Raw genomic sequence first — 57,671 nt, forward strand, 5'->3', positions numbered from 1 at the left:
ACAACCAGCATCACCGAGAAGGGCACCGACCAGCTTTCATACAATGCCGCCAGACACAGGAAGACGACTAATAGCGAAATAGCGTACAGCGCGGGCGCCTGCGCGCCGGAGAGCCGTTCCTAGTAAGACATGGCTGTCCATTCCAGGCCAAAACCGCCCGGTAGCTGATGCACCAACGACTCCATGACATCCATTGCAGTCCCGGTACTGACTCCCGGCGCGGCCTCTCCGACAATTTCTACCGCCGAATAGCCGTTATAGCGTTCCAGACGCGGCGAGCCGGTTTCCCAGCGCGAGGTGGCGAAGGCGGAGAAGGGGACCATGCCGCCATCTTTGTTACGGACATACCAAAGATTAATATCATCCGGCAACATACGATATTTCGCTGCGGCCTGAACATAGACCTTCTTCACGCGGCCCCGGTCCATAAAGTCGTTGACGTAGCTCGATCCCCAGGCTGTTTGCAGGGTGTCGTTGATATCGTCAATCGATACGCCCAGCGCCTGCGCTTTTCGTTGGTCAATATCAATTTGCAGTTGCGGGCTGTCGTCCAGGCCGTTGTGGCGCACGCGGGTCAAGGAACTGTTTTTCCCGGCCAGCTCAATGAGTTGATCTCGTGCGACCATCAGCGCGTCATGGCCTGCTCCGGCGTGATCCTGTAATTCCATATCAAAACCGGCGGAGCTGCCCAGACCGCTAATTGCCGGCGGGCTGCTGGCGAAGACGCGAGCTTCTTTAATCTGGTTAAATGCTTTTGTCGCCCGCTCAATAATGGCGAACGAGGAGCCGGTGGTGGGATCGCGCGCGTCCCAGTCTTTCAAGCGAACAAACATGCGCGCGACGTTTTGCCCGTTCCCGCCAGGGCCGGAACCGACCGTCGAGAAGACCGACATAATGTTGTTTTTCTCATGGGTGAAGTAATAGTTTTCAACCTTTTCAACAACTTTCAGGGTCTGCTGTTGCGTAGAGCCGCTCGGTAGCTGGATAGACGTAGTGAACATGCCCCGATCTTCTTGCGGCAGAAAGGAGGTGGGGAGGCGCAAAAACAGGAACACCATTCCGCCAAGCAACAGAACATAAATCAGAATCCAGCGCAGGCTGCGATGCAAAATTTTCGCTACGCCTTTCTCATGACGTTCGGCATTACGATTGAAGGTACGGTTAAACCAGCCGAAAAATCCGCGTTGCCCGTGCTGCTCGCCTTTGTGCAGCGGTTTTAATAACGTTGCGCACAGCGCCGGTGTCAGGATCATGGCGACCAGCACCGACAGCACCATTGCCGAGACAATGGTAATAGAAAACTGACGATAAATTGCCCCGGTGGTACCGCCAAAGAACGCCATCGGCACGAATACCGCAGACAGCACCATCGCGATACCGACCAGCGCCCCCTGGATTTGTCCCATGGATTTGCGCGTCGCTTCACGCGGCGTGAGCCCTTCTTCGCTCATGATACGTTCGACGTTTTCCACCACCACGATGGCATCGTCGACTAGGAGCCCGATTGCCAGCACCATCGCGAACATGGTTAATGTGTTAATACTGTAGCCGAACGCGTAAAGCACGGAGAAGGTGCCCATTAATACTACCGGCACGGCGATCGTCGGAATCAGCGTGGCGCGAAAGTTTTGTAGGAACAGGTACATCACCAGGAAAACCAGCGCGATAGCCTCCAGCAACGTTTTGACCACATCGATAATCGAGGCTTTGACAAAGGAGGTGGTTTCATACGCGATCTTGTATTCCAGGCCGTGAGGGAAGTACTGCGCCAGCTCGTTGAGGCGATCCAGCACCAGCTTCGCGGTCGCCATTTCGTTCGCGCCGGAAGCCAGCTTAACGCCAAGACCGGAAGCCGGATTGCCGTTAAAACGGCTGAGGTAGTCATACTTTTCCGCCCCCAGCTCCACGGTGGCGACATCGCCCAGTTTGACCTCGGAACCGTCCTGATTAACGCGCAGGGTGATATCGCGAAATTGTTGCGGCGTTTGCAGCAGTGACTGCGCATTAATGGTGGCGTTCAGCGCCTGCTTGTCGACCGAAGGCGTACCGCCAAGCTGCCCGACGGCGATTTGCGCATTCTGCGACTCAATCGCATCGGTCACGTCTTTCGTGGTCATCTGAAAACTATTCAATTTGGCCGGATCGAGCCAGATACGCATAGAGTACTGTGAACCATAAGCGTCAATATCGCCGACGCCGTTGACGCGGCTGAGCGGGTCCTGAATATTACTGGCGACGTAGTCGGCGATATCCTGCTTGTCCATAGAACCGTCGGTAGAGACGAAAGCGATGGTCAAAATATTGGTATCGCCCGTTTTGCGTACCGTGACGCCTTGATCCTGTACCGCCTGCGGCAGTTTACGCATCGCGGACTGTAACTGGTTTTGCACCTGCTGAACCGCCTCATCAGGATCGGTTCCCGCAATAAAGCTCAGGGTGATGGTCGCCTGTCCGGTGCCGCTACTTTGTGATGACATGTACATCAGATTATCGAGGCCCGTCATATTCTGCTCAATAACCTGGGTTACGGTATTTTCCAGCGTTTGCGCCGACGCTCCCGGATAATTCGCGGTAATACGTACGTTGGGCGGTGCCAGATCGGGATATTGTTCAACAGGTAAAGAAAAAATGGCTAACGCCCCTGTCAGACACAACAGGATAGCCAGCACCCAGGCAAAAATGGGGCGATCGATAAAAAAATTCGCCATTAAAGGGGAACCTCGTGTTTCTACATATCGTTATAGATTTGAACTGCTTCACTGTAGCGGCAAGCTACGAGCCAAACGTGGAGAAATAAAGGAGATAATGTAAATTATCATGCGCTTTTACAGCATACTTTTTGTGCCAACGCCGGAAAGCCTGACATCTGGCCTTCCGGCGATTTGCCGTTCTTTACGTTAACTGACTCTCTTCCTTGTTGGAGGAGCGAAAACTGATACTGACCAGTGTGCCGCCGCCGGAGGGTTGCGAAAAATTCAGCGTGCCGCCAAGGCGCTCCGCGCGCTCACGCATTATATTCAGACCATAGTGTCCGGCAGGCTCATGCGGTTCGCCGATACCAATGCCATTATCGCGAATATAAACGGTATGATCGCCGTCAGGCGCGGTAACGCAGCTCACGGCGATTTCGCTCGCGTTGGCGTGTTTAATGGCGTTCAGGACCGCTTCACGCACAATTTGCAATAAATGCACCTGCATTTGCGCATCCAGCGCCAGCGTGGGTAAACGGCAATCCAACGTGAGTTTGGCCGGAGTCTGACTCTGTAAATCTTCCAGCATCTCATGCAATGCGGAGGGTAAATCGGCCTGCTGTAACGTCAGACGGAACGTGGTGAGTAGCTCGCGAAGCTGACGGTAGGCGTCGTTCAGCGCTCTGGAAAAATCCGCCATGATGCTTTGCGCGCCGGCGTTATCCTCAGGAATAGCGCGCTTCAAAAGCGTTAACTGAATACGTAAATAAGAAAGTACCTGCGCCAGCGAATCGTGTAGCTCACGGGCAATCGTCGCGCGCTCTTCCATTAACAAAAGTTGCTGGAAGTGTTTTTGCGCCTGATTAAAGTACAAACCACGCCCCAGCATCGTGGAGACGCTGTTCAGCAGCGGCGTAGAGGCATTAACGTTGGGGCTTTGCCAGTGGAGTTCGCCATAGACCGTGTCCTGCATCGTCACTGGCAGCATTTGCATCGGCAGGTCGGGGCTTTGCATGCCTTCGCTAATCCGCCAGTTATCGCCCACGGTTAACTCCAGATACCAGGCGGCGTCATGTTCACGGACAATTTGCAAAATATGGCGAAAACAGTGGACGTCGATTTGGCTGGTATTCAGCGCCTGGGAGCACTGGTATAACACCTCCAGGCGGCGGTGCGCTTCGTGCAGATCGTGCGTTTTTTCTTCCACCGAGGCTTCCAGCGAACGATAAAGTTTATGCAGCTCGCTCGACATCTGACTAAACGTTTTCGCCAACAATCCCAGCTCATTGGGTAAGCTGGTATCCAGCGGCAGCGGGGCGAACTGACCATGTTCAATTCGCTGACTGGCGGTGACCAGTTGATTCAGCGGGCGAACGACCTGCTGGCGAATACGTCGTAGGGTAAAAAAGACCAGCGTAAATATGCCGATACCGCCCGCCAGCGATATGGCGACGACCAGCATGACTTTATGCTCGGCGTAATGCTGTAATGCCAGAACGAAGAGATCAATTTGATCGACGTAATTGTTGATATTGGTCTGATACCAGGCAATGTCGCCGTCCTGTAGGCGGCTATTCATCTCCAGCCAGTTGGCGTGCAGGCGCGCGTAGCGAGTTTTCACCGCCTGCGGCACATACCAGGCGTTGAGATTTTGCAGTACCGGCGAGTTGAGCGCGTGCTGGAAAAGTTGACGATGCGCATTAATCTGCGGGCTACGGCTTTGCAGATCGTAACCCAGCCGATAGCTCTGCATTCGTAGCGAACCGGCGATATTGATCGCTTCGGCATCCCGTAAACTGCTGGTCAGCGTCAGTAATGCGCTGCCGGTGGACAGAATAGACAACAGCACAATATAGAAAAAAGCCTTAGCCAGACTGGCTGAGACCGGGCGTTTAACCGTCACGCTGGCACTCCCCGCATTTAGCTGAATCGCAATTGCATTTGCTTTGAAATAAATTGATCTGCCACAGGTTCTGGACAGATAGTTGTGCTTCCTGGGCAGATGAGCATTGCCGACCCCGCCTTCGTCAGTTAATAACAATGCTCATATAAAGAATAAGGTTTTTACAACCAAAACAGAAGGATGCCATGAATCGTTTTATTATGGCCAATAGCCAGCAGTGTCTGGGCTGCCATGCCTGCGAGGTCGCCTGCGTAATGGCTCACAATGATGAGCGACATGTCCTGACGCCACAGCGCTATCAGCCCCGAATTACTGTCATCAAACATCAGCGCCAGCGCAGCGCGGTTACATGTCACCATTGCGAAGATGCGCCCTGCGCCCGTAGCTGTCCGAACGGCGCAATCGCGCATATTAACGACAGCGTGCAGGTCAATGCGCAGAAGTGTATCGGCTGTAAATCCTGCGTCGTCGCCTGCCCATTCGGCACCATGCAGATGGTATTGACGCCCGTCGCGCCAAACCAGTTCAAAGCCAGCGCGCATAAATGCGATCTGTGTCAGGGACGTGAACAGGGTCCGGCCTGTGTGGAAAATTGCCCGGCGGATGCGCTGCAACTGGTCACCGAAGACTCGTTGACCCGTCTGGCTAAAACGCGACGGCTGCGTACCGCCCGGCAGGAGATTCGCCCCTGGCATACCGTGGATACACAACACAGTGGGACAGCAAGCAGCAAAGTCGAGCGTATGCAGGCGACGCCGCCGCGCGGCGAACCGGATAAACTGGCGATTGAAGCGCGTAAAACCACCTTTGAGGAAATTTATCTGCCGTTTCGCGCCGCGCAGGCGGAGCGTGAAGCGGCCCGCTGCCTCACATGCGGGGAACACAGTATCTGCGAATGGACCTGTCCGCTGCATAACCATATTCCCCAGTGGATCGAACTGGTGAAAGCCGGCGATATTGATGCGGCGGTAGAGCTTTCCCACCAGACCAACTGTCTGCCGGAAATTACCGGGCGCGTCTGTCCGCAGGACCGGCTATGCGAAGGCGCGTGTACACTCCGCGATGAGTATGGCGCGGTTACCATCGGCAACATTGAGCGCTATATCTCCGATCGCGCTCTGAGCAAAGGCTGGCGTCCCGACCTGTCGGACGTACAGAAGAGCGATAAGCGCGTGGCGATTATCGGCGCGGGGCCGGCAGGTCTTGCCTGCGCTGACGTGCTGGCGCGCCATGGCGTAAGCGCCACCGTCTACGATCGCCATCCGGAAATCGGCGGTTTACTCACCTTTGGTATTCCGGCTTTCAAACTGGATAAATCTCTGCTGGCGCGCCGTCGGGAAATCTTCAGCGCGATGGGGATTCGTTTCGAGCTTAACTGCGAAGTAGGGAAAGATATTTCTCTGGAGACGCTGCTGGAGAGTTATGACGCCGTCTTTGTTGGGGTTGGAACCTATCGTTCCATGAAGGCTGATTTACCGAATGAAGATGCGCCGGGGGTATATGATGCGTTGCCATTCCTCATCGCCAATACCAAACAGGTGATGGGGCTTCCGGCGTTGCCTGACGAGCCGTTTATTGATACTGCGGGCCTTAACGTGGTTGTGCTGGGCGGCGGTGACACCGCAATGGACTGCGTACGTACGGCGCTGCGTCATGGCGCTGCTAACGTCACCTGCGCTTATCGCCGCGATGAGGCCAATATGCCGGGGTCGAAAAAAGAGGTGAAAAACGCGCGGGAAGAGGGCGCGAACTTTGAATTTAACGTTCAGCCGGTTGAGTTGGTGCTGGATACGCACGGGCGCGCCAGCGGTATTCGCTGCGGCTTGGCGAACCGGATGGTCAGGGGCGACGCCGCCCGGTACCTGTACCGGACAGCGAGTTCGTGATGCCGGCGGATGCGGTCATTATGGCGTTTGGTTTTCATCCGCATGGTATGTCGTGGCTCGAATCGCATGGCGTGAAGGTGGATAACTGGGGACGTATTGCCGCCAGCGTCGAGAGCGAGTTTCGTTACCAGACGTCCAACCCGAAAATTTTCGCCGGCGGCGATGCGGTGCGCGGCGCCGATCTGGTGGTGACGGCGATGGCAGAAGGCCGACATGCTGCGCAGGGGATACTCGACTGGTTAGCTAAATAAGCGTATTTGTAGGCCGGTTAAGGCCTGGAACGGTTAAATGATTGAGTGATAAAAAATCTTAAACTTATTGGCTAACCTTACTCCGTTTGCAGAAATGTTGACGCTCGCAGGGCTGAACGCCCTGCGATAAACATTTTCCCGTCGGGTCGACGTTTAACAGGCCTGATGAGGCCAATCTTAGTATTGAAAATAGAGTGTAAATTGAAGGAAGGGACGCTATCAGAATCCCTTCTTAGAGCCTATCCCATTAGGGCTATTTTACTTGCCATTTTGGACCTGGGCAGTGCTCGCCAAAACGCATTAGCGTTTTGAACGCCGCTTGCGGCGGCCCGAAGGGCGAGCGTAGCGAGTCAAACCTCACGTACTACGTGTACGCTCCGGTTTTTGCGCGCTGTCCGTGTCCAAACTGGCTGCGCCAATAACGCCTACAGAGATAGGCTCTTAATTTTTATTTTAAGGAACCATATATCTGGTCAACAATCCAGCCATACGTCGCCGCAGGTAATAATCCACTGACAAAAACATTCGGGTTCACTTTAGGATTTGCTACCGGCGAGTGCGGCCTGTTACCTAAAATAACAATCGCCATATGATTAACCGGATCGATAGACGTCAGCGTTCCGGTCCATCCGGTATGTCCATACGTTTGCGGACTGGCTAATACCCCGAACGTTGGGGTCATTGAGGCGTTGCCGTTAACGCGCCACCCCAGACCAAAGGTAGCATCTTCTGGCGAGCGGCGAGTAAACTGCGCAACCGTTTTGTCGTCGAATAGCTTCAGGTTACCGTAGCCGCCCCCATTGAGCATGACTTGCATTAACACAGCCATATCATGGGTGTCAGAAAACAGTCCGGCGTGTCCTGAAACGCCGCCCATTGAGTACCAGGCTTTTTCGTCATGCACCTGGCCCCATAGTGTATTGGTGCGAATATTGGGGAAATGAATCACGCCGTCACGCGTATTGCCGTGTAGTTCCGTTGCGGCGATTTGCGGCGGCGTGAAGCCTTTCATCAGCGGGTTAAAGACGGTATGTTTTAATCCGAGCGGTTTATAAATGGTGGTTTCGACGTAGCGATCTAATGGCATTGCCGTTATCGATTCAATGATAAAACCAAGAATCATATAATCCACGTCGCTGTAGATATGCTTCGACCCAGGTTGATATTCCAGCGGTGTCTTTTTAATCATCTCCAGAGTAGTGCTTTTACTCTGTGAAAATAATTTACCGGCGACGTTTTTATTGGGATATTGTGGGTCGGCAGGAAAGCCCGCGACGTGATGAAGAATATCAATAATGCGGAGTTTATCTTTGCCTTTTATTTTATCCCCAGGCATATCCTTAAAGCCGGGGATATATTTTGATACCAAATCATTGACATCTATTTTTCCTTCATACACTAGTTTTTGCAATGCGAAATTAGTGGCATACATTTTTGTGTTTGAAGCCAGATCATACATCGTGTTAGTGGTCGCCCGAATGGGATGGGCTAACAGCGTGGAACCGTCATATTTTTTGGCATAGCCCTAGGCTTTTTGTAGAACAATATGATTATCTTTTATCACCAGAAGATTGATGCTGGGATATCCGGCATCAATTTGATTTTGAATCCAGCCATCAAGTCGGTGAAGTTTTTGGCTATCAAACCCCACCTGATCAGGGCTCGCGATGGTCAATACCGGATACTCAACGGCAAAAGCTGAAAGGGAAAACGTCAGTAGAACCGTCGCAACGAGAGTAAATTTCATGATGATTCCCTCAGTCTCACTCCGGCCGTCAAATCATATCGCGAGCATGGACTCTGCGGCCCGGAGAAGCAGAATATGGTCATGGCAGTGACAGAAAAATATGGCTGTACATCCGTTCAGTCGGCATTAAGGATTAACCCTTCAGCAGACAAAACCGACCTCACGGCGTAATATTAATGCTCTTTTTACACCCTGGAGCCAGCATGTCGCAAACCATTACGCTTATTAAGGATAAAATTCTTTCTGATAATTATTTTACTCTGCGCAACATTACCTATGACCTGACCCGTCGTAATGGCGAGGTTATCCGTCACAAGCGTGAGGTTTACGATCGCGGGAATGGCGCAACCATTCTGCTTTACAACTCAACTAAAAAAACCGTGGTTCTGGTTCGCCAGTTTCGCGTGGCGACATGGGTCAATGGTAATCAAGACGGTATGTTAATTGAAACCTGCGCTGGCCTGCTTGATAACGACGAGCCGGAGGTCTGTATCCGTAAAGAGGCCATTGAAGAGACAGGGTATGACGTTGGTGAGGTACGCAAGATATTTGAGCTGTATATGTCGCCAGGCGGCGTCACGGAGCTGATTCATTTCTTCATTGCCGAATATCATGATAGCGAGCGTGCCAGCATCGGCGGCGGCGTGGAGGACGAAGAGATTGAGGTGCTTGAACTGCCGTTTTCCCGGGCGCTGGAAATGGTGCGCTCAGGCGAGATTCGGGACGGTAAGACCGTGTTATTGCTTAACTATTTACAGACGTCTCATCTAATGGACTGAAAAAAAAGAAATATATTTCTTTACACAAAAAAGACCAATCCGATAAATCTGATTGAGAACCCTGAGGCGCGCAAGGAAGATACCGCCTTAGCTGTGTTGTTCTGAATCTGGGGTTGTTCCGTTCATGCGCTACCGCGTTATTCTTTTTTGTCTGTTTGGCCTGTTGCCGGTCCAGCTACTGTGGGCTGCGCCAGCGCAACGGACTTTTTCCGACTGGCAGGTCACCTGCAATAACCAAAATTTTTGCGTAGCGCGCAATACTGGCGAACATCATGGGCTGGTGATGACATTAAGCCGCAGCGCCGGGGCGCGTACCGATGCGGTACTGCGTATCGATCGTGGCGGTTTGGCGCCGCCCGACGCTAAAGAAGCCGCAATTGCGCCTCGCTTATTGCTGGATGGCAAACCGCTTTCGTTCAACAGTCCACACTGGCGCGTGTCGCCCTGGCATCTCATGACCGGCGATCCTGCCACCATCACCGCATTTTTACAGACGATTCAGGATGCGCAGGCCATCACCTTAAAAAACGGCGTTCAGACGCTTTCGCTGGCGGGATTAAAAGCGGCATTACTGTTTATCGACGCGCAACAAAAACGTGTGGGCAGCGAAACCGCCTGGATTGAAAAAGGAAACGAACCGCCTCTCAGCGTGCCCCCGGCACCGGCATTAAAGGGGATCGCCGTGATTAATCCAACGCCCGTACCGCTGAGTGAGGAAGAACGCGACGATCTGCTGGACTACGCAGCATGGCGGGTAAACGGCATTCGTTGTTCGCTTGACCCGCTGCGTCGCGAGACGCAGGTCAGCGCGTTGACGGATGGTAAAGCGTTATTGATTGTTAACTGCGAAGCCGGCGCCTATAACACTATTGATCTCGCCTGGGTAGTTTCACGCAAAAAAACGCTCGTCTCGCGCGCCGTACGTTTGCGGCTGCCGTTTAATCGCGGTGTCGAAAGTAATGACATGGAGTTGATGAACTCCTTCTTTGACGAGAAAACGCGTGAACTGGTGACGTTGGCGAAAGGGCGGGGGTTAACCGACTGCGGTATCCAGACGCGCTGGCGTTATGATGGCGATCGTTTTCGTCTGGTGCGTTATGCCGAAGAACCGAGCTGCGATAGCTGGCACGGGCCGGATGCCTGGCCTACGCTGTGGATCACGCGTTGAATCCTGGTTGTTATCCCCTTTTCAGAATAGGGATACACCTATTGAGGTTTCATTTATGGTATAGAGATTGCTACGTTACGGTAGGATTGTTACTTTACCCGATAGCCTCACCACAGCAGGAAATAGTATGAAAATAAATAATGGCCCCGTATTATGCCCCCATTGTGGCTGCCTGAGCGCTTATTATGAAATAGATCGGCTGGCGGCGATAAGAGAAAAAGTGAATAAAGAAGGCGGATCAGCGGCGTGGGATTCAACATTGCAGGCGCATAAAAAAAAGCCTTTTGCCTGATGTGCCATAAATCCATTGATGAGGTCGTCATCGGGCAGTCAGATGCGCCTGAGTCTACGAAGTAATTTTGCACAGCCTACAGAACAGGTCTGCAGACTGTGCAAAGTCTGTGTTGCTAACGCTCGCCTTAGCCTTTGATGTTCAGCACCCGGCGGGCTTTTTCTACAATATTTTCCACGGTAAAGCCAAAATACGGGAACAGTTTGTCAGCCGGGGCGGATTCACCGTATCCCGTCATGCCGATAATTGCGCCTTTTAGGCCAACATATTTATACCAGTAGTCGGCTATACCGGCTTCCACCGCGACGCGGGCGGTCACGTGCGCCGGTAGCACAGATTCGCGATATGCCTCGTCCTGCGCATCGAAAATATCCGTTGAAGGCAACGACACCACGCGAACGTTATGCCCCTCGCCAGTCAATTTTTCCGCCGCCTGGAGGGTAATTTCCATTTCCGATCCGGTAGCGATCAGAATGATATCCGGCTTGCCGCCGCTATCTTTCAGAATATAACCGCCGCGGGCAATCGCTTTCACCTGTTCCGGCGTGCGTTCCACCTGCGCCAGATTTTGCCGCGAGAGAATCAACGCCGTCGGCCCGTGCTGACGTTCAATGGCCAGCTTCCAGCCGACCGCCGCCTCAACCTGATCGCAGGGACGCCAGGTGCTGAAGTTTGGCGTTAAGCGCAGGCTCGCCAGTTGTTCCACGGCCTGGTGCGTCGGGCCATCTTCGCCTAAACCGATGGAGTCGTGGGTATAGACCATAATCTGCCGGGCTTTCATTAAGGCCGCCATACGCGCCGCGTTACGCGCATATTCGACAAACATCAGAAACGTGGCGGTATACGGTACAAAGCCGCCGTGATGGGCGATGCCGTTGGCAATGGCGGTCATGCCGAATTCGCGCACGCCATAGTGAATATAATTACCTGCCGGATCCTCTTTCAACGAGGTCGAACCTTTCCAGATAGTCAGGTTGCTCGGCGCCAGATCCGCCGATCCGCCCAACAGTTCCGGCAACAGGGGACCGTAGGCATTGAGCGTATTTTGCGATGCTTTACGGGTGGCGATTTTGGCCGGATTAGCCTGCAAGTCGTTAATAAATTTTTGCGTGGCGGATTCCCATGCCTCCGGCAGTCCGCCGCTCATCCGGCGGGTAAACTCCGCGGCCAGCTCAGGATAAGCCTTCTCATAAGCAGCAAACTTTTCCTGCCACTGCTGCTGCGCTTTCTCGCCTTTTTCACGGCCATCCCACGCGCGGTAAATTTCTTTTGGGATCTCAAACGCCGGATGATGCCATCCCAGCTTCTGGCGAGTCAGCGCCACCTCTTCTTCGCCCAGCGCCGCGCCGTGCGGCTCCTCCTTCCCGGCTTTATTCGGCGAGCCAAAACCTATCACCGTCCGACAGATAATTAGCGAAGGTTTATCTTTTACGCTCTGGGCTTCGAGAATGGCTTTTTTCACCGCCTCCGGATCGTGCCCGTCAATGTCATATACGACATGCCAGTGGTAGGCTTCAAAACGTTTGGCGGTATCGTCGGTAAACCAGCCTTCGGTTTCGCCATCAATGGAGATGCCGTTGTGATCGTAAAAGCCGATCAGTTTGCCCAGTCCCAGCGTACCAGCCAGCGAACACACCTCATGCGAGATCCCCTCCATCAGACAGCCGTCGCCCATAAAGACATAGGTGTAGTGGTCGACAATCTCATGGTCCGGCCGGTTGAACTGTGCGCCTAACGTACGCTCGGCAATCGCCAGCCCGACGGCATTCGCCAGCCCCTGGCCCAGCGGTCCGGTGGTGGTTTCAACGCCGGGCGTATAGCCAATCTCCGGGTGACCTGGCGTTTTAGAGTGCAGTTGACGGAAGTTTTTTAACTCCTCCAGCGGCAGGTCATAACCGGTTAAATGCAGCAGACTATAGAGCAGCATGGAGGCGTGACCGTTGGAAAGGATAAAACGGTCACGGTCATACCAGGTTGGATCGGTGGGGTTATGTTTAAGAAAATCGTTCCATAGCACTTCAGCGATATCCGCCATCCCCATCGGCGCGCCGGGGTGCCCGGAATTGGCTTTTTGAACGGCATCCATGCTCAGCGCACGAATCGCATTGGCAAGGTCTTTACGGGACATAAATCACTCCATGCAAGGTTTATAGTTTGGCGGCAAGCAGGTCTTCCAGTTTGCGCTGGTCAATGGCAAAAAGACGGATACCTTCCGACAGCTTCTCTACGGCCATCGCGTCCTGATTATGTTCCCAGTGGAACTCCGCTTCCGTCATTGGCGTAGGACGGTGGAACATCTGCGAGGAAGGCACCAGTTTACGGATCACCGGTTCTTCTTTTTCTTTCAGCTCTTTAAGCAGGTTAGGGGAGATAGTCAGTCGATCGCAGCCGGTTAGCGCGAGGATTTGCTCAGTACGGCGGAAACTTGCCCCCATCACGATGGTTTCATAGCGATGCTGTTTAAAGTAATCGTAGATATTGCGTACCGATTTCACGCCGGGATCTTCCTCCACGACATACGGCTCCAGCGGACTACGCGCCTGATACCAGTCGTAAATTCGGCCCACGAACGGAGAGATCAAATAGACGCCCGCTTCGGCGCAGGCGCGCGCCTGGGCAAAAGAGAACAACAACGTCAGGTTGCAATTAATACCCTCTTTTTCGAGCTGCCCGGCGGCGCGGATACCTTCCCAGGTCGCGGCGAGCTTGATCAGAATGCGTGATTTATCAACACCCTGCTGCTGGTAGAGATCCACCAGATGGCGCGCTTTCTCGATACTTTTTTCTTTATCGAACGATAACCGCGCGTCGACTTCAGTGGAGACGCGACCGGGAATACTTTTCAGTATTTCCGCGCCAAAATTAACCGCCAGTTTATCGCTGGCTGCCGCAACCTGCTGTTCCTGCGTACCGCCGTGTTTTTTCCCCCAGGCAATCGCATCCTCAATCAAATGACCATACTGCTCAAGCCCGGCGGCTTTTAACAGTAAAGAGGGATTTGTCGTGGCATCCTGCGGCTGGTAGTGGCGGATGGACTCGATGTCGCCGCTATCGGCGACGACGGTAGTGAATTGTTTGATGCCGTCTAGCTGGTTCATAGGAAATACTCCTTGAAAAGTAAAGTGTTAGATGAGTGTGTTGATTCACACTTCTGAAAGATTGATACACTACATAACCAAAAAGCATAGCAGACAGGCATGGTATTGCTGGTATAAGCAGGTAACATGGCCGTTATAAGTTGATAACAAACTCTTGCGCCGCGTCGTGATAGTTTGCAGACCTTCAAAGTTTGTGTTGCGCAGTACGGTGATAATGTGCGGCGCACCAGGCCGCGTCACTTTTTGAACGATACGTGAAAGGAACAACAAAATGGATGAGCAGTTAAAACAAAGCGCCCTTGATTTCCACGAATTTCCGGTACCCGGTAAAATTCAGGTTTCTCCGACTAAGCCCCTTGCCACCCAACGCGATCTGGCGTTGGCTTACTCGCCAGGCGTGGCGGCGCCCTGCCTGGAAATCGAAAAAGATCCGCTGGCAGCCTACAAATACACCGCGCGCGGCAACCTTGTCGCGGTCATTTCCAACGGTACAGCGGTGCTGGGGTTAGGCAACATTGGCGCGCTGGCCGGCAAGCCGGTCATGGAAGGCAAAGGCGTTCTGTTTAAAAAATTCGCCGGCATTGATGTGTTTGACATTGAAGTCGATGAGCTTGACCCGGACAAATTTATCAATGTGGTCGCAGCGCTGGAGCCGACTTTTGGCGGCATTAACCTCGAAGACATTAAAGCGCCGGAATGTTTCTATATTGAACAGAAACTGCGCGAGCGCATGAACATCCCGGTTTTCCATGACGATCAGCACGGAACGGCGATCATTAGTACGGCCGCCATTCTTAATGGTCTGCGAGTCGTAGAGAAAAATATTTCCGACGTACGGATGGTCGTCTCCGGCGCAGGGGCGGCGGCAATCGCTTGTATGAACCTGCTGGTCGCGTTGGGGATGCAAAAGCACAACATCGTGGTGTGCGACTCTAAGGGCGTTATTTACAAAGGCCGTGAGCCGAATATGGCGGAGACCAAAGCGGCCTATGCGGTAGACGACAGCGGCAAGCGCACGCTGGATGAGGTCATTGACGGCGCGGATATTTTCCTCGGCTGTTCAGGCCCGAAAGTGCTGACTCAGGAGATGGTGAAGAAAATGGCCCGCGCGCCAATGATTCTGGCGCTGGCTAACCCGGAACCGGAAATTCTGCCGCCGCTGGCGAAAGAAGTGCGTCCGGACGCCATCATCTGTACCGGTCGTTCCGACTATCCGAACCAGGTGAACAACGTATTGTGCTTCCCGTTTATCTTCCGCGGCGCACTGGACGTCGGCGCGACGGCGATCAACGAAGAGATGAAACTGGCGGCGGTCCGTGCGATTGCCGAGCTGGCGCACGCCGAACAGAGCGAAGTGGTGGCCTCGGCCTATGGCGATCAGGACCTGAGCTTTGGGCCGGAATACATTATTCCGAAACCGTTTGACCCGCGTCTGATTGTCAAAATCGCTCCGGCGGTCGCGAAAGCGGCAATGGATTCCGGCGTGGCGACGCGCCCGATTGCTGACTTTGATGCCTATATCGATAAACTGACCGAGTTTGTCTACAAAACCAACCTGTTCATGAAGCCGATCTTCTCGCAGGCACGCAAAGATCCGAAGCGCGTAGTGCTGCCGGAAGGGGAAGAGGCGCGCGTGCTGCACGCAACCCAGGAGTTGATAACCCTGGGACTGGCGAAGCCCATCCTGATCGGACGTCCGAGCGTGATCGAAATGCGTATCCAGAAACTGGGGCTACAGATCAAAGCGGGCGTTGATTTCGAGATCGTGAATAATGAATCCGATCCGCGCTTCAAAGAGTACTGGAGCGAGTATTACCAGATCATGAAGCGTCGCGGGGTAACTCAGGAACAGGCGCAGCGTGCGATGATCGGCAACCATACGGCCATTGGCGCGATCATGGTGCAGCGTGGGGAAGCGGATGCGATGATCTGCGGCACCATCGGCGACTACCATGAGCATTTCAGCGTCGTGAAAGCCGTCTTTGGCTACCGTGACGGCGTGCATACGGCAGGGGCGATGAACGCCTTACTGCTGCCAAGCGGCAACACTTTTATCGCCGATACTTATGTTAACGAAGATCCCACGCCGGAACAGTTGGCGGAGATCGCCGTAATGGCGGCGGAAACCGTTCGCCGCTTTGGTATTGAGCCGAAAGTCGCGCTGTTGTCGCACTCTAACTTTGGTTCCTCAAATTCGCTGTCCGCCAGCAAAATGCGCGAAACCCTTGAGCGGGTACGCGAACGAGCGCCCGATCTGATGATTGACGGTGAGATGCACGGTGATGCGGCGTTGGTGGAAAGTATTCGTAATGACCGGATGCCGGATAGCCCGCTGAAGGGAGCCGCCAATATTCTGGTGATGCCGAATATGGAAGCCGCCCGCATTAGTTACAACTTACTACGCGTCTCCAGTTCCGAAGGCGTCACGGTCGGCCCGGTCCTGATGGGCGTGTCTAAACCGGTACATGTATTAACGCCGATCGCCTCTGTACGCCGTATCGTGAATATGGTGGCGTTAGCGGTAGTTGAAGCGCAAACCACGCCGCTTTAATAACGTATTACTCTCTCTTCTGGCGCAGGTTCTCCTGCGCTTTTTTTATGCGCCGCTGGGCTTCGCCATGGCATGAAAGGCTCGAGTGGGGATATTCTGGAACCTATTGCGTTACCCCTACTTATTTCACTGAATCTGTACTATGCACAAATCGAGTGATACGCATTATTTTTATCAATAATAGTAATATAAAGAATAGTCGGTGGGTATTTATTGCGGAACAGGCTTAAATTCAGAATGACGCCTGAAAATGTGATGCACCACGATATTTATCGTTAACACCTTCGACAGAAGTCCCTTTTATTTTCTTTCTCTTAGTGATCTACCTCACCTTTTACATCACCTTGCCGAATTTTGTTATTTACTCCGACAAAAAATTGCCACGATGACGGCAGTTTCAGTGGAGACGGTGAGCAATGAATAAAGAACGCATTATTCAGGAATTTGTGCCGGGCAAACAGGTCACTCTGGCGCATCTCATTGCGCACCCTGGTGAAGAACTGGCGAAAAAGATCGGCGTTCCCGATGCTGGCGCGATTGGCATTATGACCTTAACGCCGGGGGAAACGGCGATGATCGCTGGCGATTTAGCGATGAAGGCTGCGGATGTACACATCGGTTTTCTCGACAGATTTAGCGGCGCGCTGGTGATTTATGGCACCGTCGGCGCAGTAGAAGAAGCGCTATTACAGACGGTCAGCGGGCTGGGGCGATTATTAAACTTTACCCTGTGTGAGTTAACAAAAAGTTAATTGGTGGCGGTAATGAAACGTATTGCTTTTGTCGGCGCGGTCGGTGCCGGAAAAACAACGCTTTTTAACGCGTTACGGGGAAATTATTCCCTCGCCAGAAAAACGCAGGCCGTGGAATTTAATGATCATGGCGATATCGATACGCCGGGTGAATATTTTAGCCATCCCCGTTGGTATCACGCCTTAATTACCACGTTGCAGGATGTGGACACGCTGATTTATGTCCACGCGGCAAACGATAAAGAAAGTCGCTTACCTGCCGGGTTATTGGATGTTGGAACCCGTAAACGACATATCGCCGTTATCAGCAAAACGGACATGCCGGATGCCGACGTCGCCGCTACGCGGCAGTTGCTTTGCGAGATTGGATTCCGGGAGCCGATTTTCGAGCTCAACGGCCACGACCCGCAAAGCGTGCGGCAGTTGGTGGATTATCTGGCGGCTCTCAGTGAACAGGAGGAAGAGGCAGGTGAAAAAACTTATCACAGCTAACGATATTCGTGCGGCCCACGCCCGCGGCGAACAGGCGATGTCGGTAGTGCTGCGCGCCAGCATTATTACCCCGGAGGCTCGCGAAGTGGCGGAACTACTGGGCTTCACGATTACCGAATGCGACGAGTCCGTTCCGGCATCCACATCGGCGCAGGCGTGTAAAAACGAAAGCCAGCGCATTCGGGAAGCCATCATCGCGCAGCTCCCGGAAGGGCAGTTTACTGAAAGCCTGGTGGCGCAGTTGATGGAAAAAGTGCTGAAGGAAAAGCAGTCGTTGGAACTGGGGACGATGCAGCCGAGCTTTACCTCCGTCACGGGTAAAGGCGGCGTGAAAGTCATTGACGGCAGCAGCGTGAAATTTGGCCGCTTCGACGGCGCCGAACCGCACTGCGTCGGCTTAACCGATCTGGTTACAGAGCAGGACGGCAGCAGCATGGCCGCCGGGTTTATGCAGTGGGACAACGCCTTTTTTCCGTGGACGCTGAACTACGACGAAATCGACATGGTGCTGGAGGGCGAACTGCACGTACGCCATGAAGGCGAAACCATGATTGCCAAAGCCGGAGATGTCATGTTCATCCCTAAAGGCTCCAGCATTGAATTTGGCACGCCAACGTCCGTGCGCTTTCTGTACGTCGCCTGGCCTGCGAACTGGCAATCCGTATGAACGATTTCATCACCGAAACGTGGCTCAGAGCGAATCATACGCTCAGCGAAGGATCGGAGATCCATCTGCCCGCTGATGCACGACTGACGCCCTCGGCCCGGGAACTGCTGGAAAGTCGCCGCCTGCGCATTAAGTTTCTGGATCCGCAAGGCAGGCTGTTTGTCGATGATGACGAACAGCAGCCGCAGCCGGTACATGGCTTAACCAGTAGCGATACGCACCCACAGGCCTGCTGTGAACTGTGCCGCCAGCCGGTGGTGAAAAAGCCCGATACGCTGACCCATCTGACGGCGGACAAAATGGTCGCCAAAAGCGACCCGCGCCTCGGCTTTCGCGCCGCGCTCGACAGCGCCATCGCGCTGACCGTGTGGCTACAAATCGAACTGGCGGAACCCTGGCAGCCGTGGCTTTTCGATATCCGCTCGCGGCTGGGCAACATTATGCGCGCCGACGCTATAGATGAACCGCTGGCGGCGCAGGCGATCGTCGGGCTCAACGAGGATGAGCTGCATCGGCTTTCCCACCAGCCGCTGCGCTACCTCGACCACGATCACCTAGTGCCGGAGGCCAGCCACGGTCGCGATGCGGCGCTGCTTAATCTGCTGCGAACCAAAGTCCGCGAAACGGAAACCCTTGCCGCACAAGTGTTTATTACCCGTAGTTTTGAGGTCTTGCGCCCGGACATTTTACAGGCGCTGAACCGTCTCTCCAGCACGGTTTACGTGATGATGATTTTGAGCGTGGCGAAACATCCGCTGACGGTCGCCCAAATTCAACAACGGTTGGGAGAGAAGCCATGATCATTGAACGCGCCCGCGAACTGGCGGTACGCGCCCCCTCCAGAGTCGTCTTTCCTGATGCGCTGGACGAACGCGTGCTGAAAGCGGCGCATTACCTGCAACAGTACGGTCTGGCTCGCCCCGTTCTGGTCGCCAGCCCGTTTGCGCTGCGTCAGTTTGCCCTGAGTCATCGTATGCCGATGGATGGCATTCAGGTCATCGACCCACACAGCAACCTGAGTATGCGCCAGCGTTTTGCGCAACGCTGGCTTGCCCGCGCCGGAGAAAAAATGCCGCCGGACGCAGTGGAAAAGCTTAGCGACCCGCTGATGTTCGCTGCCGCCATGGTGAGCGCCGGTGAGGCTGATGTGTGTATCGCAGGCAACCTGTCGTCAACGGCGAATGTGCTGCGCGCAGGGCTGCGGGTGATTGGCCTGCAACCTGGGTGCAAAACATTGTCGTCTATTTTCCTGATGCTGCCGCAGTATGCCGGTCCGGCATTAGGGTTCGCCGATTGCAGCGTAGTACCGCAGCCGACGGCGGCGCAGCTGGCGGATATCGCTATCGCCAGCGCCGACACCTGGCGGGCCATTACCGGCGAAGAGCCGCGCGTGGCGATGCTGTCATTTTCAAGCAACGGCAGCGCCCGTCACCCCAATGTCGCCAACGTGCAGCAGGCGACAGAGCTCGTTCGCGAACGTGCGCCGCAACTGCTTGTGGACGGTGAATTGCAGTTTGACGCCGCTTTCGTCCCGGAGGTCGCCGCGCAAAAAGCGCCTGACAGCCCGCTGCAAGGCCGCGCCAACGTGATGATTTTCCCGTCGCTGGAGGCGGGCAATATTGGCTACAAAATCGCTCAGCGTCTGGGAGGCTATCGCGCTGTTGGGCCGCTAATTCAGGGGCTTGCCTCGCCGCTTAACGACCTCTCCCGAGGCTGTAGCGTGCAGGAAATTATCGAACTGGCGTTGGTGGCAGCCGTGCCGCGCCAGGCTGACGTGAGCCGCGAACGCAGCTTACACACACTGGTTGAATGAACGGTCCCGTTCTGGACCCCTTTAATGAGAGGAAAACACGATGGAAGCATTAGGAATGATTGAAACCCGGGGCCTGGTTGCGCTGATTGAGGCCTCCGATGCGATGGTAAAAGCCGCGCGCGTGAAGCTGGTCGGCGTGAAGCAGATTGGCGGTGGCCTGTGTACGGCCATGGTGCGTGGCGACGTGGCGGCGTGCAAAGCCGCAACCGATGCTGGCGCCGCTGCGGCGCAGCGCATTGGCGAGCTGGTCTCCGTACACGTGATTCCACGCCCGCACGGCGATCTGGAAGAAGTGTTCCCGATCAGCTTCAAAGGCGACAGCAACATTTGATGGTAGGCCGGATAAGACGCGCAGCGTCGCCATCCGGCATGAATGCGCGCCATTGCCTGATGGTGCGCAGATTCAAGGCCTACGACCCAACGGGCAATCCATGGAGGCGGATATGAAACTGGCAGTCGTCACAGGACAAATCGTATGTACCGTCCGCCATCAGGGACTGGCGCATGACAAATTGCTGATGGTGGAAATGATCGATGCCCAGGGCAACCCCGACGGGCAGTGTGCCGTCGCTATCGACAGTATCGGGGCGGGAACCGGAGAGTGGGTACTGCTGGTCAGCGGCAGTTCCGCGCGCCAGGCGCATCGCAGCGAATTATCACCGGTCGATCTGTGCGTCATTGGCATCGTCGATGAAGTGGTGGCTGGCGGGAAAGTGGTTTTCCATAAATAGGACTGAACATCATGAATCAACAGGATATTGAACAGGTGGTGAAAGCGGTGCTGCTGAAAATGAAAGACAGCAGCCAGCCGGCCAGTACTGTTCATGAGATGGGCGTTTTTGCCTCCCTGGATGACGCAGTGGCGGCAGCAAAACGGGCCCAGCAGGGGCTGAAGAGCGTGGCGATGCGCCAGCTTGCCATTCATGCCATTCGCGAAGCGGGCGAAAAACACGCCCGAGAATTAGCGGAACTTGCCGTCAGCGAAACCGGCATGGGACGCGTTGACGATAAATTTGCCAAAAACGTGGAGCAGGCGCGCGGCACGCCGGGCGTCGAGCGTTTATCTCCGCAGGTGCTGACCGGCGATAACGGCCTGACGCTGATTGAAAATGCGCCGTGGGGCGTGGTGGCCTCGGTCACGCCGTCCACCAATCCGGCGGCGACGGTGATTAATAACGCCATCAGCCTGATTGCCGCAGGCAACAGCGTCGTGTTTGCCCCGCATCCGGCGGCGAAAAAGGTCTCTCAGCGGGCAATCACTCTCCTCAATCAGGCGGTGGTCGCCGCCGGTGGCCCGGAAAATTTGCTGGTCACCGTGGCGAACCCGGATATCGAAACCGCCCAGCGGTTGTTCAAATATCCCGGTATTGGCCTGCTGGTGGTGACTGGCGGCGAAGCGGTGGTGGACGCGGCGCGCAAACATACTAATAAACGCCTGATTGCCGCCGGTGCCGGCAATCCCCCGGTGGTGGTGGATGAGACCGCCGACCTGCCGCGCGCCGCACAATCCATCGTCAAAGGCGCATCGTTTGATAACAACATCATCTGCGCCGACGAAAAAGTGCTGATTGTGGTGGATAGTGTCGCCGACGAGCTGATGCGTCTGATGGAAGGTCAGCACGCGGTGAAACTGACCGCCGCTCAGGCCGAACAGCTCCAGCCGGTGCTGCTGAAGAATATCGATGAACGCGGCAAAGGTACCGTCAGCCGTGACTGGGTCGGTCGTGACGCGGGCAAGATTGCCGCAGCCATCGGCCTGAACGTCCCGGATCAAACGCGCCTGCTGTTTGTGGAAACGCCAGCTAACCATCCGTTTGCCGTCACTGAAATGATGATGCCGGTACTGCCGGTGGTGCGGGTCGCCAACGTCGAAGAAGCCATCGCCCTGGCGGTTCAGCTTGAAGGCGGTTGCCACCATACGGCGGCGATGCACTCGCGCAATATCGACAACATGAACCAGATGGCGAACGCCATCGACACCAGCATTTTCGTCAAAAACGGGCCGTGCATTGCCGGGCTTGGATTGGGCGGAGAAGGCTGTACCACCATGACTATCACTACGCCAACCGGCGAAGGCGTGACCAGCGCACGTACCTTTGTGCGGCTGCGTCGATGCGTGCTGGTGGATGCGTTTCGCATTGTATAAGGGATGACTCATGGCGCACGACGAACAACTCTGGCTCACCCCAAGACTGCAAAAAGCGGCGGCCCTGTGTAACCAGACGCCCGCCGCCAGCGACGCGCCGCTGTGGCTGGGCGTCGATTTGGGCACCTGCGACGTGGTGTCGATGGTGGTCGACGGCAACGCCCAGCCGGTGGCGGTGTGCCTTGACTGGGCCGACGTTGTGCGTGACGGCATCGTCTGGGATTTCTTCGGTGCCGTCACCCTCGTGCGCCGCCATCTCGACACCCTTGAACAGCAGCTCGGCTGCCGCTTCACCCACGCGGCGACCTCGTTCCCACCGGGTACTGACCCGCGTATTTCGATCAACGTGCTGGAGTCTGCTGGGTTAGAAGTCAGCCACGTACTGGATGAACCGACGGCGGTGGCGGATCTGCTGGCGCTTGATAATGCAGGCGTGGTGGATATTGGCGGCGGCACTACCGGCATTGCCATCGTCAAACAGGGCAAGGTGACTTACTCCGCCGATGAAGCCACTGGCGGGCACCATATCTCCCTGACGCTGGCGGGTAACCGACGTATTCCCCTGGAAGAGGCGGAACAGTACAAGCGCAGCAACGCGCAGGAGATTTGGCCGGTAGTGAAGCCGGTGTACGAAAAGATGGCGGAAATCGTCGCTTGCCATATTGCCGGGCAGGGAGTGACAGATTTATGGCTGGCGGGCGGTTCCTGTATGCAGCCGGGCGTGGAGGCGTTATTTCGCCAGCGTTTCCCGGAGTTACAGGTGCATTTACCGCAGCACAGCCTGTTTATGACCCCGCTGGCGATAGCCAACAGCGGGAGAGCGAAAGCGGAGGGACTCTATGCAAGCTGAACTACAGACGGCGCTGTTTCAGGCATTCGACACCCTGAATCTGCAACGGGTGAAAACGTTCAGCGTACCGCCGGTCACGCTGTGCGGACTTGGGGCGCTCGGCGCCTGCGGCCAGGAAGCGCAAGCGCGAGGCGTAAGCCATCTGTTTGTGATGGTCGACAGCTTCCTGCATCAGGCGGGAATGACCGCGCCGCTGGCACGCAGCCTGGCGATGAAAGGCGTGGCGATGACAGTCTGGCCGTGTCCGCCAGGCGAGCCGTGCATCACCGACGTTTGCGCGGCGGTGGCGCAACTGCGTGAGGCGGCGTGCGACGGCGTAGTGGCCTTTGGCGGCGGTTCGGTGCTGGACGCGGCGAAAGCGGTCGCCCTGCTGGTGACTAACCCTGACCAGACGCTGAGCGCCATGACCGAGCGCAGCACATTACGCCCGCGTCTGCCGCTGATTGCGGTGCCGACCACCGCCGGAACCGGTTCTGAAACCACCAACGTGACGGTGATTATCGACGCGGTCAGCGGGCGCAAGCAGGTGCTGGCACACGCGTCACTAATGCCGGACGTGGCGATTCTTGATGCTGCCGTGACCGAAGGCGTTCCGCCAAACGTGACGGCGATGACCGGTATCGATGCGTTGACGCATGCGATTGAGGCCTACAGCGCGCTCAACGCCACGCCGTTTACCGACAGCCTGGCGATTGGCGCGATAGCGATGATTGGCAAATCGCTGCCGAAAGCCGTGGGTTACGGCCACGATCTGGCGGCGCGTGAAAATATGTTGTTGGCCTCCTGTATGGCGGGAATGGCCTTTTCCAGCGCCGGTCTGGGGCTGTGTCACGCGATGGCGCACCAGCCAGGGGCGGCGCTGCATATTCCGCACGGCCAGGCCAACGCCATGCTGCTACCGACGGTCATGGGCTTTAACCGGATGGTTTGCCGCGAACGCTTCAGTCAAATCGGTCGGGCGTTAACCAATAAGAAATCGGACGATCGCGATGCGATTGCAGCGGTGAGCGAGCTGATTGCCGAAGTGGGCCAGAGCAAACGGCTGGCTGACGCTGGCGCCAAACCCGAACACTACAGCGCGTGGGCGCAAGCCGCGCTGGAGGATATTTGTCTGCGCAGTAACCCACGCACCGCCACACAGGCACAGATTATCGACCTGTACGCGGCTGCCGGGTAATGCCTGTAGGCCGGATAAGGTGCTCGCACCGCCATCCGGCAATAACACGGCGTTAATGCCGGAGGCGACGTAAACGTCTTATCCGGCTTACAAATCAAAAATGACAGGGAGTAGGGGCTATGGGAATTAACGAAATCATCATGTACATCATGATGTTCTTTATGCTGATTGCCGCCGTGGACAGGATCCTGTCGCAGTTCGGCGGGTCGGCGCGCTTCCTCGGTAAATTTGGCAAGAGTATCGAGGGGGCTGGCGGCCAGTTTGAAGAGGGCTTTATGGCGATGGGCGCGCTGGGACTGGCGATGGTCGGTATGACCGCGCTGGCGCCGGTGCTGGCGCATGTACTGGGGCCGGTTATTATCCCGGTATACGAAATGCTGGGCGCGAACCCATCCATGTTCGCGGGTACGCTGCTGGCCTGTGATATGGGCGGATTCTTCCTCGCCAAAGAGCTGGCCGGCGGTGATGTCGCGGCGTGGCTATACTCAGGGTTAATACTTGGGTCGATGATGGGGCCGACCATTGTGTTCTCCATTCCGGTGGCGCTCGGCATTATCGAACCGTCTGACCGCCGCTACCTGGCGCTTGGCGTACTGGCGGGTATCGTCACCATTCCCATTGGCTGCATTGCGGGGGGATTGATCGCCATGTACTCAGGCGTGCAGATCAATGGTCAGCCAGTGGAGTTTACCTTCGCGCTGATCCTGATGAACATGATCCCGGTATTGATTGTCGCGGTGCTGGTAGCGCTGGGGCTGAAGTTCATCCCGGAAAAAATGATCAACGGTTTCCAGATTTTCGCCAAATTTCTGGTGGCGCTGATCACCATCGGTCTGGCGGCTGCGGTGATTAAATTCCTGTTGGGCTGGGAGTTGATTCCGGGGCTCGACCCGATCTTTATGGCGCCAGGCGACAAACCTGGCGAAGTGATGCGCGCCATTGAAGTGATCGGCTCTATCTCCTGCGTGCTGCTCGGCGCGTATCCGATGGTGCTGTTACTGACCCGCTGGTTTGAAAAACCGTTGATGAATGTCGGTAAGCTGCTGAACGTAAATAATATTGCGGCGGCAGGCATGGTGGCGACCCTGGCGAACAATATCCCGATGTTCGGCATGATGAAGCAGATGGATACCCGCGGCAAAGTGATTAACTGAGCATTTGCCGTCTCTGCGGCATTCGCGCTGGGCGACCATTTAGGCTTCGCCGCTGCCAACATGAACGCCATGATCTTCCCGATGATTGTCGGCAAGCTGATCGGCGGCGTGACGGCGATTGGCGTGGCGATGATGCTGGTGCCGAAAGATGACGCCGCCCAGGTGAAAACCGAAGCGGAGGCGCAATCGTGAACACTCGCCAGCTACTGAGCGTCGGTATCGATATCGGCACCACCACCACGCAGGTGATCTTCTCGCGCCTGGAGTTGGTTAACCGTGCGGCGGTGTCGCAGGTGCCGCGCTACGAATTCATCAAACGCGACATTAGCTGGCAAAGCCCGGTCTTCTTTACGCCCGTGGATAAGCAGGGCGGTCTGAAAGAGGCCGAACTTAAAGCGCTGATTCTGGCCCAGTATCAGGCCGCAGGCATCGCGCCTGAATCGGTGGACTCAGGGGCTATCATTATCACCGGCGAAAGCGCCAAAACCCGCAACGCCCGTCCGGCGGTCATGACGCTCTCGCAGTCGCTGGGCGACTTTGTGGTCGCCAGCGCCGGGCCGCATCTGGAATCGGTCATTGCCGGTTACGGCGCCGGAGCGCAAAGCTTGTCTGAGCAGCGGATGTGCCGGGTGCTGAATATTGATATCGGCGGCGGCACGTCTAACTACGCGCTGTTTGACGCGGGAAAAGTCAGCGGCACCGCCTGCCTTAACGTCGGTGGTCGCCTGCTGGAAACCGATGCTCAGGGGCGCGTGGTTTATGCCCATCAGCCGGGGCAGATGATTATCGATGAGGTGTTCGGTTCGGGTACTGATGCTCGCGCCTTAGCTGCCGCACAGTTGGGACAGGTGGCGCGGCGGATGGCGGATCTCATCGTCGAGGTTATCACTGGCGCGCTCTCGCCGCTGGCGCAATCGCTGATGCAAACCGGGCTGCTGCCCGCCGATATTACGCCAGAGGTGATCACCCTTTCCGGTGGGGTAGGTGAATGCTACCGCAACCAACCTGCCGATCCGTTCTGCTTTTCTGATATCGGGCCGCTGCTGGCGACCGCGCTGCATGAGCACCCGCGTCTGCGCGAGATGAACGTGCAGTTTCCGGCGCAAACCGTGCGCGCCACGGTGATTGGCGCGGGGGCCCATACGCTGTCGCTTTCCGGCAGTACTATCTGGCTGGAAGACGTCCAACTGCCGCTGCGCAACCTGCCGGTGGCGATCCCGCAGGATGACGCCGATCTGGTGAACGCCTGGAGGCAGGCGCTTCTCCAGCTTGATCTCGACCCGCAAACCGACGCTTACGTGCTGGCGCTTCCCGCCACGCTTCCGGTGCGTTACGCCGCATTACTCACGGTCATCAACGCGCTGACGGCTTTTGTCGCGCGTTATCCCAATCCACATCCCCTGCTGGTGGTGGCCGAGCAGGATTTTGGTAAAGCGCTGGGCATGTTATTGCGCCCACAGTTACCGCAACTTCCGCTGGCGGTCATCGATGAGGTGGTCGTGCGGGTGGGAGACTATATCGACATTGGTACGCCTCTTTTTGGCGGATCGGTTGTGCCGGTGACGGTGAAATCACTCGCATTTCCTTCCTGAGGGAACGACTTATGAAACTAAAGACCACATTGTTCGGCAATGTTTATCAGTTTAAGGATGTAAAAGAGGTACTGGCTAAAGCCAACGAACTGCGTTCGGGGGATGTGCTGGCCGGGGTTGCCGCGGCAAGTTCGCAGGAGCGCGTAGCGGCAAAACAGGTACTGTCGGAAATGACGGTGGCGGATATCCGCAACAATCCGGTGATTGCCTATGAAGAGGACTGCGTGACGCGCCTGATTCAGGATGACGTCAACGAAACGGCCTATAACCGGATTAAAAACTGGAGCATCAGCGAACTGCGCGAATACGTACTGAGCGATGAAACCTCCGTGGACGACATCGCGTTTACCCGCAAAGGGCTGACCTCCGAAGTGGTGGCGGCAGTAGCGAAAATCTGCTCCAACGCTGACCTGATCTACGGCGGCAAGAAAATGCCGGTGATCAAAAAAGCCAATACCACCATCGGTATTCCGGGCACCTTTAGCTGCCGTTTGCAGCCGAACGATACCCGTGACGATGTACAGAGTATCGCCGCGCAAATCTACGAAGGGCTTTCTTTCGGCGCAGGCGATGCGGTGATCGGCGTTAACCCGGTGACCGATGACGTGGAGAACCTGACCCGCGTGCTCGACACCGTTTACGGCGTTATCGATAAATTCAATATTCCGACCCAGGGCTGCGTGCTGGCGCATGTCACCACCCAGATTGAAGCGATTCGCCGCGGCGCGCCGGGCGGACTGATTTTCCAGAGCATTTGCGGCAGCGAGAAGGGCTTAAAAGAGTTCGGCGTCGAGCTGGCTATGCTCGATGAAGCGCGGGCCGTGGGGGCGGAGTTCAACCGCATCGCCGGGGAAAACTGCCTGTACTTTGAAACCGGACAGGGCTCGGCGCTGTCGGCTGGCGCGAACTTTGGTGCCGACCAGGTGACAATGGAAGCGCGTAACTACGGACTGGCGCGCCACTACGATCCGTTCCTGGTGAACACCGTGGTGGGCTTTATCGGGCCGGAATATCTCTACAACGACAGGCAGATTATCCGCGCCGGTCTCGAAGATCACTTTATGGGCAAGCTGAGCGGCATCTCGATGGGCGGCGACTGCTGCTATACCAACCATGCCGACGCCGACCAGAACCTTAACGAAAACCTGATGATTCTGCTCGCCACTGCCGGCTGTAACTACATCATGGGGATGCCGCTCGGCGACGACATCATGCTCAACTACCAGACCACCGCTTTCCACGATACCGCCACCGTCCGTCAGTTGCTGAATTTACGGCCGTCGCCGGAGTTTGAACGCTGGCTGGAAACGATGGGCATTATGGCAAACGGTCGTCTGACCAAACGGGCGGGCGATCCGTCACTGTTCTTCTGATGACGCGGGGATAACACCATGGATCAAAAACAGATTGAAGAAATTGTACGTAGCGTGATGGCGTCAATGGGACAGGACGTACCGCAGCCCGTCGCGCCGTCAACGCAGGAAGGCGCAAAGCCGCAGTGCGCCGCGCCGACGGTGACCGAAAGCTGCGCGCTGGATTTAGGTTCCGCAGAGGCAAAAGCCTGGATTGGCGTCGAGAATCCGCATCGTGCGGACGTGCTGACCGAACTGCGTCGCAGTACTGCGGCACGCGTCTGTACGGGGCGTGCCGGGCCGCGTCCGCGCACCCAGGCGCTGTTGCGCTTCCTGGCGGATCACTCCCGTTCGAAAGATACCGTGCTCAAAGAAGTGCCGGAAGAGTGGGTAAAAGCGCAAGGGCTGCTGGAAGTGCGTTCGGAGATCAGCGACAAAAACCTGTACCTGACGCGCCCGGATATGGGGCGTCGTCTGAGCCCGGAAGCCATTGACGCGCTGAAGTCGCAGTGCGTGATGAACCCGGATGTGCAGGTAGTGGTCTCCGATGGCCTCTCTACGGATGCGATCACCGCCAACTATGAAGAGATCCTGCCGCCGCTGCTTGCTGGTCTGAAGCAGGCCGGGCTGAACGTCGGCACGCCGTTCTTTGTGCGCTATGGCCGTGTGAAGATTGAAGATCAGATTGGCGAAATTCTCGGCGCGAAGGTCGTCATCCTGCTGGTGGGCGAACGTCCGGGGCTGGGGCAGTCGGAAAGCCTCTCCTGCTACGCGGTCTATTCCCCGCGCGTGGCGACCACCGTCGAGGCCGACAGAACCTGTATTTCAAACATTCATCAGGGGGGGACGCCGCCAGTAGAAGCCGCCGCCGTGATTGTGGATTTGGCCAAACGGATGCTGGAGCAGAAAGCGTCCGGCATCAACATGACCCGTTAAGGAGACATCATGCCTGCATTAGATTTGATTCGACCTTCAGTGACTGCCATGCGCGTGATTGCCTCCGTGAATGACGGCTTTGCGCGGGAACTTAAATTACCGCCACATATACGTAGCCTCGGACTCATCACGGCAGATTCTGATGATGTGACCTATATTGCCGCTGACGAAGCGACCAAACAGGCGATGGTGGAAGTAGTCTATGGCCGCTCCCTCTATGCCGGGGCGGCTCACGGGCCGTCGCCTACCGCTGGTGAGGTGTTGATTATGCTGGGCGGACCGAACCCGGCGGAAGTGCGCGCCGGTCTGGATGCAATGGTCGCCAGCATTGAAAACGGCGCGGCGTTCCAGTGGGCGAACGATGCGGAAAATACCGCATTCCTGGCGCATGTGGTTTCGCGTACCGGCTCGTACCTCTCGTCTACCGCAGGTATCGCGCTGGGCGATCCGATGGCCTATCTGGTGGCGCCGCCGCTGGAAGCGACATTCGGCATTGACGCGGCGATGAAATCCGCTGACGTTCAACTGGTGACTTACGTGCCGCCGCCGTCGGAAACCAACTATTCGGCCGCGTTCTTAACGGGAAGCCAGGCCGCGTGTAAAGCCGCCTGCAACGCCTTTACCGACGCCGTGCTGGATATTGCCCGTAACCCTGTCCAGCGTGCGTAACGGAGGCTGCCAATGATCAATGCCCTGGGATTACTGGAAGTGGACGGAATGGTCGCCGCCGTCTATGCGGCGGATGCCATGCTGAAAGCGGCCAACGTGCGTTTGCTCAGTCATCAAGTGCTCGACCCTGGCAGGCTCACGCTGGTGGTGGAGGGCGATCTGGCGGCGTGTCGTGCGGCGCTGGATGCCGGAAGCGCCGCCGCGCAGCGCACAGGCAGTGTGATTAGTCGCAAAGAAATTGGTCGTCCGGAAGAGGACACCCAGTGGCTGATTGGCGGGTTTGCGCGTGCGACAACGCCGACTGAGAAAGCGCCCCAGGCACCCGCAACGCCTGAGTTCGCTGAGGCGTTACTGGCGCTGCTGGCATCAGTACGCCAGGGAATGACGGCGGGAGAGGTTGCCGCGCATTTTGGCTGGCCGCTGGAGCAGGCCAGAAACGTGCTGGAACAACTCTTTTCTGACGGAGCGTTGCGTAAACGCAGTAGTCGCTATCGCATCAAAAATTAATCTGTCGGAGGGCCGGGCGTCCTGGCGGGCGTCCGGCATAGAAGATCATGAAAAAGACCCGTACAGCGAATTTGCACCATCTTTATCATGAAGCGTTACCCGAAGACGTTAAACTTACGCCCAGAGTCGAGGTGGACAATGTTCATCAGCGACGGACGACGGATGTCTATGAACATGCTCTGACTATCACCGCCTGGCAGCAGATCTACGATCAGTTACACCCGGGTAAATTTCATGGCGAGTTCACGGAAATCCTGCTTGATGAGATTCAGGTGTTCCGTGAATACACCGGCCTGGCGCTGCGTCAGTCGTGTCTGGTTTGGCCAAACTCTTTCTGGTTTGGTATTCCGGCGACGCGCGGCGAACAGGGATTTATCGGCGCGCAGGGGCTCGGCAGCGCCGAGATTGCCACCCGACCGGGAGGCACCGAGTTTGAACTGAGTACGCCGGATGATTACACCATTCTGGGCGTCGTTATCTCGGAAGATGTTATTTCCCGTCAGGCCACGTTTTTGCATAACCCGGAAAGGGTGCTGCATATGCTACGTAACCAGTTAGCGCTGGAGGTAAAAGAGCAGCATAAAGCGGCGCTGTGGAGCTTTGTGCAGCAGGCGCTGGCCACCTTTAGCGAGAGTCCTGAAACCCTGCATCAACCTGCGGTGCGTAAGGTCTTGAGTGATAATTTGTTGCTGGCGATGGGCACGATGCTGGAAGAGGCGAAGCCGATTCATAGCGCCGAAAGCATCAGCCATCAGGGATATCGTAGGCTACTGTCGCGGGCGCGGGAATATGTGCTGGAAAATATGTCGGAGCCGCTGACGGTGCTCGACTTATGTAACCAGCTACACGTAAGCCGTCGCACGCTGCAAAATGCGTTTCACGCCATTTTGGGCATTGGCCCCAATGCGTGGCTGAAACGTATTCGCTTAAACGCGGTACGCCGGGAACTGATTAGCCCGTGGTCGCAGAGCGCCACGGTGAAAGATGCCGCGATGCAGTGGGGATTCTGGCATTTGGGGCAATTTGCCACCGATTATCAGCAATTATTTGCCGAAAAACCGTCGTTGACGCTGCATCAACGGATGCGGCAATGGGCTTGATATTGATGGGTAGGCTCTCCGGTTGCTGATAACGTGCGCGTGTCGGGAATTGCCCGGTGGCGGCTGGCGCCTTACCGGGCCTACGGATACGCTGCTGTCTGTGGTTGGTAGCCCGGACAAGGCGCGCCAGCGCCGCCTCCGGGGAAGCGCGCGCAATTTTGTCTCCGCAGATAAACCCGTAAAGCATCCCATCGGCATATTTCTCAATATCTTCATAACTTATTTGTGCGAGGAACATCATCGTTTGCGCGCACGTTGGGCACGTTGGATATTCCGCATCCTGAACCCAGGCCGGGTGGCCGCCGAGCTGTGAGAAGGTCGTGGGTGAATTAGGAACGGCCGTGGCGAAAACGGTGTTATATGCCGTACAACACTACCAGGTCAGAATGCGAATTACCGAATTCTTTATCTACAATGAACTCGTTTATTTCTACGAGCCTGCTTTTATTCAACGACCAACCGGATAGGCGATAAACAAACCGGCTATCGTCAAAATACATGCCAGTAGGCATAGCAAGATACAGTTAACGCTTTTACGCGGAATATGAATAATAAAGCAGAGTAATGCTATCAGGGCCATGACCACAGGGATGGTCACCATATTGATAACCAGAAGCACGATCAGACCGAAGCTCACCCCTCCGCTATGAGGGATGAATATTCTTTCTTCAAAATATATTTCTAGCGTAATGGCAAGCAGGCAGCCAATAAAACTTATACCCAGATGGGGATGCCATTTGGCGTCACTGGTTACTACTTTCCGTGTATTTGTTTGCATTGTTTTACTTTATAAATAAGTTAAATCCAGTCGCGTACCTGAATAAACTCGCTCAGCGCCGCTTCCGGGCTACCCGCTTCCGGCTGCCAGTCGTACTCCCAGCGCACCAGCGGCGGCATCGACATCAGGATAGATTCAGTGCGCCCGCCGGTTTGCAGACCAAACAGGGTGCCTCTGTCCCATACCAGATTGAACTCCACGTAGCGACCGCGGCGATAAAGTTGAAAATTACGCTCCCGCTCTCCCCAGACCATCGCTTTGCGTCGTTCGACAATCGGTAAATACGCCTAGGTGTAGCCGTTACCGACCGCCTGCATAAAAGCAAAACAGTGGTCGAAATCCGGCGTATTCAAATCGTCAAAAAACAGGCCGCCGATACCGCGCTGCTCGTTACGATGCTTGAGGAAAAAGTAGTCATCGCACCACTTTTTATAACGCGGATACACATCGTCACCAAACGGCTGGCACAGGTCGCGGGCGGTGCGGTGCCAGTGAACGGCATCCTCTTCAAAGCCGTAGTAGGGCGTTAAATCGAACCCGCCGCCAAACCACCATACCGGATCGGCGCCCGGTTTTTCGGCAATAAAAAAGCGCACGTTAGCATGGCTGGTGGGAATATACGGATTGTGCGGATGCACCACCAGCGATACGCCCATCGCTTCAAAGCTACGCCCGGCGAGTTCTGGCCGATGCGCGGTGGCGGACGCGGGCATTGCATCGCCGTGAACGTGAGAGAAATTAACGCCCGCCTGTTCGAAAATCCCGCCGTTGCGTAATACCCGGCTGCGTCCGCCACCGCCCGCTTCGCGTCGCCAGCTATCTTCGACAAAGTTTGCGCCATCCACAGCGGATAACTTTTGGCAAATATCATCCTGCAGGCGTAGCAGAAACTGTTTTACGTGATGTGCATCGGGTTTCATGATTACCGTTTCTTCGTGTGTGCTTTCTGATTATCAAACCAGTGAAAATAACTGATGATGCCGTTGGCGATCGCCGTAGCGATTTTCTGGCGAAACGCCGTCGTGCCCAGCAGGCGTTCTTCTTCCGGATTGGTAATAAACGAGGTTTCGACCAGCACCGACGGAATTGACGGTGATTTTAGCACCACGAAAGCCGCTTGTTCGGTAGTGCGGCTGTGTAATTTATGTATAGGTTTGATTTTCTTGAGAATATGCGAACCCAGCGTCAGACTGTTTTTAATCGTATCGGTTTGCACCAGATCAAACAAAACTTGTTGTAATAGATGATCCCGGTCAGTGGCTTTTTTACCCGCCACTTCGTCCGCGCGGTTTTCACGCTCGGAGAGATACTTCGCCATGGCGCTACTGGCCCCGCGGTTGGAAAGCGCAAAAACGGAAGCGCCCGCTGCTTTCGGGTTAGTAAAACCATCGGCATGAATAGACATAAACAGATCCGCACCGTGCTTATGGGCGATTTCCACCCGATCGTACAGCGGAATAAAGGTATCCCCTGTCCGGGTTAAACGCGCATCGATTCCGTGATTTCGCAAAATAGCGCGCACGTTTTTGGCAATTGCCAGTACGACGTGTTTTTCCTGAGAACCGTTGCGGCCAATCGCGCCGGTATCGATGCCGCCGTGTCCGGGGTCGAGCATCACCAGCCGTTTACTGCCGGTTTTTTTGGTTTTGGGTTTGCTGTGACCATTACTGGTTTTTAGCGTTTCTTCTTTGGCTATTGCGTGCGACATACCTGACAGCGTCAGGGCCGCCAGACCTGTTTTGAGTACCTGGCGGCGCGATGTGAGAGTTTTTAGGAGTTTAAAAGTGCTCATACGGCCTGAGTTGTGAAAATTAAGTTCAAGATGTTATATCGTATCGCGTAATCCGTTACGACGGTTGGTGATGAGAATTGTTTTACTTTTCATTTCAATACGTGACACATCGCCATTATGCCATTTTTTCCGCTACATCGCGTCAGATATTGGCTGAATCAGATGTTTGCGCCATAATCTTGGTTTTTCCACCCGAAAAGGCAACGAATACCATGGAAATACGCGTTTTTCGCCAGGAAGATTTCGAAGAGGTGATTACCCTCTGGGAGCGTTGCGACCTGCTGCGTCCATGGAACGATCCTGAAATGGATATTGAACGCAAGGTGAATCACGATGTCAGCTTGTTCCTCGTTGCGGAAGTTAGCGGCGAAGTCGTCGGTACGGTAATGGGCGGTTATGACGGGCATCGCGGCTCGGCGTATTACCTGGGCGTTCACCCGGAGTTCCGCGGGCGCGGCATTGCGAATGCGTTGCTTAACCGGCTGGAAAAAAAACTCATCGCCCGCGGGTGTCCGAAAATCCAAATTATGGTGCGCGATGATAACGACGTTGTGCTGGGCATGTATGAACGTCTGGGGTATGAGCATTCTGACGCCCTAAGTTTGGGTAAACGCCTGATTGAAGATGAAGAGTACTGAGTTTCATCCAGCCGATTATGATGTACACGGACGTTTACGCCTGCCGTTTCTGTTCTGGTGCGTACTGTTACTTCAGGCGCGCGCCTGGGTACTCTTTGTCATTGCCGGTTCATCCCGTGGACAGGGTAATACTTTGTTAAACTTTTTTTATCCCGACCATGACAATTTTTGGCTGGGGCTGTTGCCCGGCGTTCCGGCGGTAGTGGCATTTTTACTCAGCGGGCGGCGTGAAGCGGTTCCTGGTGTGTGGCGCTGGCTGCGCGGACTCCTGATCCTTGCTCAACTGGTGTCGTTGTGCTGGCTGCCGGTGATGTGGCTGGGTGGCGACCCGGTCAACGGCGTCGGGCTGGCGCTGCTGCTGGCGGACATCGTCGCGCTGATCTGGCTGTTAACCAATCAACGTTTGCGTGCCTGTTTTTCCCTTGAGAAAGAATAACGGCACTTTTTGGCGAACCCGCACTCCAACCAACGTTAATTAATAAAAGAAAGGAAGTGAGATGAAATCGCTGCGTTTGACTTTACTCGCACTGCCGCTGGCGCTGACCGGCTGCTCAACGCTCTCCTCGGTCAACTGGTCTGCCGCAAATCCATGGAACTGGTTTGGTTCCTTGACAGAAGTCACTGAGCAAGGCGTGGGAGCGCTGACCGCCGCCACGCCGCTGGAATAGCCGGCTATTGCAGAGGCATTAGATGGCGATTATCGCCTGCGTAGCGGTATGAAAACCGATAACGGCAACGTGGTGCGCTTTTTCGAAGCGATGAAGGGCGACAGCGTCGCGATGGTGATCAACGGCGAGCAGGGAACCGTGAGCCGTATTGATGTGCTGGACAGCGATATCCCAACCGCCGCGGGGGGCAAAATCGGTACGCCGTTTAGCGACCTTTACAGCAAAGCGTTTGGTCACTGCGAGCCGGTTTCCAGCGATAGCCATACCAGCGTCGAGTGTAAAGCCGAGGGAAGTCAGCATATTAGCTATGTTTTCTCCGGCGAGTGGAGCGGACCGGAAGGCTTAATGCCTCCTGATGACGTCTTAAAAAACTGGGACGTGCGCAAAATTATCTGGCGTCGTTAATTTGCGCCTGAACAAACCGCTTCGCTTAAAAACAAGGTAAAATAGCCTCCATTAATGCCACGACTGCGTGGCATTCTCATTTTCAGGAGGAATCATGTCTCAGGTTCAAAGTGGCATTTTGCCGGAACATTGCCGTGCGGCAATTTGGATTGAAGCCAATGTAAAAGGCGACCTGGACGCCCTGCGCGCGGCCAGCAGAACATTTGCCGATAAACTGGCGACCTTCGAAGTCAAATTTCCGGACGCCCATCTTGGGGCCGTTGTGGCGTTTGGCAACAATACCTGGCGTGCCCTGAGTGGCGGCGTCGGGGCGGAAGAACTGAAAGATTTTATTCCTTATGGTAAAGGGCTGGCGCCGGCCACGCAGTATGACGTGCTGATCCATATCCTTTCCCTGCGCCACGATGTGAATTTTTCTGTTGCTCAGGCGGCGATGGAAGCCTTCGGCGACTGTATCGACGTGAAAGAAGAAGTTCACGGCTTCCGTTGGGTGGAAGAACGCGATCTGAGCGGCTTTGTCGACGGGACAGAGAACCCGGCAGGCGAAGAGACGCGTCGTGAAGTGGCGGTGATCAAAGATGGCGTGGATGCCGGCGGCAGTTATGTGTTCGTGCAGCGTTGGGAACACAATCTCAAGCAACTTAACCGGATGAGTATTCACGATCAGGAGATGATGATCGGGCGTACCAAAGAAGCCAATGAAGAGATTGACGGCGATGCGCGTCCGGCAACATCTCACCTGAGCCGCGTCGATCTGAAAGAAGATGGCAAAGGGCTGAAGATTGTGCGTCAGAGCCTGCCATACGGCACCGCCAGCGGTACTCATGGTCTCTATTTCTGCGCTTACTGCGCACGCCTGCACAATATCGAACAGCAGCTTCTGAGTATGTTCGGCGATACCGACGGTAAACGCGACGCAATGCTGCGCTTCACCAAACCGGTGACTGGCGGCTACTATTTTGCGCCGTCGCTGGATCGCCTGTTAGCGCTATAAGGTAAAACCCTGTCGGATGGCAGCGCAAACGCTTTATTCGACCTACGATTGGTAGGCCTGATAAGCGCAGCGTCATCAGGCAGAACAGCATAAAAATGCCCATCCCCGCCTCCGCGGGGATTTTTTTACCTAATATTTACCTGAATTAGTGAGCTATTCCTCAGCACTTATTTGTTATTACTGTATTTTCAGTGTTAATGGAGTGTAAGACTCCATATTCAAAAGGAGACATTGAAAATGGGTAAACTCACGGGCAAGACAGCATTGATTACGGGCGCATCGCAGGGCATTGGCGAAGGGATCGCTCGCGTATTCGCACGCCACGGCGCGAACTTAATCTTGCTGGATATCTCCGATGAGATTGAAAAACTGGCGGATGAGCTGGGCGGGCGCGGGCATCGCTGTACTGCCGTTAAGGCTGACGTCAGAGATTTTGCTTCGGTGCAGGCGGCGGTTGCGCGCGCCAAAGAGACTGAAGGTAGAATTGATATTTTGGTGAATAACGCTGGCGTGTGCCGTCTGGGCAACTTCCTCGATATGAGTGAAGAAGATCGCGATTTCCACATTGATATTAATATTAAAGGTGTCTGGAACGTCACCAAAGCCGTCCTGCCGGAGATGATTAAACGTAAAGATGGCCGCATTGTGATGATGTCTTCCGTCACGGGAGATATGGTGGCGGACCCGGGTGAAACGGCCTATGCGCTGTCAAAAGCCGCCATTGTCGGTTTAACCAAATCGCTGGCGGTAGAGTATGCGCAGTCCGGTATTCGCGTGAATGCCATTTGCCCCGGTTATGTAAGAACGCCGATGGCGGAAAGCATTGCCCGTCAGTCTAATCCTGACGATCCGGAGTCGGTATTAACGGAAATGGCAAAAGCCATTCCGCTACGCCGCCTTGCCGATCCACTGGAAGTAGGGGAACTGGCGGCATTTCTGGCTTCCGATGAGTCCAGCTATCTTACCGGAACGCAAAACGTCATTGATGGCGGCAGTACCCTGCCTGAAAGCGTAAGCGTAGGCGTCTGATTGATGCCGGTCTCCTCCTCACGCCGCGTGGGGAGGGATTCTCTTATTCCCTTTTCAACTTTCAAATCATCAAACGGTATATAAAACCGTTACTCCTTTAGCGCTGGTTATAAATATGATGACCATAAGAAAGTCATTAAATTTATAAGGGTGCGCAATGGCTGTTAATTTACTGAAAAAGAGACCCCTGACGCTGGCAGCAATGCTGTTACTGGCAGGGCAGGCGCAGGCAACGGAGCTGCTGAACAGCTCATACGATGTCTCCCGCGAGCTGTTTGCCGCCCTTAACCCGCCGTTTGAGCAACAATGGGAGAAGGATAACGGCGGCGATAAGCTGACGATTAAGCAGTCTCATGCCGGGTCATCAAAACAGGCGCTGGCGATTTTGCAGGGACTGAAGGCAGACGTCGTCACCTACAATCAGGTGACCGACGTACAGATTCTCCATGATAAAGGCAAACTGATCCCTGCCGACTGGCAAAGCCGTCTGCCGAACAACAGTTCGCCATTCTATTCCACGATGGGCTTCCTGGTGCGCAAGGGGAACCCGAAAAATATTCACGACTGGAGCGATCTTGTACGTTCCGACGTGAAGCTGATTTTCCCTAACCCGAAAACCTCCGGCAACGCCCGTTACACGTATCTGGCGGCATGGGGCGCGGCGGATAACGCGGACGGCGGCGATAAAGCCAAAACCGAACAGTTTATGACCCAGTTCCTGAAAAACGTCGAAGTGTTTGATACCGGCGGCCGCGGCGCTACGACTACCTTTGCCGAGCGTGGTCTGGGCGATGTGCTGATTAGTTTTGAATCGGAAGTGAACAACATCCGCAAACAATATGAAGCCCAGGGATTTGAAGTGGTGATCCCGAAAACGAACATTCTTGCTGAATTCCCGGTCGCCTGGGTGGATAAAAACGTGCAGGCCAACGGCACAGAAAAAGCCGCCAAAGCTTACCTGAACTGGCTGTATAGCCCGCAGGCGCAGACCATCATTACCGATTTCTACTACCGCGTGAATAACCCGGAAATCATGGGCAAGCAAGCAGATAAATTCCCGCAGACCGAACTGTTCCGCGTGGAAGACAAGTTTGGTTCCTGGCCGGAAGTGATGAAAACGCACTTTGCCAGCGGCGGCGAGCTGGACAAACTATTGGCGGCGGGGCGTAAGTAATGCTTGCCGTTTCTTCCCGACGCGTGCTGCCCGGCTTTACGTTAAGCCTCGGCACCAGTTTGCTGTTTGTCTGCCTGATCCTACTGTTGCCGTTGAGCGCGCTGGTGATGCAGCTCTCACAGATGAGCTGGGCGCAATACTGGGATGTCGTGACCAACCCACAGGTGGTGGCTGCCTATAAAGTGACGCTACTGGCGGCATTTGTAGCGTCGATTTTTAACGGCGTGTTTGGCCTGCTGATGGCGTGGATTTTAACCCGCTACCGTTTTCCAGGGCGCACGTTGCTGGATGCGCTGATGGATCTGCCGTTTGCGCTGCCGACAGCGGTGGCGGGGTTAACGCTGGCCTCGCTGTTCTCAGTGAACGGTTTCTACGGTCAGTTTCTTGCGTAGTTTGATATCAAAGTGACCTATACCTGGCTCGGTATTGCGGTGGCGATGGCCTTTACCAGCATTCCATTTGTGGTGCGCACCGTCCAGCCGGTACTGGAAGAGTTGGGGCCGGAATATGAAGAAGCGGCACAAACGCTGGGGGCCACCCGGCTGCAAAGTTTTCGCAAAGTCGTGCTGCCTGAGCTGTCGCCTGCGCTGATTGCCGGCGTGGCGCTCTCTTTTACCCGTAGCCTGGGCGAGTTTGGCGCGGTGATTTTTATCGCCGGAAATATCGCCTGGAAAACAGAAGTGACCTCGCTGATGATTTTTGTGCGTTTGCAGGAGTTTGATTACCCCGCCGCCAGCGCCATTGCCTCGGTGATCCTTGCGGCATCCTTGCTGCTGCTGTTCTCAATTAACACTCTGCAAAGTCGCTTTGGTCGACGTGTGGTAGGTCATTAATGGCGGAAGTGACTCAATTGAAGCGATACGACGTCCCCCGCATTAACTGGGGAAAATGGTTTTTGATTGGCGTCGGGATGCTGGTTTCGGCGTTTATCCTGCTGGTGCCGATGATTTACATCTTCGTGCAGGCGTTCAGCAAAGGGTTAATGCCGGTACTGCAAAATCTGGCCGATCCGGACATGCTGCACGCCATCTGGCTGACGGTGTTGATTGCCTTGATCGCAGTGCCGGTGAATCTGGTGTTCGGCATTCTGCTGGCGTGGCTGGTGACGCGCTTTAACTTCCCCGGACGTCAGCTACTGCTGACCCTGCTGGATATTCCCTTTGCCGTCTCGCCGGTGGTGGCCGGTCTGGTTTATCTGCTGTTTTATGGTTCCAACGGCCCGTTGGGCGGCTGGCTGGATGAGCATAATTTACAAATGATGTTCTCCTGGCCGGGGATGGTACTGGTCACTATTTTTGTCACTTGTCCGTTTGTGGTGCGCGAACTGGTGCCAGTAATGCTCAGCCAGGGCAGTCAGGAAGATGAGGCGGCTATTTTGCTGGGCGCATCCGGCTGGCAAATGTTTCGCCGCGTGACGTTGCCGAATATTCGCTGGGCGCTACTCTACGGCGTGGTATTAACCAACGCCCGCGCGATTGGCGAGTTTGGCGCGGTGTCGGTGGTGTCCGGCTCGATTCGCGGCGAAACGTTATCGCTACCGTTACAGATTGAATTACTGGAGCAGGACTACAACACCGTCGGCTCCTTTACCGCCGCCGCATTGTTGACGCTAATGGCGATTATTACCCTGTTTTTGAAGAGCATGTTGCAATGGCGTCTGGAGAATCAGGAAAAACGCGCGCAACAGGAGGAAAATCATGAGCATTGAGATCGCCAGAATTAAGAAATCGTTTGGTCGTACTCAGGTACTAAATGATATCTCGCTGGATATTCCTTCCGGCCAGATGGTTGCCTTGTTGGGGCCGTCAGGTTCCGGCAAAACGACGCTGCTGCGCATTATTGCCGGGCTGGAGCATCAGTCCAGCGGCCATATTCGTTTCCACGGTACGGACGTTAGCCGCCTGCACGCGCGTGAGCGTAAAGTCGGTTTTGTGTTTCAGCACTATGCGCTGTTTCGCCATATGACGGTGTTTGACAACATTGCTTTTGGCCTGACGGTGCTGCCGCGACGCGACCGTCCAACTGCGGCGGCGATTAAAACGAAAGTGATGCAATTACTGGAGATGGTGCAACTGGCGCACCTCGCGTATCGCTTCCCCGCCCAGCTTTCCGGCGGACAAAAACAGCGTGTGGCGCTGGCGCGCGCGCTTGCCGTAGAACCGCAAATTCTACTGCTGGATGAACCCTTTGGCGCGCTGGATGCCCAGGTACGTAAAGAGTTACGTCGCTGGTTGCGCCAGCTACATGAAGAACTGAAATTCACCAGCGTCTTTGTCACCCACGATCAGGAAGAAGCGACGGAAGTGGCGGATCGGGTGGTGGTGATGAGTCAGGGCAATATCGAACAGGCTGATGCGCCGGATCGGGTGTGGCGTGAACCGGCAACCCGCTTCGTACTGGAGTTTATGGGCGAGGTGAACCGCCTGACAGGCACCGTCCGCGGCGGGCAGTTTCACGTTGGCGCGCATCGCTGGCCGCTGGGTTATACGCCCGCGTACCAGGGGCCGGTCGATCTGTTCCTGCGTCCGTGGGAGGTGGATATTAGCCGCCGCACCAGCCTGGATTCTCCGCTACCAGTACAGGTCATTGAGGCCAGCCCGAAAGGTCACTATACACAGCTAGTGGTGCAGCCGCTGGGGTGGTATCACGATCCGCTGACGGTGGTGATGGCGGGTGAGGATGTTCCGGTTCGCGGCGAGCGTTTGTTTGTTGGACTGCAAAAAGCGCGTCTGTATAACGGCGACCAGCGTATTGAAACGCGTGAAGAGGAACTTGCTCTGGCGCAATCGGCCTGATAGGTTAATTTGTATAGTTATCGCCCGGTGGCGCTACGCATACCGGGCTTTTTTACGAGCTGAAAACGTGAATACATTAGAACAAACCATCGGCAATACGCCGCTGGTCAAATTACAACGTCTGGGGCCGGATAACGGCAGTGAAATCTGGGTCAAGCTGGAAGGCAATAATCCGGCAGGATCGGTGAAAGATCGCGCGGCGCTATCGATGATTGTCGAGGCGGAAAAGCGCGGGGAAATTAAACCGGGCGATGTCCTGATTGAAGCGACCAGCGGCAACACTAGCATTGCGCTGGCGATGATCGCCGCGCTGAAAGGTTATCGCATGAAGCTGTTGATGCCAGACAACATGAGCCAGGAGCGTCGGGCGGCAATGCGGGCCTATGGCGCGGAACTGATTCTGGTCACTAAAGAGCAGGGAATGGAAGGGGCGCGCGATTTAGCGCTCGCTATGTCTGAGCGAGGCGAGGGCAAACTGCTCGATCAGTTTAATAATCCTGATAATCCCTACGCCCACTACACGACCACCGGCCCGGAAATCTGGCGGCAAACGTCAGGTCGCATCACCCATTTTGTCTCCAGCATGGGCACGACCGGCACCATTACCGGCGTGTCGCGTTTTCTGCGCGAGCAGGAAAAACCGGTCACCATCGTTGGCCTACAGCCGGAAGAGGGCAGCAGTATTCCGGGCATTCGCCGCTGGCCTGCGGAATATATGCCGGGCATTTTTAACGCCTCGCTGGTAGATGAGGTGCTGGATATTCATCAGAATGATGCCGAAAACACCATGCGTGAACTGGCCGTTCGTGAAGGCATTTTCTGCGGCGTGAGTTCCGGCGGCGCGGTAGCGGGCGCGTTACGCGTCGCACGAGCCACGCCCGGCGCGATAGTGGTGGCGATCATCTGCGATCGCGGCGACCGTTACCTTTCGACCGGCGTGTTTGGTGAAGAGCATTTCAGCCAGGGGGCAGGGATTTAGATATGATCGCCAATGCTATGAAATTGACCAGGAATAGCGCAGTTTTTCCTGCTAGTTGCACCATGTCTCCTCTGTTCAAACTGAAACTCATTGGATAAGTGACTGCAAAAGGGATATGACCGCACAATTCCAACTGGGCCGGAAATATCACATTGTCGATGGTGCGGAATCAGACACACAGAAAGCTATCTTTAGGTATAAAAACACGTCAAAAAGGATGATGACGCTACGTAATTAAAGGAATTAATTTCATGAAATTTGCTTTCCGGACACTGATTTTTGTCGGTTTGTTTTACGCCATTGCCCCTCTTGCCTATGCAGAAACCTCGTTGGATGAGTTACAGCAACAGGCAGATCGAGGGGATATGAATGCGCAGTTTCAACTGGGCCGTAAATATCATATTGGCGATGGTGTGGAGCGTGATGTGGAGAAAGCCGTTTTTTGGTATCAAAAAGCTGCAGCTCAAGGGAGCGCAAAAGCGACAAATAATCTGGGCGTGTTATATGAGCATGGACATGTTGCCCCCGAGGATGAGCACCGTTCAGTAGAGTGGATAATGGAAAAATCATTTGCCTATTTTACTGATGCCGCTAAAAAGGGTCAGTGTACCGCCCAGCAAAATATTGGTGCGACTTATGCTTATCGACACGAATATGTTCAGGCGTGGGCATGGCTCACGGTAGCAGCGACGCGAGGTTCTAAATGGGGATTGATAGACAGGGGACGTTTTGAGAACAGTATGAGTTCCGATGAACGAAAACAGGCGGAGAAACTGGCGAAGGAATACCTGCAAAAATACGACACGAAAGAAGGGCGGTGTAACGAGCAGACAATTGATTTGAGTACTTATAAGCGTTAATCCTGCTCTACTTTTTAAGCAACAGATCTGCCTGGCAGGTCTGTTGCATGAGAATAACCCATTGCGCACCGCCAGCTTCATTGCTGCGGTTTACTTCCCTTACGGCGCAACCGTTTTATCCGTTTCCGCAATAAGCGCATGTAAATAAGGCTGCGCGTTTTCATCGCTTTTACCGGGAATTTTAACGATATAGGGCTTTCCGGTGATGGACGACGACGACGCGACTTTATCGATAAACTGTTCGGCGGTGTCGATACGATTGCGCGTGTTACCCAGTTTTAAGCGCAGGTGCGATACGGCTTCCTCGCAGTTATGCGCATCACCGTTACGAACGAAGGTCAGATCCTTTTTCTGCGCCAGCGCATTCAGCATGGCGTTAATGCGCGCTTCTTCGTGGGCGTTTAGCTTCGCCCAGGCGGGTAGGGTCAGCAGGAGCGCAACGACGGCGCAGACAATTTTCTTCATGGTAAAATCCTTTTTCATGCGATAATCACTGTACCTCAGACCGTTAGCCGGGTAATAAGTTGCACTCCTGGTGGGGTTATTTTTGTGAGTGCGCCAGCGTGAGTTCATCCAGAAAACGCCACAGCTTTTCATTCATTTGCTGGTAATTCCATGCGCGCATTTCGGCAACCGAGCGGATAAAACGCTTCCCTTGCGCGTCGGCCAGCTCCTGCTGCGAATGTTGGATTAATCCTTCAACCGCCTCGACGGTAAATTCCATATGGCACTGGAAACCGTAGACAAAATTACCGTACTGCACTATCTGACGTGGACAGCCTTCGCTTTCGGCCAGCACGGTCGCCTGATCGGTGAGTCCTGGCATATCGTTGTGCCAGTGGCCGACGGTTAACGGTGAGCCAAAGTGGGCGATAAGCAGATGCCGCAGACCGGCTTCAGTGAGCGTAATAGGGTAGTGGCCAATCTCTTTTTCCGGACTTTGGCACACCGCGGCGCCCAGCGCCTCGCCAATGAGCTGCGAACCAAGACAAATGCCGATAACCATTCGCCGGGCCGTAATCGCCTGATTAATTAAGTGCTGTTCGGCGCGAGAGTCAAAGTACGGGCACTCTTCGCGGGTGGTGCGCGGCGACTGCGGACCGCCAAATACCACGAGCATATCGAACTCATCGGCATTGGGCGGTAGCGCTTCTCCGGCATAGACGCGCGACCATGAAATGGTATAACCGCGATCTTCAGCCCATTTCAGATAAGCGCCAGCGGATTCAAACGACTCATGGACAACAAAATGAACTCGCACGTTATTTTCTCCTGTTAGCGATTTAGCGCCTGATGGATATCAGCCGCCAGCGTGTTGATCTCGCTGTCATTTAATGTCGACAGCGTGATACGTAGACCGTGAGACGGCGCGCTTACGCCAAAGGCTTCTCCCTCACGTACCAGCCAGCCGGATTTTGCCAGCGTAAACGCGGTAGCCTGGCTATGGGTGTCCAGCGGGAGCCAGGCATTCACGCCGTCGCCGGGAGAAATGGCGATGCCATATTGCTGTAGGGCGCGGGCCAGTTTTTGTTGCCGAGTGGCGTAAAACAGCCGCGTTTGCGCCAGCCTGTGCTGATACTCAGGGTCGGTCAGGCAGGCGTAGACCAGATCCTGTAACAGATGGCTGACCCACTGACTACCGGCATTTAGCCGCAGCCGAAGTTTTGCCGAGGTCGCGCTGTCGCTGGCGACAATAGCAAGACGTAAATCGGGGCCGAGGGTTTTGGAAACGGAGCGTATCACCGCCCAGTGTTGCGTTGTCTGCGCAATAACCGGCTGCCAGGGCGACGAAGAAAGCAGGGCGAAGTGATCGTCGATAATGACCACTACCTGAGTGTAACGCGCCAGTATATTTTGCAGCGCAGCGGCACGGCGAGCGCTCAGGCTACAGCCGGTAGGGTTGTGCGCGCGCGGCGTTAAGATCACTGCCCGCGCGCCCTGGTTTAGCGCCTGTTCCAGCTTTTCAGGCTGCATTCCTTCGCTATCCACACTGACCGGGCTGGCGCTAAAACCGGCATAGCGCAGCATATTGATACTGCTTAAAAAACAGGGATCTTCCACCGCGACGCTGTCGCCCGGCAGCAGATGCGCGCAAAGCAGTCTTTCAATGGCGTCGATAGCTCCGCTGGTGATATCAATTTCGCCTGCGACGGGGGTGGCATCCCGTAGCCAGCGCGCCGCCCAGGCGTGTAGTTCAGGGGAAACGGGCGCATCGCCGTAGAGATGCTGCGTGCGGCTGAGACGGGCAAAATAACGGCTAAGGTCAGGCAGACGCTGCGGATCGGGATTGCCGCCGGAAAGGTCGTGCAGAGGCGTATGCGGATCGCCGCCTTCCAGCGCTACGGGAGACGGACTGCCTTTAATCACCGTCCCATTGCGGCCTAAACTTTGCGCCAGTCCCGCCGTTATCAGCCGTTTATACGCCGCTGCGACGGTATTGCGGTTCACCTTTAATTCGCTTGCCAGCTCCCGTACCGGCGGGAGCGAATCCTCCGCCCGTAACGTGCCGGCGATAATGTGTTGACGGATACTGTCAAAAATTTCGTTAGCGGTTTTTCCGTCGATCATTATTGACCTATGACAAAATGAATTTTAGCATATGACAATGATAATGAGGCGGTAGCCTGCTGTCCAGCGAGAGGAAAATTTTATGGGACAAGAGAGTGATATTCAGTCAGTGCTCTTCGACGACAACCATCGGGCATTACAGACCGATATCGTCGCCGTCCAGTCACAGGTCGTGTACGGCAGCGTAGGCAACAGTATCGCTGTTCCGGCCATTAAAGCGCAGGGACTACGCGTGACGGCGGTCCCGACGGTGCTATTCAGCAATACGCCGCACTATAAAACCTTTTATGGCGGCATTATTCCCGCCGAGTGGTTTGCAGGCTACCTTACGGCGTTGAATGAGCGCGATGCGCTACGTGAATTAAAAGCGATTACCACCGGTTACATGGGCAGCGCAGACCAAATTGTCTTGCTTTCGAAGTGGCTAATGGCGATCCGGGCTTCGCATCCGGAGGTGTGTATTCTTGTTGATCCGGTCATTGGCGATACCGACAGTGGAATGTATGTGCAGGCGGAAATTCCGCAGGCTTATCGCACGCATTTGTTGCCGCAGGCGCAGGGGCTAACGCCGAACGTATTTGAGCTGGAGATGCTGAGTGGTAAACCGTGCCGCACGCTGGAAGAGGCGGTGGCGGCGGCGCAATCGCTGCTTTCCGATACGTTGAAATGGGTGGTTATCACCAGCGCGCCGGGCGAGTCTCTGGAGACCATAACGGTTGCGGTCGTTACTGCGCAGGTCGTGGAGGTCTTTGCCCATCCGCGGGTGGCGACGGAGTTAAAAGGGACGGGAGATCTCTTCTGCGCCGAGCTGGTCAGCGGTATTGTGCAGGGGAAAAAACTGACGACCGCGGCAAAAGATGCGGCGCAGCGCGTGCTGGAGGTGATGACCTGGACACAGCAGTGTGGCTGTGATGAGTTAATTCTGCCGCCGGCAGGGGAGGCGCGATGAAGAGTTATCGGCTGGTGGTTCGCCAGCAGGGACGTATCGTGGGGCATTTTGAAACGAGCGGGCTGGACGCGCTGGAAGATATCTGCGTGGCGCGGGCGATGTTTGGCATCACTGGCGGCTATCAGTGCGAGTTGCAAGTGTCCGATTCCGAACGCAGGATGCTGGAGAGTGGCCCGGAGGGGATGAAGATCCTGATGCGCGAGAAGTGCTTTCGCCCGGTGACCTCGCAGTTGTAACCCGTGGATTGGCGCTGAAATGTTCGCAACCTTGTAGGCCTGATAAGCGTAGCGCCATCAGGCAGTGCGCCACACCATCGCCGGATGGCGGCGCAAGCGCCTTATTCGGCCTACAGGCAAAAAAAATGGCGCCCAAAGGCGCCATTCTTCACTGCGCCAAGAATTACTTCTTAATGCGGATAACCGGAGTTTCACCCACGGTCACGCTACCGGACAGTTTGATCAGTTCTTTGATTTCATCCATGTTGGAGATAACAACCGGAGTCAGGGTAGACTTGGCTTTTTCTTCCAGCAACGGCAGATCGAACTCGATGACCGGATCGCCAACTTTCACGCGCTGACCTTCTTCAGCAATACGCTTGAAGCCTTCGCCTTTCAGCTCAACGGTGTCGATACCGAAGTGAACGAACAGCTCAATGCCGCTATCGGATTCGATAGAGAACGCATGGTTGGTTTCAAAGATTTTGCCGATGGTACCGTCAACAGGGGCGACCATTTTGTTACCGGTTGGTTTGATAGCGATGCCATCACCAACGATTTTTTCAGCAAAAACTACATCCGGCACGTCTTCGATGTTGACGATCTCGCCAGAGAGCGGGGCAACAATCTCAATAGTTCCGGTGTCTTTCTTATCATCAGAAACCAGAGATTTTAGTTTATCGAACAAACCCATGATCTTCTCCTAAGCAGTAAATTGGGCCGCATCTCGTGGATTAGCAGATTGTTTTTTCTTCAATGAACTTGTTAACCAGCGTCATTAACTCGTCCGTTGTCGGTTGAGCAAGAGCCTGCTCTGCTAACACCTTCGCATCTTCGAAGTTCGTGTTACGGATAATCTTCTTAATGCGCGGGATAGAAATGGCGCTCATAGAGAATTCGTCCAGACCCATCCCCAGCAACAGAAGTGTAGCACGTTCGTCGCCTGCAAGCTCACCACACATGCCAGTCCATTTACCTTCTGCATGAGAAGCATCAATAACTTGCTTGATCAAGTTCAGTACGGACGGTGACATTGGCTGGTAAAGGTGTGAAATCATATCATTACCACGGTCAACTGCCAGGGTGTACTGCGTTAAATCATTGGTGCCGATACTAAAGAAATCAACTTCTTTGGCTAAATGACGCGCAATTGTCGCCGCAGCCGGTGTTTCCACCATCACGCCAATCTCAATGCTTTCGTCAAATGCTTTACCTTCGTCACGCAGTTCCTGTTTGTAGATTTCAATCTCTTTGCGCAGCGCGCGAACTTCTTCAACAGAGATGATCATCGGGAACATAATGCGCAATTTACCGAAAGCGGAGGCACGCAGAATCGCGCGAACCTGGTCACGCAGGATCTCTTTGCGATCCATGGCGATACGCACGGCGCGCCAGCCCAGGAACGGGTTCTCTTCTTTCGGGAAGTTCATGTACGGCAGCTCTTTGTCGCCGCCAATATCCATGGTACGGACGATAACCGCCTGCGAGCCGCACGCTTCAGCGACCGCTTTATAGGCGGCAAACTGCTCTTCTTCCGTCGGCAGCGCGTCGCGATCCATGAACAGGAATTCAGTACGATACAGACCAACGCCTTCCGCGCCGTTACGCTCAGCGCCTTCAACGTCACGAACGGTACCGATGTTGGCGCAAACTTCAACCTGATGTCCATCCAGCGTGATTGCCGGCAGATCTTTCAGTTTTGCGAGTTCCGCTTTCTCGGTCGCAACCTGCTCCTGGACGGCGCGCAGTTGCTCAATAACATCGTTGGTCGGGTTGACGTAAACCTGGTTGTTTACGGCATCCAGAATCAGATAGTCGCCGTTTTTCACCTGAGCGGTGACGCTACCGGTACCTACGATCGCTGGCAGTTCCAGAGAACGCGCCATGATGGAGGTATGAGACGTGCGTCCGCCCGCGTCGGTGATGAAGCCCAGCACTTTCTGCAGGTTCAGCTGCGCGGTTTCTGACGGCGTCAAGTCAGAGGCAACCAGGATAACTTCTTCCTGAATCGCGCTCAGATCGATAATGGCCAGACCCAGGATGTTGCGCAGCAGGCGCTTACCGATATCACGTACGTCAGCCGCGCGCTCTTTCAGGTATTCATCATCCAGTTCTTCCAGGGCAGTGGCCTGACCTTCGATAACTTCATGTGCGGCTGCGTCAGCCGTCATGTGCTTATCTTTAATCAGGGCTATGATTTCCTGCTCCAGCTCCTCATCTTCGAGCAGCATAATATGCCCTTCAAAGATGGCTTCTTTTTCTTCACCGAACGTTTCACCAGCTTTTGTCTTGATCGCTTCCAGTTGCGCAGATGCCTTGGCACGACCGCTCAGAAAACGTTCAACTTCCTGATCAACCTTGTCGGCAGAAATTTTTTTCCGGTCAATGACGATTTCGTCTTCTTTCAGCAGCAGTGCTTTGCCGAAAGCGATACCCGGGGATGCTAAAATGCCTGAAATCATAACCCTACCTTACTTGTGACTGATTTTTAAAAGAACCCGGAAAAAAACTTACTCGAGTTCCGCCATCAGTTTGACCAGATGTTCAACCGCTTTCTGCTCATCTTCACCTTCTGCGGAGATGGTGACGACGGTGCCTTGAGTCAGGCCCAGAGTCTGCAGTTTAAACAGGCTTTTCGCGCTGGCGCTTTTGCCGTTGGAAGTCACAGTAATCTCAGAAGTGAAGCCTTTTGCTTCTTTAACAAACTGAGCAGCAGGGCGGGTGTGCAGACCGTTCGGAGCGGTAATGGTAACTTCTTGCTGGAACATTGTATTTCCCCAACTTATAGGTTTAGTGTTGTGGAACTAAAGTCTAGCCTGGCGGCTCAACTTTAGCCTGTATTGTTAGCGCCGGCGTAAACGGGACGCGACACAAAAGGTGTTCTACGCAATCCGTTGCTGGCAACTTATGGCCGCTGACGTTTCGCTCGTCATTAAACATTATGCCGCGAAAGGAAGATTTGAACCAAATCATAAAATCGATTCAGCTAACGCTTTTCCTGTAACGATTAATTTCGCGCATCAAAATAATTAGTCTAGTTAAATACCAGTTCCGGCAGGGTGAATCAATGCCAGGTGAGGTGAAAGTTTGAAGCAGGCCACAAAAAAGCACCCAAAAAGGTGCTTTTTTACGCGTTTTTAACATGCTGGCATCACTGTTGCAGTTCTTTCTCAGTAAAGAGATCGGCGAACAACGCGGTGCTCAGATAACGCTCACCTGATGAAGGTAGGATAACCACAATATTCTTATTGGTAAAGCTTTCATCTTCCTGCAGCTTAAGCGCTGCAGCAACCGCGGCACCGGAAGAAATTCCTGCCAGAATACCTTCCTCTTCCATCAGACGGCGCGCGGTAGAAATGGCTTCTTCATTGGTGATGCCAACCACTTTATCAATCAGTTTCAGATCCAGGTTGCCCGGGATGAAGCCTGCGCCGATGCCCTGAATTTTATGCGGGCCTGGTTTGATCTCTTCACCAGCCAGCGCCTGGGCAATAACCGGGGAGTCAGTGGGTTCTACCGCAACGGTGATAAGATCGGTTTTACCCTTCGTCCCTTTGATATAACGCGTGACGCCGGTTAACGTACCGCCAGTGCCGACGCCGGAGATAAACACATCCACCTGACCATCGGTGTCTTCCCAGATTTCCGGGCCGGTGGTTTTTTCATGGATTTCCGGGTTGGCAGGGTTGCTGAACTGCTGGAGCAGGAGATATTTTTGCGGATCGCTGGCGACAATTTCTTCGGCTTTCTGAATAGCGCCTTTCATCCCTTTCGCCCCTTCGGTCAGCACCAGATTCGCGCCTAATGCTTTGAGTAGCTTGCGGCGTTCAATGCTCATGGTTTCCGGCATGGCCAGGGTGAGTTTGTAACCGCGCGCGGCGGCGACATACGCCAGCGCAATACCGGTGTTGCCGCTGGTCGGCTCCACCAGTTCCACGCCAGGTTTCAGTACGCCACGCTTTTCGGCATCCCAAATCATATTGGCGCCGATACGGCACTTGACGCTGAAGCTCGGGTTGCGCGACTCCACCTTCGCCAGAATGCGTCCATTACCGATACGGTTCAGTCGAACCAGCGGCGTATGACCGATAGTCAGCGAGTTATCTTCATAAATCTTACTCATGGCCTGTCCTTAACTGTATGAAATTGGGATACCTTCCCAGCATACCTTCCAGCCAGATATGGGGAAGTAAGGATTTCGCATATCTATATGCTGATGGGAAATAATGGTTATCAGTATGGAATAAGAGACAGCATAAGCCATCTCTTATTTATACATTTTTACGTTATTTCCATAACGCGTGCTTAGCACGCCAGCAATCAACCCACATTGCCGTCGCGCCACAGACGGCGACAGGCATAATGAAAAGGTTAAGCACCGGAATCATCGTAAAGAGGCTGGTGAGCGCGCCAAATTGCATATTCGCCACCTTCTGCGTGCGCAACGCGGCGCGCATCGTTTTAAACGGCACTTTGTGGTTATCAAACGGGTAGTCGCAATACTGGATCGCCAGCATCCAGGCGCTGAACAAAAACCACAGCACCGGCGCGATGGTTTGGCCAATGCCAGGAATAAAATAGAGAACCAGCAGCACAATAGCGCGCGGCAGATACCACGCCAGCTTTTGCCATTCACGTTTCATAATGCGCGGTACATCTTTCATGATGCCGAGTATGCCGGTATCTGGCGGCGTGGCGCCGGTTAACCGCGCCTCAAGCTGTTCGGCTAAAAGGCCGTTAAACGGCGCGGCGATCCAGTTGGCGAGGGTAGAGAAAAAATAGCCAAAGACCAGCAGAACAGAGATAACCGCAATCGGCCACAGCAGATAGCTCAGCCATTGCAGCCAGTCCGGCACATGACTCATCAACGAAGGTATCCAGGCGTCAAGCTGGGTAAACAGCCACCAAAATGCGCCGCCCATCAGCACAATGTTGACCAGCAAAGGTAAAATAACAAAGCGGCGGATTCCCGGTAGGGTGACTAACTTCCATCCTTGCGAGAAATAATAGACGCCGCTACGTGGTACGGTTGTGGATGATGAAACCATATTCAGGACATACTCCTTTTTCTTAAAGCCCTGGGTAAACGTGGGATATCTTACCCGGTTATCAGACGGTGGATAGTTCGGAAATGTTCGAAAAAACAGCAAAAAGCACATTTTCCTTCATCTTTATGCTGCGAAAGCCAACAGTACACTTGCACTTGACGTAATCGGCAAATACTCTTAGTGAGTAAATGTTTGCCGTGGTGGCAAGGTGTTAGAACAACAGAGAATATAATGATGCAGGATTTGCGTCTGATATTAATCATTGTTGGCGCGATCGCCATAATCGCTTTACTGGTACATGGTTTCTGGACCAGCCGTAAAGAACGATCTTCTATGTTCCGCGATCGTCCACTAAAACGCATGAAATCGAAACGCGACGACGACTCGTATGACGACGATGTCGAAGAAGACGAAGGCGTGGGTGAAGTTCGTGTTCACCGCGTAAATCATGCCCCCGGCCAGTCGCAGGAGCATGATGCCCCTCGTCAGTCGCCGCAACACCAGTACCAGCCGCCTTATGCGTCTGCGCAACCGCGTCCAGCGGCGCCGCCGCAGCCGCAAGCGCCGATGCAACAGCCGGTTCAGCAACCGGTCCAACCTGCGCCGCAGCCTCAGCAGGTTCAGCCATCTGCGCCGCCGGTACAGCCGCCGCAACAGCAGCCTGCACCGCCGTCGCAAGCGCCGCAGCCTGTTGCGCAGCCCGCGCCGCCGCCATCAGCGCAAACCTTCCAGCCTGCGGAACCTGTGGTTGAGGCGGAACCGGTAGTGGAAGAAGCGCCGGTTGTGGAAAAACCGCAGCGTAAAGAGGCGGTCATCATTATGAACGTCGCGGCCCATCATGGCAGCGAGCTTAATGGTGAAGTGTTACTGAACAGTATTCAGCAGTCAGGCTTTAAATTTGGCGATATGAATATTTTCCATCGTCATTTGAGCCCGGACGGCAGCGGCCCGGCCTTGTTCAGTCTCGCGAATATGGTCAATCCGGGAACGTTCGATCCTGAAATGACGGACTTCACTACGCCTGGCGTCACTATCTTTATGCAGGTACCGTCTTACGGCGATGCGCTGCAGAATTTCAAGCTGATGCTGCAATCCGCGCAGCATATCGCTGATGAGGTCGGCGGCGTCGTGCTGGATGACCAGCGTCGGATGATGACGCCGCAGAAACTGCGCGAATATCAGGACCGCATCCGCGAGGTGATGGACGCTAACGCCTGAGGTTAACGCAGGTGTGACATTTTTAACGTAACCCCCGCCTGTCGGGGGTTTTTTATCATTGATGGTGTGATATGGAACCAATCGAACAACAACTGACAGAACTGCGAACCACGCTTCGCCATCATGAATATCTGTATCATGTGATGGATGCGCCCGAGATTCCCGACGCCGAATATGACCGCCTGATGCGGGAACTGCGAGAGCTGGAGGCGCAACGTCCGGACCTTATCACGCCGGATTCGCCCACGCAGCGCGTTGGCGCGGCGCCGCTGACGGCATTCAACCAGATTCGCCATGAAGTACCGATGCTGTCGCTCGATAACGTATTTGATGAAGAAAGCTTCCTGGCGTTTAACAAGCGAGTGCAGGATCGTCTAAAAAGCACGGAAAATGTCATCTGGTGCTGCGAGCTAAAGCTGGATGGTCTGGCGGTCAGCATTCTGTATGAAAACGGCGTGCTGGTGAGCGCTGCGACGCGTGGCGACGGCACCACCGGTGAAGATATTACTTCAAACGTGCGCACGATTCGCGCCATTCCGTTAAAGCTGCACGGCGATAACATTCCGGCGCGTCTTGAAGTTCGCGGAGAGGTATTTTTACCGCAGGCCGGGTTTGAAAAGATCAATGAAGACGCGCGCCGCACTGGCGGCAAAGTGTTTGCTAATCCGCGTAACGCGGCGGCGGGCTCGTTGCGTCAGCTCGATCCGCGTATTACGGCGAAGCGACCGCTAACATTTTTCTGCTACGGCGTCGGTATTCTGGAAGGCGGCGAGTTGCCGGATACGCATCTGGGACGTTTGCTGCAATTTAAAGCGTGGGGGTTACCGGTCAGCGATCGCGTGACGCTGTGCGATTCTCCCCAGGCGGTACTGGATTTTTATCGCAACGTCGAAAAAGATCGCCCCACGCTCGGTTTTGATATCGACGGCGTGGTGATTAAGGTCAACTCGCTGGCTTTGCAGGAACAGCTGGGCTTTGTGGCCCGCGCGCCGCGCTGGGCGGTGGCGTTTAAATTTCCTGCTCAGGAGCAGATGACTTTTGTGCGCGATGTTGAGTTTCAGGTCGGGCGCACCGGGGCGATTACGCCGGTGGCGCGTCTGGAACCGGTTCAGGTGGCTGGTGTGCTGGTCAGCAATGCCACGTTGCATAATGCCGATGAAATTGAGCGACTTGGCTTGCGCATTGGCGATAAGGTGGTTATCCGTCGGGCAGGCGATGTGATCCCTCAGGTGGTCAACGTGGTTCTGTCCGAACGCCCTGAAGAGACGCGTCCGATTGTGTTTCCAACGCACTGTCCGGTGTGCGGATCGGACGTAGAGCGCGTTGAAGGCGAAGCCGTTACCCGTTGTACCGGCGGGCTGATTTGTGGCGCGCAGCGTAAAGAGTCGCTGAAACATTTTGTGTCGCGCCGGGCGATGGATGTAGACGGGATGGGCGATAAGATCATCGACCAACTGGTGGAAAGGGAGTATGTCCATACGCCAGCGGATCTGTTCCGTCTGACGGCGGGTAAACTGACCGGCCTGGACCGAATGGGGCTAAAGTCCGCGCAAAATGTTGTAAACGCGCTGGAAAAAGCCAAAGCGACGACTTTTGCGCGTTTTCTCTATGCGCTGGGCATCCGTGAAGTGGGTGAAGCGACGGCGGCGGGGCTGGCGGCTTATTTCGGCACGCTGGAGGCGCTGCAGACCGCTACCATTGACGAGTTGCAGAAAGTACCCGACGTGGGGATTGTGGTCGCTACGCACGTCTTTAACTTTTTTGCCGAAGAGAGCAATCGTGACGTGATTGGGCAGCTACTGGCGGAAGGGGTTCACTGGCCCGCGCCGGTAGTCATTAATGTGCAAGAGATCGATAGCCCGTTTGCCGGTAAAACCGTGGTACTAACCGGTAGCCTGAGCCAGATGTCCCGCGATGACGCTAAAGCGCGTTTAGCGGCGCTGGGCGCGAAAGTGGCAGGCAGCGTATCGAAGAAAACCGATCTGGTGATTGCCGGTGAAGCGGCGGGCTCCAAACTGGCCAAAGCGCAGGAACTGGGTATTACCGTGATTGATGAAGCGGAAATGATCCGCTTACTGGGTGCCTGAGATGGAAAAAGAGCAGCTGGTTGAAATCGCCAACACCGTGATGCCCTTTGGCAAATATCAGGGACGTCGATTGATCGACCTTCCGAAAGAGTATTTGCTGTGGTTTGCCCGTAAAGATCAATTTCCGGCGGGTAAACTGGGGGAGTTGATGCAAATCACGCTGCTGATTAAAACTGAGGGGCTGACGCAACTGGTACAGCCCCTGAAACGCCCGCTTTAAGCTTTCGCGGCGCGGCTTTCCTGCTGCGCCTGTAACTTCTCGGTCTGGCGTTTGTAGCGCCGCGCCAGCCCTGCGCAGACCATCAGTTGGATCTGGTGGAAGATCATCAGCGGTAATACCATCATACCCAGCACTGACGTCGGAAACAGAATATTGGCCATCGGGATCCCGTTGGCCAGGCTTTTTTTCGAACCGCAGAAAACAATAGTGATTTCGTCGGCTTTATTGAAGCCGCATTTACGGGCGACAAAGACGTTAATGGTGATGACGATCGCCAACAGTATGAGACTGACCACGACGATAAACAGCAGCGATCCCCAGCCGACTTTGTGCCAGATGCCGTTGACCACCGCTTCGCTGAACGCCGAGTAGACCACCAGCAAAATAGAGGTCTGATCTGTTTTCGCGATCCACTTTTTGTTGCGCGCGACCCAGTTGCCGATCCACGGGCGAGACAGGTGTCCCAGCACAAAAGGCAGCAGCAGTTGCAGCATAATTTTGCCCACCTCTTCCAGACTGCCCTGCGCGCCATGAATATTCATTACCAGACCGACCAGCAGCGGCGACAGGAAAATGCCCAGCAGACTGGACGCAGACGCTGAGCACACCGCGGCCGCGACGTTACCGCCCGCGAGTGAAGTAAATGCAATCGCCGACTGCACGGTGGCGGGCAAAATGCACAGATACAGAAAGCCACTGTAGAGCATAGGGTCGACATTGACAGGCGCCCACCAGGCAAACAGTACGCCGAGGACAGGAAAGAGCACAAAAGTGCTGCACATGACCCACAGATGCAACCGCCAGTGGCTGCCGCCAGCGATGATCGCTTCACGTGAAAGCTTCGCGCCATGCATAAAAAACAGCAGAGCGATGGCCGCTGTCGTAATGCCTTCAACGACAGGCACAAAGCCGCCTTCCGCCGGGAAAAAAGAGGCCAGTAGTACCACGGTGATAAGTGTCAGCGTGAAAGGGTCAAGGATACGAAAAAGTTTCATAAAAACTCCTGAAAGTCGGTGCAGCTATTTTGCGTTTTTCGCTTTGAGAAATAAAATTAATTTATTGCATCTATATATGAATCTAGTCGATGAACTATTCACTGCGTCAACTGCGTATTTTTATTACCGTCGCCCAGGCCAAAAGTTTCAGTCGGGCAGGGGACAGGATTGGACTGAGCCAGTCTGCGGTCAGTCATAGCGTAAAAGAGCTGGAGCGGCAAACCGGCGTCAGACTGCTGGATCGCACCACGCGTGAGGTGGTGCTGACCGAGGCGGGGCAACAACTGGCGACGCGTCTGGAGCGGGTGCTTGATGAACTGAACAGCATACTGCGCGATGCAGGCAGAGTAGGGACACAATTAACCGGCACCGTGCGCGTTGCCGCGAGCCAAACCATTTCTGCGCATCTTATTCCGCAATGCATTGCCCAAAGTAATTCACTTTATCCCGCTATTGATTTTGTATTGCACGATCGTCCGCAGCAGTGGGTGCTGGAGAGCATCCGCCAGGGTGAAGTGGATTTTGGCATCGTTATCGATCCCGGCGCAGCGGTGGATTTACAGTGTGAAGCCATCTTATCAGAGCCTTTTTTACTGTTGTGTCGCCAAGATCATCCGCTGGCGCATCAGGAATGGGTGAGCTGGCAGGATCTTAAACAGGCCTCGCTGGTCTTACAGGATTATGCTT

General features: G+C 54.8%; 47 protein-coding genes and 10 pseudogenes (2 of these 57 cut by a window edge). 39 read left to right on the forward strand and 18 right to left on the reverse strand.

All coding sequences use genetic code 11. The features are described 5' to 3' along the window. Together acrD and narQ are read right to left on the reverse strand one after the other, a co-directional pair. A pseudogene (acrD, locus tag ACQ29O_RS06080) lies at nucleotides 1-2,708 on the reverse strand (multidrug efflux RND transporter permease AcrD); it reaches 406 nt to the left of the window's first position. 184 nt (nucleotides 2,709-2,892) lie between these two features. Continuing rightward, the gene (gene narQ / locus ACQ29O_RS06085; RefSeq protein ID WP_001747084.1) at nucleotides 2,893-4,593 is read right to left on the reverse strand and encodes a nitrate/nitrite two-component system sensor histidine kinase NarQ; all 1,701 of its coding nucleotides are present in this window, start codon (nucleotides 4,591-4,593) and stop codon (nucleotides 2,893-2,895) included. Between the two features lie 185 nt (nucleotides 4,594-4,778). Here narQ and aegA point away from each other — a divergent pair. Continuing rightward, a pseudogene (aegA, locus tag ACQ29O_RS06090) lies at nucleotides 4,779-6,730 on the forward strand (formate-dependent uric acid utilization protein AegA). Between the two features lie 448 nt (nucleotides 6,731-7,178). Here aegA and pbp4b read toward each other — a convergent pair. Beyond that, nucleotides 7,179-8,477 (reverse strand): annotated as a pseudogene (pbp4b, locus tag ACQ29O_RS06095) (penicillin binding protein PBP4B). A 203-nt stretch (nucleotides 8,478-8,680) separates the two neighbouring features. Here pbp4b and nudK point away from each other — a divergent pair. The 3 genes and pseudogenes from nudK to ACQ29O_RS06110 all read left to right on the forward strand — a co-directional run bounded on the left by nudK (nucleotide 8,681) and on the right by ACQ29O_RS06110 (nucleotide 10,781). Continuing rightward, nucleotides 8,681-9,256, forward strand: coding sequence for a GDP-mannose pyrophosphatase NudK (gene nudK, locus ACQ29O_RS06100; RefSeq protein WP_000084037.1), 576 nt, complete (start codon nucleotides 8,681-8,683; stop codon nucleotides 9,254-9,256). A 124-nt stretch (nucleotides 9,257-9,380) separates the two neighbouring features. Continuing rightward, entirely contained in the window at nucleotides 9,381-10,424 is a 1,044-nt protein-coding gene (locus ACQ29O_RS06105; protein WP_001270676.1) for a DUF1176 domain-containing protein, read from the forward strand. 127 nt (nucleotides 10,425-10,551) lie between these two features. Continuing rightward, nucleotides 10,552-10,781 (forward strand): annotated as a pseudogene (locus tag ACQ29O_RS06110) (hypothetical protein). A gap of 62 nt (nucleotides 10,782-10,843) precedes the next feature. On the opposite strand, the gene tkt reads toward ACQ29O_RS06110, so the two are convergent. Further along, nucleotides 10,844-12,844, reverse strand: coding sequence for a transketolase (gene tkt, locus ACQ29O_RS06115; RefSeq protein WP_020936855.1), 2,001 nt, complete (start codon nucleotides 12,842-12,844; stop codon nucleotides 10,844-10,846). 19 nt (nucleotides 12,845-12,863) lie between these two features. Continuing rightward, nucleotides 12,864-13,814: a transaldolase gene (tal, locus tag ACQ29O_RS06120; protein ID WP_001072446.1), complete on the reverse strand. Its 951-nt coding sequence runs from the start codon at nucleotides 13,812-13,814 to the stop codon at nucleotides 12,864-12,866. Nucleotides 13,815-14,085: 271 nt separating this feature from the next. Here tal and maeB point away from each other — a divergent pair, with 271 nt between their 5' ends. The 18 genes and pseudogenes from maeB (at nucleotide 14,086) to eutR (ending at nucleotide 31,572) form a co-directional block, all read left to right on the forward strand. Continuing rightward, nucleotides 14,086-16,365, forward strand: a complete 2,280-nt coding sequence (gene maeB / locus ACQ29O_RS06125) for an NADP-dependent oxaloacetate-decarboxylating malate dehydrogenase (protein ID WP_000344299.1) — start codon at nucleotides 14,086-14,088, stop codon at nucleotides 16,363-16,365. A 416-nt stretch (nucleotides 16,366-16,781) separates the two neighbouring features. Then, entirely contained in the window at nucleotides 16,782-17,117 is a 336-nt protein-coding gene (gene eutS, locus ACQ29O_RS06130) for an ethanolamine utilization microcompartment protein EutS (protein ID WP_001031445.1), read from the forward strand. A gap of 12 nt (nucleotides 17,118-17,129) precedes the next feature. After that, nucleotides 17,130-17,609 (forward strand): ethanolamine utilization acetate kinase EutP, encoded by a 480-nt coding sequence (gene eutP, locus ACQ29O_RS06135; protein ID WP_000820751.1) that lies wholly within the window; start codon nucleotides 17,130-17,132, stop codon nucleotides 17,607-17,609. Then, nucleotides 17,587-18,276 carry an ethanolamine utilization acetate kinase EutQ gene (eutQ, locus tag ACQ29O_RS06140; protein ID WP_000733864.1) on the forward strand — a complete coding sequence of 230 codons (690 nt, stop codon included), beginning with the start codon at nucleotides 17,587-17,589 and terminating at the stop codon, nucleotides 18,274-18,276. The genes eutP and eutQ overlap by 23 nt, the downstream gene beginning before the upstream one ends. Then, nucleotides 18,273-19,076: an ethanolamine utilization cob(I)yrinic acid a,c-diamide adenosyltransferase EutT gene (eutT, locus tag ACQ29O_RS06145; protein ID WP_000997654.1), complete on the forward strand. Its 804-nt coding sequence runs from the start codon at nucleotides 18,273-18,275 to the stop codon at nucleotides 19,074-19,076. Before eutQ ends, eutT begins: the two co-directional genes overlap by 4 nt. Continuing rightward, entirely contained in the window at nucleotides 19,073-20,089 is a 1,017-nt protein-coding gene (pta, locus tag ACQ29O_RS06150) for a phosphate acetyltransferase (RefSeq protein ID WP_045161669.1), read from the forward strand. The genes eutT and pta overlap by 4 nt, the downstream gene beginning before the upstream one ends. Before the next feature lie 40 nt (nucleotides 20,090-20,129). After that, nucleotides 20,130-20,420: an ethanolamine utilization microcompartment protein EutM gene (gene eutM, locus ACQ29O_RS06155; protein ID WP_000387716.1), complete on the forward strand. Its 291-nt coding sequence runs from the start codon at nucleotides 20,130-20,132 to the stop codon at nucleotides 20,418-20,420. Nucleotides 20,421-20,532: 112 nt separating this feature from the next. Beyond that, nucleotides 20,533-20,820 (forward strand): ethanolamine utilization microcompartment protein EutN, encoded by a 288-nt coding sequence (gene eutN, locus ACQ29O_RS06160; RefSeq protein WP_001522340.1) that lies wholly within the window; start codon nucleotides 20,533-20,535, stop codon nucleotides 20,818-20,820. 11 nt (nucleotides 20,821-20,831) lie between these two features. Next, the gene (locus tag ACQ29O_RS06165) at nucleotides 20,832-22,235 is read left to right on the forward strand and encodes an aldehyde dehydrogenase family protein (protein WP_001075646.1); all 1,404 of its coding nucleotides are present in this window, start codon (nucleotides 20,832-20,834) and stop codon (nucleotides 22,233-22,235) included. Between the two features lie 10 nt (nucleotides 22,236-22,245). Next, nucleotides 22,246-23,085, forward strand: coding sequence for an ethanolamine utilization protein EutJ (gene eutJ, locus ACQ29O_RS06170; RefSeq protein WP_000929667.1), 840 nt, complete (start codon nucleotides 22,246-22,248; stop codon nucleotides 23,083-23,085). After that, nucleotides 23,075-24,262 carry an ethanolamine utilization ethanol dehydrogenase EutG gene (gene eutG, locus ACQ29O_RS06175; protein WP_001147505.1) on the forward strand — a complete coding sequence of 396 codons (1,188 nt, stop codon included), beginning with the start codon at nucleotides 23,075-23,077 and terminating at the stop codon, nucleotides 24,260-24,262. The genes eutJ and eutG overlap by 11 nt, the downstream gene beginning before the upstream one ends. A 119-nt stretch (nucleotides 24,263-24,381) precedes the next feature. After that, nucleotides 24,382-25,608 (forward strand): annotated as a pseudogene (gene eutH, locus ACQ29O_RS06180) (ethanolamine utilization protein EutH). Further along, nucleotides 25,605-27,008, forward strand: coding sequence for an ethanolamine ammonia-lyase reactivating factor EutA (gene eutA / locus ACQ29O_RS06185; protein ID WP_001097531.1), 1,404 nt, complete (start codon nucleotides 25,605-25,607; stop codon nucleotides 27,006-27,008). Before eutH ends, eutA begins: the two are co-directional and overlap by 4 nt. Before the next feature lie 11 nt (nucleotides 27,009-27,019). Beyond that, nucleotides 27,020-28,381, forward strand: a complete 1,362-nt coding sequence (gene eutB, locus ACQ29O_RS06190) for an ethanolamine ammonia-lyase subunit alpha (RefSeq protein WP_000769992.1) — start codon at nucleotides 27,020-27,022, stop codon at nucleotides 28,379-28,381. 18 nt (nucleotides 28,382-28,399) lie between these two features. After that, complete coding sequence (gene eutC, locus ACQ29O_RS06195) at nucleotides 28,400-29,296, forward strand: ethanolamine ammonia-lyase subunit EutC (protein WP_000372354.1); 897 nt, start codon at nucleotides 28,400-28,402, stop codon at nucleotides 29,294-29,296. A 9-nt stretch (nucleotides 29,297-29,305) separates the two neighbouring features. Further along, entirely contained in the window at nucleotides 29,306-29,965 is a 660-nt protein-coding gene (eutL, locus tag ACQ29O_RS06200; protein WP_001111056.1) for an ethanolamine utilization microcompartment protein EutL, read from the forward strand. Between the two features lie 12 nt (nucleotides 29,966-29,977). After that, nucleotides 29,978-30,472: an ethanolamine utilization microcompartment protein EutK gene (gene eutK / locus ACQ29O_RS06205; protein WP_020936857.1), complete on the forward strand. Its 495-nt coding sequence runs from the start codon at nucleotides 29,978-29,980 to the stop codon at nucleotides 30,470-30,472. Between the two features lie 47 nt (nucleotides 30,473-30,519). Continuing rightward, nucleotides 30,520-31,572, forward strand: coding sequence for an HTH-type transcriptional regulator EutR (gene eutR, locus ACQ29O_RS06210; RefSeq protein ID WP_000753671.1), 1,053 nt, complete (start codon nucleotides 30,520-30,522; stop codon nucleotides 31,570-31,572). 166 nt (nucleotides 31,573-31,738) lie between these two features. Here the strand turns inward: eutR and ACQ29O_RS06215 are convergent. The 4 genes and pseudogenes from ACQ29O_RS06215 to amiA form a co-directional block, all read right to left on the reverse strand. Then, nucleotides 31,739-31,945 (reverse strand): annotated as a pseudogene (locus ACQ29O_RS06215) (DUF1963 domain-containing protein); the annotation flags it as partial. Nucleotides 31,946-32,020: 75 nt separating this feature from the next. Then, on the reverse strand, nucleotides 32,021-32,350 hold the full coding sequence (locus ACQ29O_RS06220) for a hypothetical protein (protein WP_001194343.1): 330 nt from the start codon (nucleotides 32,348-32,350) through the stop codon (nucleotides 32,021-32,023). Nucleotides 32,351-32,370: 20 nt separating this feature from the next. Next, nucleotides 32,371-33,270, reverse strand: a pseudogene (hemF, locus tag ACQ29O_RS06225) (oxygen-dependent coproporphyrinogen oxidase). Nucleotides 33,271-33,272: 2 nt separating this feature from the next. Next, nucleotides 33,273-34,142, reverse strand: coding sequence for an N-acetylmuramoyl-L-alanine amidase AmiA (amiA, locus tag ACQ29O_RS06230; RefSeq protein WP_000102880.1), 870 nt, complete (start codon nucleotides 34,140-34,142; stop codon nucleotides 33,273-33,275). Between the two features lie 212 nt (nucleotides 34,143-34,354). Between amiA and ACQ29O_RS06235 the strand changes: the two genes are divergently transcribed. The 11 genes and pseudogenes from ACQ29O_RS06235 to ACQ29O_RS06285 all read left to right on the forward strand — a co-directional run bounded on the left by ACQ29O_RS06235 (nucleotide 34,355) and on the right by ACQ29O_RS06285 (nucleotide 43,684). Continuing rightward, nucleotides 34,355-34,780: a GNAT family acetyltransferase gene (locus ACQ29O_RS06235; protein ID WP_000406008.1), complete on the forward strand. Its 426-nt coding sequence runs from the start codon at nucleotides 34,355-34,357 to the stop codon at nucleotides 34,778-34,780. Further along, nucleotides 34,767-35,216 carry a DUF2919 domain-containing protein gene (locus tag ACQ29O_RS06240; protein ID WP_000842940.1) on the forward strand — a complete coding sequence of 150 codons (450 nt, stop codon included), beginning with the start codon at nucleotides 34,767-34,769 and terminating at the stop codon, nucleotides 35,214-35,216. The genes ACQ29O_RS06235 and ACQ29O_RS06240 overlap by 14 nt, the downstream gene beginning before the upstream one ends. 61 nt (nucleotides 35,217-35,277) lie before the next feature. Further along, nucleotides 35,278-35,853, forward strand: a pseudogene (locus ACQ29O_RS06245) (RpoE-regulated lipoprotein). A 94-nt stretch (nucleotides 35,854-35,947) separates the two neighbouring features. After that, a complete protein-coding gene (gene yfeX, locus ACQ29O_RS06250) occupies nucleotides 35,948-36,847 on the forward strand; it encodes a porphyrinogen peroxidase (protein ID WP_000084583.1) in 900 nt (299 codons plus the stop codon). A gap of 237 nt (nucleotides 36,848-37,084) precedes the next feature. Continuing rightward, nucleotides 37,085-37,876: an SDR family oxidoreductase UcpA gene (ucpA, locus tag ACQ29O_RS06255; protein ID WP_000517460.1), complete on the forward strand. Its 792-nt coding sequence runs from the start codon at nucleotides 37,085-37,087 to the stop codon at nucleotides 37,874-37,876. Between the two features lie 157 nt (nucleotides 37,877-38,033). Then, nucleotides 38,034-39,050 carry a thiosulfate/sulfate ABC transporter substrate-binding protein CysP gene (gene cysP, locus ACQ29O_RS06260; RefSeq protein WP_020936858.1) on the forward strand — a complete coding sequence of 339 codons (1,017 nt, stop codon included), beginning with the start codon at nucleotides 38,034-38,036 and terminating at the stop codon, nucleotides 39,048-39,050. Further along, nucleotides 39,050-39,883, forward strand: a pseudogene (gene cysT, locus ACQ29O_RS06265) (sulfate/thiosulfate ABC transporter permease CysT). The gene cysP and the pseudogene cysT overlap by 1 nt, the downstream one beginning before the upstream one ends. Continuing rightward, a complete protein-coding gene (gene cysW, locus ACQ29O_RS06270; protein WP_000852705.1) occupies nucleotides 39,883-40,758 on the forward strand; it encodes a sulfate/thiosulfate ABC transporter permease CysW in 876 nt (291 codons plus the stop codon). Before cysT ends, cysW begins: the two are co-directional and overlap by 1 nt. Next, on the forward strand, nucleotides 40,748-41,845 hold the full coding sequence (gene cysA, locus ACQ29O_RS06275; protein ID WP_000021066.1) for a sulfate/thiosulfate ABC transporter ATP-binding protein CysA: 1,098 nt from the start codon (nucleotides 40,748-40,750) through the stop codon (nucleotides 41,843-41,845). The genes cysW and cysA overlap by 11 nt, the downstream gene beginning before the upstream one ends. A 67-nt stretch (nucleotides 41,846-41,912) precedes the next feature. Then, entirely contained in the window at nucleotides 41,913-42,824 is a 912-nt protein-coding gene (cysM, locus tag ACQ29O_RS06280) for a cysteine synthase CysM (protein ID WP_001747086.1), read from the forward strand. A gap of 251 nt (nucleotides 42,825-43,075) precedes the next feature. Further along, nucleotides 43,076-43,684 (forward strand): tetratricopeptide repeat protein, encoded by a 609-nt coding sequence (locus tag ACQ29O_RS06285; RefSeq protein WP_000666525.1) that lies wholly within the window; start codon nucleotides 43,076-43,078, stop codon nucleotides 43,682-43,684. 99 nt (nucleotides 43,685-43,783) lie between these two features. On the opposite strand, the gene ACQ29O_RS06290 is transcribed toward ACQ29O_RS06285, so the two are convergent. From ACQ29O_RS06290 to ptsJ, 3 genes are read right to left on the reverse strand one after another with little or no spacing between them, the layout of a single operon-like run. Next, complete coding sequence (locus ACQ29O_RS06290; protein ID WP_000710732.1) at nucleotides 43,784-44,167, reverse strand: YfeK family protein; 384 nt, start codon at nucleotides 44,165-44,167, stop codon at nucleotides 43,784-43,786. A gap of 58 nt (nucleotides 44,168-44,225) precedes the next feature. Continuing rightward, on the reverse strand, nucleotides 44,226-44,945 hold the full coding sequence (locus tag ACQ29O_RS06295) for a GMP synthase (RefSeq protein WP_001263748.1): 720 nt from the start codon (nucleotides 44,943-44,945) through the stop codon (nucleotides 44,226-44,228). A 14-nt stretch (nucleotides 44,946-44,959) separates the two neighbouring features. Beyond that, nucleotides 44,960-46,252, reverse strand: a complete 1,293-nt coding sequence (gene ptsJ, locus ACQ29O_RS06300; protein ID WP_000565127.1) for a transcriptional regulator PtsJ — start codon at nucleotides 46,250-46,252, stop codon at nucleotides 44,960-44,962. Between the two features lie 82 nt (nucleotides 46,253-46,334). Between ptsJ and pdxK the strand changes: the two genes are divergently transcribed. After that, nucleotides 46,335-47,201, forward strand: coding sequence for a pyridoxine/pyridoxal/pyridoxamine kinase (gene pdxK, locus ACQ29O_RS06305; RefSeq protein ID WP_000529613.1), 867 nt, complete (start codon nucleotides 46,335-46,337; stop codon nucleotides 47,199-47,201). Then, nucleotides 47,198-47,437: a hypothetical protein gene (locus ACQ29O_RS06310; protein ID WP_000844542.1), complete on the forward strand. Its 240-nt coding sequence runs from the start codon at nucleotides 47,198-47,200 to the stop codon at nucleotides 47,435-47,437. Before pdxK ends, ACQ29O_RS06310 begins: the two co-directional genes overlap by 4 nt. Nucleotides 47,438-47,600: 163 nt before the next feature. Here ACQ29O_RS06310 and crr read toward each other — a convergent pair whose 3' ends face one another. From crr to cysZ, 5 genes are all read right to left on the reverse strand, one after another. Further along, nucleotides 47,601-48,110 carry a PTS glucose transporter subunit IIA gene (gene crr, locus ACQ29O_RS06315; protein WP_000522253.1) on the reverse strand — a complete coding sequence of 170 codons (510 nt, stop codon included), beginning with the start codon at nucleotides 48,108-48,110 and terminating at the stop codon, nucleotides 47,601-47,603. A gap of 40 nt (nucleotides 48,111-48,150) precedes the next feature. Next, nucleotides 48,151-49,878, reverse strand: a complete 1,728-nt coding sequence (gene ptsI / locus ACQ29O_RS06320; protein WP_000623120.1) for a phosphoenolpyruvate-protein phosphotransferase PtsI — start codon at nucleotides 49,876-49,878, stop codon at nucleotides 48,151-48,153. A gap of 48 nt (nucleotides 49,879-49,926) precedes the next feature. Beyond that, nucleotides 49,927-50,184 (reverse strand): phosphocarrier protein Hpr, encoded by a 258-nt coding sequence (ptsH, locus tag ACQ29O_RS06325; protein WP_000487600.1) that lies wholly within the window; start codon nucleotides 50,182-50,184, stop codon nucleotides 49,927-49,929. A 383-nt stretch (nucleotides 50,185-50,567) separates the two neighbouring features. Further along, complete coding sequence (gene cysK / locus ACQ29O_RS06330; RefSeq protein WP_000036902.1) at nucleotides 50,568-51,539, reverse strand: cysteine synthase A; 972 nt, start codon at nucleotides 51,537-51,539, stop codon at nucleotides 50,568-50,570. Nucleotides 51,540-51,702: 163 nt separating this feature from the next. Continuing rightward, a complete protein-coding gene (gene cysZ, locus ACQ29O_RS06335) occupies nucleotides 51,703-52,464 on the reverse strand; it encodes a sulfate transporter CysZ (RefSeq protein ID WP_000255008.1) in 762 nt (253 codons plus the stop codon). 231 nt (nucleotides 52,465-52,695) lie between these two features. Here cysZ and zipA point away from each other — a divergent pair, with 231 nt between their 5' ends. The 3 genes from zipA to ACQ29O_RS06350 all read left to right on the forward strand — a co-directional run bounded on the left by zipA (nucleotide 52,696) and on the right by ACQ29O_RS06350 (nucleotide 55,989). Further along, entirely contained in the window at nucleotides 52,696-53,682 is a 987-nt protein-coding gene (gene zipA / locus ACQ29O_RS06340; protein WP_000983126.1) for a cell division protein ZipA, read from the forward strand. A 71-nt stretch (nucleotides 53,683-53,753) separates the two neighbouring features. Further along, complete coding sequence (gene ligA, locus ACQ29O_RS06345; protein WP_020936861.1) at nucleotides 53,754-55,769, forward strand: NAD-dependent DNA ligase LigA; 2,016 nt, start codon at nucleotides 53,754-53,756, stop codon at nucleotides 55,767-55,769. Nucleotide 55,770: 1 nt separating this feature from the next. Beyond that, a complete protein-coding gene (locus ACQ29O_RS06350) occupies nucleotides 55,771-55,989 on the forward strand; it encodes a DUF3820 family protein (protein ID WP_001675229.1) in 219 nt (72 codons plus the stop codon). Here ACQ29O_RS06350 and ACQ29O_RS06355 read toward each other — a convergent pair. Further along, a complete protein-coding gene (locus tag ACQ29O_RS06355) occupies nucleotides 55,986-56,984 on the reverse strand; it encodes a bile acid:sodium symporter family protein (protein WP_000765573.1) in 999 nt (332 codons plus the stop codon). The genes ACQ29O_RS06350 and ACQ29O_RS06355 overlap by 4 nt on opposite strands. An 89-nt stretch (nucleotides 56,985-57,073) precedes the next feature. On the opposite strand from ACQ29O_RS06355, the pseudogene ACQ29O_RS06360 reads away from it, so the two are divergent. After that, nucleotides 57,074-57,671: pseudogene (locus tag ACQ29O_RS06360) on the forward strand (LysR family transcriptional regulator); it runs 329 nt beyond the window's last position.

This window comes from Salmonella sp. GDC200615 (assembly GCF_050574145.1).
In the GTDB taxonomy this organism is placed as follows: Bacteria; Pseudomonadota; Gammaproteobacteria; order Enterobacterales; family Enterobacteriaceae; genus Salmonella; species Salmonella enterica.

Bases quoted from the DNA above. Each gene is read 5' to 3' on its own strand.
- nudK (WP_000084037.1), top strand. From the start codon at position 8,681: ATGTCGCAAACCATTACGCTTATTAAGGATAAAATTCTTTCTGATAAT.
- ACQ29O_RS06105 (WP_001270676.1), top strand. From the start codon at position 9,381: ATGCGCTACCGCGTTATTCTTTTTTGTCTGTTTGGCCTGTTGCCGGTC.
- tkt (WP_020936855.1), bottom strand. From the start codon at position 12,844: ATGTCCCGTAAAGACCTTGCCAATGCGATTCGTGCGCTGAGCATGGAT.
- tal (WP_001072446.1), bottom strand. From the start codon at position 13,814: ATGAACCAGCTAGACGGCATCAAACAATTCACTACCGTCGTCGCCGAT.
- maeB (WP_000344299.1), top strand. From the start codon at position 14,086: ATGGATGAGCAGTTAAAACAAAGCGCCCTTGATTTCCACGAATTTCCG.
- eutS (WP_001031445.1), top strand. From the start codon at position 16,782: ATGAATAAAGAACGCATTATTCAGGAATTTGTGCCGGGCAAACAGGTC.
- eutP (WP_000820751.1), top strand. From the start codon at position 17,130: ATGAAACGTATTGCTTTTGTCGGCGCGGTCGGTGCCGGAAAAACAACG.
- eutT (WP_000997654.1), top strand. From the start codon at position 18,273: ATGAACGATTTCATCACCGAAACGTGGCTCAGAGCGAATCATACGCTC.
- pta (WP_045161669.1), top strand. From the start codon at position 19,073: ATGATCATTGAACGCGCCCGCGAACTGGCGGTACGCGCCCCCTCCAGA.
- eutM (WP_000387716.1), top strand. From the start codon at position 20,130: ATGGAAGCATTAGGAATGATTGAAACCCGGGGCCTGGTTGCGCTGATT.
- eutN (WP_001522340.1), top strand. From the start codon at position 20,533: ATGAAACTGGCAGTCGTCACAGGACAAATCGTATGTACCGTCCGCCAT.
- ACQ29O_RS06165 (WP_001075646.1), top strand. From the start codon at position 20,832: ATGAATCAACAGGATATTGAACAGGTGGTGAAAGCGGTGCTGCTGAAA.
- eutJ (WP_000929667.1), top strand. From the start codon at position 22,246: ATGGCGCACGACGAACAACTCTGGCTCACCCCAAGACTGCAAAAAGCG.
- eutG (WP_001147505.1), top strand. From the start codon at position 23,075: ATGCAAGCTGAACTACAGACGGCGCTGTTTCAGGCATTCGACACCCTG.
- eutB (WP_000769992.1), top strand. From the start codon at position 27,020: ATGAAACTAAAGACCACATTGTTCGGCAATGTTTATCAGTTTAAGGAT.
- eutC (WP_000372354.1), top strand. From the start codon at position 28,400: ATGGATCAAAAACAGATTGAAGAAATTGTACGTAGCGTGATGGCGTCA.
- eutL (WP_001111056.1), top strand. From the start codon at position 29,306: ATGCCTGCATTAGATTTGATTCGACCTTCAGTGACTGCCATGCGCGTG.
- eutK (WP_020936857.1), top strand. From the start codon at position 29,978: ATGATCAATGCCCTGGGATTACTGGAAGTGGACGGAATGGTCGCCGCC.
- eutR (WP_000753671.1), top strand. From the start codon at position 30,520: ATGAAAAAGACCCGTACAGCGAATTTGCACCATCTTTATCATGAAGCG.
- ACQ29O_RS06220 (WP_001194343.1), bottom strand. From the start codon at position 32,350: ATGCAAACAAATACACGGAAAGTAGTAACCAGTGACGCCAAATGGCAT.
- amiA (WP_000102880.1), bottom strand. From the start codon at position 34,142: ATGAGCACTTTTAAACTCCTAAAAACTCTCACATCGCGCCGCCAGGTA.
- ACQ29O_RS06235 (WP_000406008.1), top strand. From the start codon at position 34,355: ATGGAAATACGCGTTTTTCGCCAGGAAGATTTCGAAGAGGTGATTACC.
- ACQ29O_RS06240 (WP_000842940.1), top strand. From the start codon at position 34,767: ATGAAGAGTACTGAGTTTCATCCAGCCGATTATGATGTACACGGACGT.
- yfeX (WP_000084583.1), top strand. From the start codon at position 35,948: ATGTCTCAGGTTCAAAGTGGCATTTTGCCGGAACATTGCCGTGCGGCA.
- ucpA (WP_000517460.1), top strand. From the start codon at position 37,085: ATGGGTAAACTCACGGGCAAGACAGCATTGATTACGGGCGCATCGCAG.
- cysP (WP_020936858.1), top strand. From the start codon at position 38,034: ATGGCTGTTAATTTACTGAAAAAGAGACCCCTGACGCTGGCAGCAATG.
- cysW (WP_000852705.1), top strand. From the start codon at position 39,883: ATGGCGGAAGTGACTCAATTGAAGCGATACGACGTCCCCCGCATTAAC.
- cysA (WP_000021066.1), top strand. From the start codon at position 40,748: ATGAGCATTGAGATCGCCAGAATTAAGAAATCGTTTGGTCGTACTCAG.
- ACQ29O_RS06285 (WP_000666525.1), top strand. From the start codon at position 43,076: ATGAAATTTGCTTTCCGGACACTGATTTTTGTCGGTTTGTTTTACGCC.
- ACQ29O_RS06290 (WP_000710732.1), bottom strand. From the start codon at position 44,167: ATGAAAAAGGATTTTACCATGAAGAAAATTGTCTGCGCCGTCGTTGCG.
- ptsJ (WP_000565127.1), bottom strand. From the start codon at position 46,252: ATGATCGACGGAAAAACCGCTAACGAAATTTTTGACAGTATCCGTCAA.
- pdxK (WP_000529613.1), top strand. From the start codon at position 46,335: ATGGGACAAGAGAGTGATATTCAGTCAGTGCTCTTCGACGACAACCAT.
- ACQ29O_RS06310 (WP_000844542.1), top strand. From the start codon at position 47,198: ATGAAGAGTTATCGGCTGGTGGTTCGCCAGCAGGGACGTATCGTGGGG.
- crr (WP_000522253.1), bottom strand. From the start codon at position 48,110: ATGGGTTTGTTCGATAAACTAAAATCTCTGGTTTCTGATGATAAGAAA.
- ptsI (WP_000623120.1), bottom strand. From the start codon at position 49,878: ATGATTTCAGGCATTTTAGCATCCCCGGGTATCGCTTTCGGCAAAGCA.
- ptsH (WP_000487600.1), bottom strand. From the start codon at position 50,184: ATGTTCCAGCAAGAAGTTACCATTACCGCTCCGAACGGTCTGCACACC.
- cysK (WP_000036902.1), bottom strand. From the start codon at position 51,539: ATGAGTAAGATTTATGAAGATAACTCGCTGACTATCGGTCATACGCCG.
- cysZ (WP_000255008.1), bottom strand. From the start codon at position 52,464: ATGGTTTCATCATCCACAACCGTACCACGTAGCGGCGTCTATTATTTC.
- zipA (WP_000983126.1), top strand. From the start codon at position 52,696: ATGATGCAGGATTTGCGTCTGATATTAATCATTGTTGGCGCGATCGCC.
- ligA (WP_020936861.1), top strand. From the start codon at position 53,754: ATGGAACCAATCGAACAACAACTGACAGAACTGCGAACCACGCTTCGC.
- ACQ29O_RS06350 (WP_001675229.1), top strand. From the start codon at position 55,771: ATGGAAAAAGAGCAGCTGGTTGAAATCGCCAACACCGTGATGCCCTTT.
- ACQ29O_RS06355 (WP_000765573.1), bottom strand. From the start codon at position 56,984: ATGAAACTTTTTCGTATCCTTGACCCTTTCACGCTGACACTTATCACC.